The organism is Flavobacterium sp. T50_26 (assembly GCF_057652995.1).
This window is the reverse complement of the sequence record NZ_JBYFCC010000027.1, coordinates 1-49,126: the sequence shown is the minus strand read 5'-3', so window position 1 is coordinate 49,126 and position 49,126 is coordinate 1. Positions and strand designations below refer to the sequence as shown.

Annotated in this window: 36 protein-coding genes and 1 other RNA gene; 20 read left to right on the top strand and 17 right to left on the bottom strand. The window is 33.0% G+C overall.

Features of this window, described 5'->3' with window-relative positions; all coding sequences use genetic code 11:
• Nucleotides 1–75 precede the first annotated feature (75 nt).
• The 8 genes from AC23MC_RS14265 (at nucleotide 76) to AC23MC_RS14230 (ending at nucleotide 11,197) form a co-directional block, all read left to right on the top strand.
• On the top strand, nucleotides 76–1,020 hold the full coding sequence (locus tag AC23MC_RS14265; protein ID WP_487568988.1) for a hypothetical protein: 945 nt from the start codon (nucleotides 76–78) through the stop codon (nucleotides 1,018–1,020).
• Between the two features lie 5 nt (nucleotides 1,021–1,025).
• Entirely contained in the window at nucleotides 1,026–1,241 is a 216-nt protein-coding gene (locus AC23MC_RS14260; protein ID WP_487568989.1) for a hypothetical protein, read from the top strand.
• A gap of 83 nt (nucleotides 1,242–1,324) precedes the next feature.
• A complete protein-coding gene (locus AC23MC_RS14255) occupies nucleotides 1,325–2,227 on the top strand; it encodes a hypothetical protein (RefSeq protein WP_487568990.1) in 903 nt (300 codons plus the stop codon).
• A gap of 64 nt (nucleotides 2,228–2,291) precedes the next feature.
• Nucleotides 2,292–3,278: a bacteriophage abortive infection AbiH family protein gene (locus AC23MC_RS14250; protein WP_487568991.1), complete on the top strand. Its 987-nt coding sequence runs from the start codon at nucleotides 2,292–2,294 to the stop codon at nucleotides 3,276–3,278.
• Between the two features lie 56 nt (nucleotides 3,279–3,334).
• Nucleotides 3,335–5,152 (top strand): DUF262 domain-containing protein, encoded by a 1,818-nt coding sequence (locus tag AC23MC_RS14245; RefSeq protein ID WP_487568992.1) that lies wholly within the window; start codon nucleotides 3,335–3,337, stop codon nucleotides 5,150–5,152.
• Between the two features lies 1 nt (nucleotide 5,153).
• A complete protein-coding gene (locus tag AC23MC_RS14240; RefSeq protein WP_487568993.1) occupies nucleotides 5,154–7,388 on the top strand; it encodes a GmrSD restriction endonuclease domain-containing protein in 2,235 nt (744 codons plus the stop codon).
• A gap of 5 nt (nucleotides 7,389–7,393) precedes the next feature.
• Nucleotides 7,394–10,606: a type I restriction endonuclease subunit R gene (locus AC23MC_RS14235; protein ID WP_487568994.1), complete on the top strand. Its 3,213-nt coding sequence runs from the start codon at nucleotides 7,394–7,396 to the stop codon at nucleotides 10,604–10,606.
• A 3-nt stretch (nucleotides 10,607–10,609) separates the two neighbouring features.
• Nucleotides 10,610–11,197 carry a DUF6642 family protein gene (locus tag AC23MC_RS14230; protein WP_487568995.1) on the top strand — a complete coding sequence of 196 codons (588 nt, stop codon included), beginning with the start codon at nucleotides 10,610–10,612 and terminating at the stop codon, nucleotides 11,195–11,197.
• 784 nt (nucleotides 11,198–11,981) lie between these two features.
• On the opposite strand, the gene AC23MC_RS14225 is transcribed toward AC23MC_RS14230, so the two are convergent.
• On the bottom strand, nucleotides 11,982–13,040 hold the full coding sequence (locus AC23MC_RS14225) for an HNH endonuclease domain-containing protein (protein WP_487568996.1): 1,059 nt from the start codon (nucleotides 13,038–13,040) through the stop codon (nucleotides 11,982–11,984).
• Between the two features lie 658 nt (nucleotides 13,041–13,698).
• Here AC23MC_RS14225 and AC23MC_RS14220 point away from each other — a divergent pair.
• Entirely contained in the window at nucleotides 13,699–15,177 is a 1,479-nt protein-coding gene (locus tag AC23MC_RS14220) for a Fic family protein (protein WP_487568997.1), read from the top strand.
• A 453-nt stretch (nucleotides 15,178–15,630) separates the two neighbouring features.
• Here AC23MC_RS14220 and AC23MC_RS14215 read toward each other — a convergent pair whose 3' ends face one another.
• The 16 genes from AC23MC_RS14215 to ssrA all read right to left on the bottom strand — a co-directional run bounded on the left by AC23MC_RS14215 (nucleotide 15,631) and on the right by ssrA (nucleotide 30,166).
• Nucleotides 15,631–16,434, bottom strand: coding sequence for a helix-turn-helix domain-containing protein (locus AC23MC_RS14215; RefSeq protein ID WP_487568998.1), 804 nt, complete (start codon nucleotides 16,432–16,434; stop codon nucleotides 15,631–15,633).
• Between the two features lie 60 nt (nucleotides 16,435–16,494).
• Nucleotides 16,495–17,493 carry an SDR family NAD(P)-dependent oxidoreductase gene (locus AC23MC_RS14210; protein ID WP_487568999.1) on the bottom strand — a complete coding sequence of 333 codons (999 nt, stop codon included), beginning with the start codon at nucleotides 17,491–17,493 and terminating at the stop codon, nucleotides 16,495–16,497.
• A 93-nt stretch (nucleotides 17,494–17,586) separates the two neighbouring features.
• Complete coding sequence (locus AC23MC_RS14205; RefSeq protein ID WP_487569000.1) at nucleotides 17,587–18,204, bottom strand: class I SAM-dependent methyltransferase; 618 nt, start codon at nucleotides 18,202–18,204, stop codon at nucleotides 17,587–17,589.
• A 5-nt stretch (nucleotides 18,205–18,209) separates the two neighbouring features.
• Nucleotides 18,210–18,566: a hypothetical protein gene (locus tag AC23MC_RS14200; RefSeq protein ID WP_487569001.1), complete on the bottom strand. Its 357-nt coding sequence runs from the start codon at nucleotides 18,564–18,566 to the stop codon at nucleotides 18,210–18,212.
• A gap of 41 nt (nucleotides 18,567–18,607) precedes the next feature.
• A complete protein-coding gene (locus AC23MC_RS14195; protein WP_487569002.1) occupies nucleotides 18,608–20,863 on the bottom strand; it encodes a multicopper oxidase domain-containing protein in 2,256 nt (751 codons plus the stop codon).
• A 60-nt stretch (nucleotides 20,864–20,923) separates the two neighbouring features.
• The gene (locus tag AC23MC_RS14190; protein WP_487569003.1) at nucleotides 20,924–21,148 is read right to left on the bottom strand and encodes a heavy-metal-associated domain-containing protein; all 225 of its coding nucleotides are present in this window, start codon (nucleotides 21,146–21,148) and stop codon (nucleotides 20,924–20,926) included.
• A gap of 16 nt (nucleotides 21,149–21,164) precedes the next feature.
• Nucleotides 21,165–23,582: a heavy metal translocating P-type ATPase gene (locus tag AC23MC_RS14185; RefSeq protein WP_487569004.1), complete on the bottom strand. Its 2,418-nt coding sequence runs from the start codon at nucleotides 23,580–23,582 to the stop codon at nucleotides 21,165–21,167.
• 78 nt (nucleotides 23,583–23,660) lie between these two features.
• The gene (locus AC23MC_RS14180; protein WP_487569005.1) at nucleotides 23,661–24,221 is read right to left on the bottom strand and encodes a helix-turn-helix domain-containing protein; all 561 of its coding nucleotides are present in this window, start codon (nucleotides 24,219–24,221) and stop codon (nucleotides 23,661–23,663) included.
• Between the two features lie 2 nt (nucleotides 24,222–24,223).
• Nucleotides 24,224–24,958, bottom strand: coding sequence for a DUF3347 domain-containing protein (locus AC23MC_RS14175; protein ID WP_487569006.1), 735 nt, complete (start codon nucleotides 24,956–24,958; stop codon nucleotides 24,224–24,226).
• A gap of 16 nt (nucleotides 24,959–24,974) precedes the next feature.
• Nucleotides 24,975–25,790 carry a hypothetical protein gene (locus tag AC23MC_RS14170; protein WP_487569007.1) on the bottom strand — a complete coding sequence of 272 codons (816 nt, stop codon included), beginning with the start codon at nucleotides 25,788–25,790 and terminating at the stop codon, nucleotides 24,975–24,977.
• On the bottom strand, nucleotides 25,790–26,287 hold the full coding sequence (locus tag AC23MC_RS14165; RefSeq protein ID WP_487569008.1) for a heavy-metal-associated domain-containing protein: 498 nt from the start codon (nucleotides 26,285–26,287) through the stop codon (nucleotides 25,790–25,792). Before AC23MC_RS14165 ends, AC23MC_RS14170 begins: the two co-directional genes overlap by 1 nt.
• 8 nt (nucleotides 26,288–26,295) lie before the next feature.
• Nucleotides 26,296–26,766, bottom strand: a complete 471-nt coding sequence (locus AC23MC_RS14160; protein WP_487569009.1) for a TlpA family protein disulfide reductase — start codon at nucleotides 26,764–26,766, stop codon at nucleotides 26,296–26,298.
• Between the two features lie 5 nt (nucleotides 26,767–26,771).
• Nucleotides 26,772–27,617, bottom strand: coding sequence for a DUF3347 domain-containing protein (locus AC23MC_RS14155; RefSeq protein WP_487569010.1), 846 nt, complete (start codon nucleotides 27,615–27,617; stop codon nucleotides 26,772–26,774).
• Nucleotides 27,618–27,831: 214 nt separating this feature from the next.
• The gene (locus AC23MC_RS14150; protein ID WP_487569011.1) at nucleotides 27,832–28,209 is read right to left on the bottom strand and encodes a hypothetical protein; all 378 of its coding nucleotides are present in this window, start codon (nucleotides 28,207–28,209) and stop codon (nucleotides 27,832–27,834) included.
• 68 nt (nucleotides 28,210–28,277) lie between these two features.
• A complete protein-coding gene (locus AC23MC_RS14145; RefSeq protein WP_487569012.1) occupies nucleotides 28,278–29,519 on the bottom strand; it encodes a site-specific integrase in 1,242 nt (413 codons plus the stop codon).
• A 248-nt stretch (nucleotides 29,520–29,767) separates the two neighbouring features.
• Nucleotides 29,768–30,166: a transfer-messenger RNA gene (gene ssrA / locus AC23MC_RS14140) on the bottom strand.
• 183 nt (nucleotides 30,167–30,349) lie between these two features.
• Here ssrA and AC23MC_RS14135 point away from each other — a divergent pair.
• From AC23MC_RS14135 to AC23MC_RS14085, 11 genes are all read left to right on the top strand, one after another.
• Nucleotides 30,350–31,567 carry an NAD(P)-dependent oxidoreductase gene (locus AC23MC_RS14135; protein ID WP_487569013.1) on the top strand — a complete coding sequence of 406 codons (1,218 nt, stop codon included), beginning with the start codon at nucleotides 30,350–30,352 and terminating at the stop codon, nucleotides 31,565–31,567.
• A gap of 65 nt (nucleotides 31,568–31,632) precedes the next feature.
• Nucleotides 31,633–34,374: a helix-turn-helix and ligand-binding sensor domain-containing protein gene (locus tag AC23MC_RS14130; RefSeq protein ID WP_487569014.1), complete on the top strand. Its 2,742-nt coding sequence runs from the start codon at nucleotides 31,633–31,635 to the stop codon at nucleotides 34,372–34,374.
• Nucleotides 34,375–34,625: 251 nt separating this feature from the next.
• Nucleotides 34,626–37,631 carry a SusC/RagA family TonB-linked outer membrane protein gene (locus AC23MC_RS14125; protein ID WP_487569015.1) on the top strand — a complete coding sequence of 1,002 codons (3,006 nt, stop codon included), beginning with the start codon at nucleotides 34,626–34,628 and terminating at the stop codon, nucleotides 37,629–37,631.
• Nucleotides 37,632–37,643: 12 nt separating this feature from the next.
• Nucleotides 37,644–39,122, top strand: a complete 1,479-nt coding sequence (locus AC23MC_RS14120) for a RagB/SusD family nutrient uptake outer membrane protein (RefSeq protein WP_487569016.1) — start codon at nucleotides 37,644–37,646, stop codon at nucleotides 39,120–39,122.
• Nucleotides 39,123–39,171: 49 nt separating this feature from the next.
• The gene (locus AC23MC_RS14115) at nucleotides 39,172–39,954 is read left to right on the top strand and encodes a LamG domain-containing protein (protein WP_487569017.1); all 783 of its coding nucleotides are present in this window, start codon (nucleotides 39,172–39,174) and stop codon (nucleotides 39,952–39,954) included.
• A 103-nt stretch (nucleotides 39,955–40,057) separates the two neighbouring features.
• The gene (locus AC23MC_RS14110) at nucleotides 40,058–41,413 is read left to right on the top strand and encodes a glucoamylase family protein (RefSeq protein WP_487569018.1); all 1,356 of its coding nucleotides are present in this window, start codon (nucleotides 40,058–40,060) and stop codon (nucleotides 41,411–41,413) included.
• A gap of 18 nt (nucleotides 41,414–41,431) precedes the next feature.
• A complete protein-coding gene (locus AC23MC_RS14105; RefSeq protein WP_487569019.1) occupies nucleotides 41,432–42,127 on the top strand; it encodes a carboxylesterase family protein in 696 nt (231 codons plus the stop codon).
• 4 nt (nucleotides 42,128–42,131) lie between these two features.
• Nucleotides 42,132–44,429, top strand: a complete 2,298-nt coding sequence (bglX, locus tag AC23MC_RS14100) for a beta-glucosidase BglX (RefSeq protein WP_487569020.1) — start codon at nucleotides 42,132–42,134, stop codon at nucleotides 44,427–44,429.
• Between the two features lie 64 nt (nucleotides 44,430–44,493).
• Nucleotides 44,494–46,251 (top strand): family 43 glycosylhydrolase, encoded by a 1,758-nt coding sequence (locus AC23MC_RS14095; RefSeq protein WP_487569021.1) that lies wholly within the window; start codon nucleotides 44,494–44,496, stop codon nucleotides 46,249–46,251.
• Between the two features lie 235 nt (nucleotides 46,252–46,486).
• Nucleotides 46,487–47,920, top strand: coding sequence for an MFS transporter (locus tag AC23MC_RS14090; RefSeq protein WP_487569022.1), 1,434 nt, complete (start codon nucleotides 46,487–46,489; stop codon nucleotides 47,918–47,920).
• A gap of 159 nt (nucleotides 47,921–48,079) precedes the next feature.
• Nucleotides 48,080–48,502: a lipocalin family protein gene (locus tag AC23MC_RS14085; protein ID WP_487569023.1), complete on the top strand. Its 423-nt coding sequence runs from the start codon at nucleotides 48,080–48,082 to the stop codon at nucleotides 48,500–48,502.
• Nucleotides 48,503–49,126: the final 624 nt, after the last annotated feature.

Sequence of the window (49,126 nt, the reverse complement as noted above, 5' to 3'; positions counted from 1 at the left end):
AAAAATCATTTATCTTTGAATTATTAACGAAATACTCTATTAGCAAAAGTCCAATTTAGTTTGAAGATATACAGTTTGAAGATATACAATAATGTTTTAAATTCTGATGATGATGAATTAGCTACTAAAGTTGCTGAAAGAATTGAATATTATTTAAAATATGACGAAATATTAATAGGTTCTATTCAATTTACATCCTCATTATTATTTAAAAATGTTGCAAAAAAAATAGTTATTAATGATTATAATTCTTTGAAAGAAAACATAAAAATATTATTGGAAAACTTTACGTTAATATGTGATAATATTGGATTAGAACCAAGTGATTTCTTAAATGATTTAAACACTTTCGAATTTCACGATTTAAACAAAGAAAATGTTTCTAATTTACCACTTGAATTATTTGATGAAGCCAATAAAAAAAATAATGACTTGTCAATATATTTATTGAGTTTAGCTGATGAGTATTTAACTTCTCTGGATAAAAATCAGTGGCTAATTGTCTTTAAAGATTTTAATAATTTTAATTTTAAATTATTAAAAAATATTGGATACAATTCATGGAATAGTTTCGCAAAGGAAGCATTAAAGGATATTTTAATTGAAAAAATTACACAAAAGAATTATAGTGATTCTGAAGAATGGAATTATCTTATTGAAAGTTTTAAAGGAGCTAATATTAGTCTAAACAACGTTTTTAAAGACATCAGAGATACGTTATATAGAGATAGTTCATATATTAACATTGAATTATTTAAAATTCTAATTGTTCAATTTAAGGAATATTCTACATTAGACAGTAAACCTAATGAATCTTTTAGAACATTTTTTAAAATTGAATTTCTTGATAATCATGATTTATTAAATTTAATGATCATTAATTCAGATTATATTAAAATAGTTATGCAGAAAAGTTCACCAAATGACTTTATTGATTTTAAGCAAGCTATATTAGATAGAATTGAAGGTAATAATGAAATAAAAACATTAGCAGAAAAATTAGGATTGATAAAAAAATAAAAAACATGGCAGAAATAGGACAACTTTGTAACATTGAATCGGATCAAGATACTGTTTATAGAATTATTGCTGTAAAACCAGACAAAATGAACGGCAGTAGCATAAGAGAAGGGGTACAAACTATTCTAAAGAATTTTTTTGTGGATGTTGAGGAAGTCAAAAACCCAAGTGTACAAAAATTGAATATTCCAATCTATAACGTTCATGTTATTAAAGAATAATATTTATTATAAAATAAACATTTTGTAGCAAATAAAAAAAGAAAAAATCCAAAATCATGGCGTATTACACCTATTATTATTACATGAAATTCAATAAATTAGAACTACATTACTGGTTAGATTTCAATTCACATCTTATGGATGCTTTTGTTCAAAATAGATGTGAAGATGAATTTCTTGATTTATTAGCACACATTGCAAAAATATTCAAAACTGAAATTATTGTAGAAACTGAACCAGTCGCCGAGGGAGGTTTCAAAAGATACTATAAAATACTAGCTAAAGAAGAAGGAAAAAAGGCCATTATAACAACCGCAGTAATTACTGCTGTTGTATCAGCAATTTTAGTTACTCCGATAACATCTACATTATCAAAAGTAACAGAAAATATAATTGATAAAATATTTGAAGATGAAAGTGCAAAAAGAAAAGTAGATGAAAAAACAACACTTGAAATTGAAAAATTAAAACAAGAAATTAAAATCAATAACTTATTGTTAGATAATGATAAATTTATAGATAGAAGTCAATCGAACTTCTACAGACAATTAGAAAAATATTCTAAGGTAGAAAAAGTTTCCTTATCCGCAACGGATGAAGAATTCAATATAGTTTTTCAAGAAAAAACAATTGAAAAAGACCAATTTAAAATTATGGCAACATACAAAATATCTGATGAAAAAAAGTTTACAACTTTAAAAAGTAATGTGTCTTACGATGAAATTATATCTATTGATGAAGCATCAAAAGAAGCAAATATAGAAATTATCGCTCCGGACTTTTCGACTGGCTCAAATAATTGGAAGGGTTTGTATAATGAAAAACTAATTACATTTGAAGTAACCGAAGCAAAATTTAATAACCTTGTTCAATCAGGAAATATTGTATTTAAGAAAGGCTCAACAATTAATTGTCTCTTAACAAAAAAAGGAAAAGGATCTGGAAAAATAAACTATGAAGTCAAGAAAATAAATTATATCAATTAATTATAAAAAGAAAATTCAATAGTGCCTGCAAAAAAATAAAGCATGTCAAACGATAAAAAATTCTATGGAAACATTATATATTATCGGTAATGGATTTGATATGTATCATAGTTTAGATACAAAATACCAATCTTTTGGCTTTTTTTTAAAGAAAAAACATTATCAAATTTATGATTATCTGACAGATTATTATGGATTACCTCATTTAGAGGATATCGATGAAAAATATTATGAGTGGAATAATTTTGAAAGAGCATTAGCGGATTTAGATTACGAAACTGTTTTGGATGACAATTCAGATTATTTACCTAATGTAGCAAGTGACGATTTCAGTGATGGAGATTGGCATGCTTTGCAGCAAGTAATGAGTAGTATTGTTGATGATTTAACTGATAATCTTTTTAAAGAATTTAAAGAATTTATTTTAAATGTTAACTTTCCGAAATTAGAATCTAGTAATTTGCTGTCAATTGACAGAAATTCAATCTTTATTACATTTAATTACACAGATACATTGGAGAATTATTACGATGTGTCGATTAAAAATATTTTATATATTCATAATAAAGCAAAATCAAATGATATTTTAATATTGGGTCACGGTACAGATCCTGATAATTTTAAAGTTGAACAAGAAAAAATGCCTGTAGGTCTGTCGATTGAAGAACAAGTCGAGTGGACAGAGCGAATGTCAGACAATTTTGATTTTTCTTATGAGCAGGGTAGAGATGAAATTTTAGGTTACTTCAGCAAATCTTTTAAATATACAGAAGATATAATTTCTCAAAACCAATCTTTTTTTGACAGCTTGAAGAATATTAAAAAAGTCATTATTTTAGGCCACTCTCTATCAGATGTTGACCAGCCATACTTCAAAAAAATAATGCAATCCATTGAAGATAAAACAATAACGTGGACAGCTTCATATTATGGTGAAAAAGAATCAATTTATGAAAACCTGATAGCTATAGGCTTAAATGATAATCAAATTAATTTAATTACATTAGATGAAATTAAAGTGAAAAATGATGTTAAATACAAATCATTTTAATTGGATATTTTCATATAAAATTGAGAATTTGATTTAAACTATATGATTACAAATAAATGATAGAAAACCAAATAAAAACCTTGAGCATCACACATCTGTTAGGTATGAACTTTTACATTCCCGAATACCAGCGTGGCTATCGTTGGACACGAAATAATGTAAACCAATTGCTTAATGACATCTGGGAGTATCGTAAGGAACCCAATAATGTAAATACCTTTTACTGCTTACAACCCATTGTGGTAAAGAAATGTACATGGCAGGATATTGATGGTAATACAGTTGAGGGCTATGAATTAATTGACGGGCAACAACGTTTAACAACTATACATCGTATTTTAACCTTTATTCTGTTGGAACGTTATAATAAAATAGATTTAGAAAGCAGAGGTTACAAGGCAAACCTTTTTTCAATGTATTACAAAACTCGGTTGGAATCTAAGTTATTTTTGGAAAATAATACATACAATAATTCAAAACCTGATTTGTATTACATGAGTGAAGCCTATGAATGTATCAAAGAATGGTTTAGCAACTCAGAACGTGGAATTCCAGACGATGTGATGGATGAAGTGAGGAGAATATTGCTTCCTTTTATTAAAGAAGGAAATCAAATTGAAAAACTCCCGGAATGGAGCGTGCAAGTTATTTGGTATGAAATCAAAAATAAAGAACAGAAAAGTGAAGAATTGTTTACGCGTCTTAATCGCGGTAAAATTCCTTTAACTAGTGCAGAATTAATTAAAGCAAAATTTGTAAATGCGGACAGTTTTAAAGGTTTTACAGAAGACGATAAAATAAAACGTCGAACACAATTGATACAGATTTGGGATGAGATAGAGAATCAACTAAACAATCCAAAGTTCTGGGCATTTATTTCAAATGATCCAATAAAAAAGTACACCAATAAAATTGAATATTTATTTGATGTCATCACGAGGAAAAAAGAACATGAAAAAGACCCTTTATATAGTTTCATCCATTTTTTTGATGAAAAGGAAACGGCAGCTTCCCTTTGGATCAAATGGATTAGGGTAGAGGAAATTTATCGATCTTTAGTTTATTGGTATTCAAATAAAGATCTTTATCATAAAGTGGGTTATCTTATTGTTACTAAAACTGGTATCAGGAAATTAGTGGACATTAAGAGAACCCATACAAAAGATAAGTTCGATGAAGAATTGTCTAAACTAATTGCAGAAAAAATTCCGGACAACTGGGAGGAACTCAGCTATGATAAGCCAGCTGACCATTCTAAAATAATTGACGTTTTGCTTTTAGCTAACGTAGAACTCACTAGAAAAAATAAAAACAGCACTGAATTTTTTCCTTTTGAAATGTATAAAAGCATTACAAAAAGTTTAGAGCATATCCATGCACAGAATATCGAGGGAATAAATGAAAATAAAAGAGAAGAATGGTTTAATTGGCTGGATTCCCACATCAGCATTTTGTTGAATGTAACATCTAATGTTATCGAGTCAAAAAAAGTTATTGAAGAAGTTGCAAAGATCGACAAAAAAACCTACAAGTATGAAGATTTTAAGGTTATTAGTAATAAAATATTAAATCTAATTCCCAAAGAAGATATCAATGAAAATAACTATTTGCACAAAATTCAGAATATGGCTTTGTTGGGGCTAAATGAGAATATTACGTTGAGCAATTCAGTTTTTGAAGTAAAGCGACGTAAAATATTAAATTTAGACAAAGCTGGAGCTTTTATACCGCTAGCAACTAAAAGAGTATTTTTAAAATATTATTCTACGGACACAAGTCAACATTATTCTGTATGGACAGAGCAAGAAAGAAATAATTATTTGTTAGAGATGCAGAACTGTATTAACCCCTATAAACCATTTATCTCCATATAAGATGAGGAATAATTTTATCGAAGTTCTAACTAATGAAGTAGAAATACCAATTATCCAACGTGATTATGCACAAGGAAGGACAGACAAAAAGACAGAAAAGATTAGAAAAGATTTCTTGGATGCCTTATTTGATTTTATTCAGCATAAACAATCACATGAGCCTGAAGCTGAAATAGAACTTGATTTTATTTATGGCTTTACTATAGAAAAAAACGCAAGCCAAACGAAATTTATACCTATAGACGGTCAACAGAGATTGACCACCCTATGGTTATTATATTGGTTTACATCTGTTAAGGAGGAATCAATACCTGAGGATAATTACTTTTTAAGAAATTTTCTATATGAAACGAGGCATAGTACCACTGAGTTTTGTAAGCAGTTAACGTTGTTTCAGCCGAATTTCAATAAAGAATCAATTGGTAATGAGATAAAAAATCAACCATGGTATTTTGAAACTTGGGATTTTGATCCTAGCGTTCAGGCAATGATTATTGTTCTTAACGATATAGAAAAAAGATACAAGGAATTAAAATTTGAAAAAATATGGAATTTAATAAAAAACGACTCCTGCCCTTTTTATTTTTATAAATTGGACATGAGTAGTGTTGGTCTTAGTGATGACTTATACATTAAGATGAATTCACGAGGAAAAGGGTTAACTGAATTTGAATATTTTAAGGCAGGCTTTTCGGAACTGATAATAAATGATGAACAAAAGGAAAAATTTGAAAATTCAATCGATGGAGAATGGATAGATTGCATTTGGCATCTTGTATTTAGCTCAAATATTATGTCGGACGATATTGCTCAAGAAGTGGACAACGCATTTCTAAATATCTTCAATTTCATCACCTCAGTAATAGCCTTGAAAAAAGACATTAAAACACCGCAGGGTAATAGGTACGAAGATACGATCAACTCTGCAGATTTGGTTAAGTCAATTTATGCGGATTATGAAAATAGGCAGTTACTTTTTAATATTTTAGATGCAATATCTGATCAACAAAAATTTAATTCCTCGTTTTGGAATGATACGTTCTATTTTGCTAAAGACGAATATCAGCAATCAAAATCAAGATTGTTTTTTCAACATAAAGAAGTAAATCTTTTAAAACGATGCTTATCAGTAGGACGAAGAGGATTAACATTTCCTGAGCAAATTTTACTATATAGTTGTTTTCACCATTTGGTTAACCAAAATGATGATTTTGACAAAAGAATTAGAAATATTCGGAATCTAAGTATCAATTCGGAAAACGAATTACGTGAGACAATTTTAGGTGATTGTTTTAACGAAGTTGATAAATATCTTGAGCAGGGCGATTTAAATATTTTTAAGGAGTTTAAAACTGACCAAATAGACGAAGAGAAAAATAAAGAGAGATTCCTTAATGGTTCAATAAAAGACTTAAGTATTCTCAGAAAACTCGAAGATAGTGATATACTGAGAGGAAGTATTTCCTTATTTCCATTTGATGATAAGTTAGAAAAAAGGGCATCAAAATATCTTGAACTTTTTGAGGAAAATGATATAGTTCAAGATTTTAATAATAAAAGTAATTTACTTTTATGTTTTGGTGACTATTCTCAAAACCATAATTCACTGACCAATTTAATGGCAAAGAGCAAAATTGTCATAAGAAGTTTTTTTACTACCCCCGGTTATAATAAAGCACATTTTTATACAAAAACCCAGTCTGTAACAATGGATTGTATTGATTATTTTGTTCAGAACAATACTATTTCAGCCACTCAAAAAATTTCTGATACATTAAGCGACTACTCTGCAAAGCCAAAGGGCTGGAGATACTATTTTTTAAAATATCCATCATTTAAAAATGAAAACCAATATGGCTACTATGAATGGAGAGATTCCCATTATTGCATATGGAAAATGGGGAAAAAACAATTTAATGGTTATCATTGGGATCCTTTTCTGTATGAGGCAAGAAATTATTTTAATAGCAAAAAATTAACATTGGGCAATTATGGCATACATGATAAATTGGTTTTATCGATTAATAAATCTAAAATTTTGATTTCATCACTATCATATGGATTTTTATTTGAAAATGGAAACACTGCTATTAACAATGCCCTATTAGAAGAATTGATAGTCAATAAATTACTAAATCATGAAGGCAAATTGCTTATATTGCAAAATGAAAACGAAATTGATTTAGAAGATAGGATTGAAAAGTTAAAATCGGTATTGAACAGTCTTTTGAGTTAGAAAATATGAAATTCACCGAAGAAAAATTAGAACGAGCTTTTACCGAGTTGTTGGGAAACGAAGGTTATCCACATCAATCCGGCAAAACCATCGTTAGACCCACCGATGAAGTGCTGCTGGAAGATGATTTACTGCAATTTCTTCTCACGCAATACGAAAAAGAGGGCCTAACGATAAATGAAGCCAAATCGATTATTCTTCAATTAAAAACCTTGCCTTCATCCGATTTGTATGAAAGCAACAAAACATTTTTGCAATTGCTTGCAGATGGTTTTATACTCAAACGAGAAGACCGCAACCAAAAAGACATTTACATTCAACTGATAGATTATAGTGGTTTAAACAAACACAAACATCCCGATGCGGAGCAACTGATAACCATGGTGGCTGAACCACCGCCAGCCTATCGGAAAGACAATAACATCTACAAATTTGTCAATCAATTAGAAATTACGGGTTCAGAAAAACGCATTCCGGATGGAATCATTTACATCAACGGATTGCCGTTAGTGGTGCTGGAATTCAAAAGTGCCATTCGGGAAGAAGCGACCATTCACGATGCTTTTATTCAATTAACGGTTCGTTACCGCAGAGATATTCCCGAACTATTTAAATACAATGCGTTTTGCGTCATTAGTGATGGCGTAAACAACAAGGCAGGTTCGTTCTTTGCTCAGTATGACTTTTTCTATGGCTGGCGAAGAGTGGCGGGGCTAGCCAAAGACGTAGACGGTATCGATAGTATGTTTACGTTGGTGCAAGGCATGTTACATCAAAACCGTTTGCGTGATATTATCAGGAACTTTATTTACATTCCCGATACCTCCAAAAAAAACGAGAAGATTGTTTGTCGCTATCCACAGTACTATGCAGCAAGAGCTTTATTTGAAAACATCCAAAAAGCCCAACGACCAAATGGCAATGGAAAAGGAGGAACCTATTTCGGAGCAACAGGGTGCGGTAAGAGTTTTACGATGCTGTATCTAACTCGCTTGTTAATGAAAAGTGAGTACTTCGAAAGCCCTACCATCGTATTAATTACAGATAGAACCGACCTAGATGATCAATTGTCAGAACAGTTTACCAATGCCAAGCATTTCATTGGCGATAATACGATTCAGAGTGTCGAAAGCAGAGCACAATTAAGAACCTTGATACAAGGTAGGCAAAGCGGTGGTGTTTTCTTAACAACCATTCACAAATTTACCGAAGATACCCAATTGCTTTCAGAACGAAACAATATCATTTGTATATCAGATGAAGCCCACAGAAGTCAAATTAATTTAGACCAAAAAATAAAAGTAACTGAAAAAGGTGTTACAAAAAGCTATGGATTTGCAAAGTATTTACACGACTCCTTACCAAATGCAACCTATGTAGGCTTTACAGGAACACCGATAGACGGTACACTCGAAGTGTTTGGAAAAGTTGTGGATGCATACACCATGACCGAATCGGTGAAGGATGAAATCACAGTACGAATTGTCTATGAAGGTAGAGCGGCCAAAGTGGCTTTAAAAAATGGAGAACTCGAAAAAATTGAAAAATACTACCAAGAAGCAGCCCAAGCAGGAGCCAATGAATATCAAATAGAACAAAGCAAAGAAGAAACCGCAAAAATGAATGCCATTTTGGGCGACCCAAAACGATTAAAAGCACTGGCAGAAGATTTTGTAACCCATTATGACAAACGCGTTTCAGAAGGAGCTACTGTAAAAGGCAAAGCGATGTTCGTTTGCAGTAGCCGAGAAATAGCGTATGAGTTCTTCAAAAATGTTATTGCTCTTCGTCCGGAATGGAATGAAATGCGAGCAGCGGAAGAAGGAGCTGAACTCTCTGAAAAAGACAAATTAGAACTCAAACCCATCGAGAGAATCAAAATGATCATGACCCGAGGGCAAGATGATAATGAAACACTATACAAATTACTAGGCACAAAAGAACATCGAAAAGAACTGGACAGACAGTTTAAAAATGAAAAATCAAACTTTAAAATTGCAATCGTGGTCGACATGTGGCTCACAGGGTTTGATGTGCCGTTTTTAGATTCCATTTACATTGACAAACCAATACAGCAACATAACTTAATTCAAACTATTTCAAGAGTGAACCGAAACTTTGAAGGAAAAAACAAAGGATTGGTTGTAGATTACATCGGAATCAAAAAACAAATGAACCTTGCCCTAGCCTTTTATAATAAAGGGGACAAAGACAATTTTGAAGACATTGCAGAATCGCTTACAATTGTTAGAAATCATTTAGATCTTTTAGCAAAACTGATGCACAAATTTGACAGTTTCAACTATTTTAACGGCACAACGTTGGAGCAATTGCACACGCTGAATAGAGCTGCTGAGTTTGTGCAACGTACAAAAGATGTAGAAACACGTTTCATGGGCTTTGTCAAACGATTAAAAGCGGCCTACGATATTTGTGTGGGCAGTGAAAGCCTAACCAAAGAGGAACGAGATTATACGCATTTCTACTTCGCTGTGCGTTCCATCGTCTTCAAACTAACAAAAGGTACGGCACCAGACACGGCACAAATGAATGCTCGCGTTCGCGAAATGATTAAAGAGGCTCTAGCCAGTGATGGTGTAGAAGAAATTTTTAAACTGGGTGAAGAAGGAGAAAATGAACAAGATATTTTTGACGAAGATTACTTGGCAAAAATTGATAAAATAAAATTACCAAATACTAAAATTAAATTACTCCAACAACTCTTGGCGAAAGTCATTGGCGAAATGAAAAAAGTCAACAAGGTTAAAGGAGTTGATTTTACAAAAAAAATGCAAGCACTGGTAGAAAGGTATAACCAAAGAGATGAAAATGATGTTTTGCGTAGTGAAGTATATGAGGAAATGGCAGAACAATTAACCAATTTAATTTGGGAAGTGCATAAAGAATTCAAATCGGGTGATGTACTAGGTATTGACTTTGAAGAAAAAGCATTTTATGATATCCTAAAGGAACTTTGTGCTAAATATGATTTCCGCTACCCGGAAGATAAATTAATCGAACTTGCCAAAGCTGTAAAAGGCTTGGTGGATGAACAAGCAAAGTTTCCGGATTGGAACAAACGTGATGACATCAAATCAGCCTTAAAGGTGGGATTAATTTTATTACTGGATGAATTTGGTTATCCACCGGTAGAACGAGACGAGGTATATGTGGAAATATTTGAGCAAGCAGAAAACTATAAGAAGAACAGAAGATAAAAAATGGGAATAGCAAAACACTACGAAAAGCATATTTTTTGTTTAGAAGGGGATTGGAATGACAATTTAAAAAACAAAAGTTCAATTTTGCCTGCATTAGAACTTCTACAAATTAATGCCGGTATCGAAAGTATTTACAAAACTTGTTCCTCCAAGTCAGAATTCTTTACTCGAATTGAACAATTGTTGAGTAATAAAAATAAGTATAGTAAATACCAAATTATCTATTTGGCATTTCATGGTTTCAAAGGAGGCATATACTTGTCCAATGAAAATCAAATTACATTAGCAGAATTGGCCAAAGAGTTTGACGGTAGATTAGAAAACAAAATGATTCATTTTGGAAGTTGCAGTACTTTAAATATACATGAAGACGAGATTGATCTCTTTTTAAAACAAACTGGGGCTTTATGCATTTCAGGCTATCAAAACGATATCGATTTTATATCAAGTACGGTAGTAGACATATTGTTTTTTGAATTATGTCAGAACTTCAAACAAATTAAAGCAATTGAAAATAACATGCACAAGTACTACGGTGCTTTGTGCGAACAATTACAATTCGAAATTTACTTTCGAAAAGTAGCTTAACCCTCGAAAGGTTTACCATAGCACCCTGATTCTCCTCAATGCCAAGCTGCTCTTAGTCTCATTACTTCATAACATATTATCTTTCCACTCGAAATAATACCCACAAAGTTTATCACGCCTCGTCTCCCCCTCCTTCGGAGGGGGTTGGGGGGAGGAAAAATCAGCTAGTCGAAGTCGAAAAATACCTTTCTCGTCATTATTATGCTAACATTCAACAGTATTTATGCTTTCAATTTAATAAACAACTAGTATATTTTGTCTATATAAATTTCCTTTTATACATTTTATAGTGGAAAATAATTGCCAATAACAATATTTTATTGGAAAATCGCATTCTATTTAATTGAAAAAAAATGCTTTTAGTGGAAAATAAATTTAATGAAACCCTCATCTATAATGGAAAATTTTTGATAAAAATAGGTTTTTAATGGAAAAAAAGACATCATGATCTTCAACGCTCTCCTTACCACAAAGCTAATTATAATCCCCCCCTGCTACCCGAGGTCTTCAAACAGCACACTGCTCGGCGAATGTCTCTAACTTCGCCGTAAACCCTCATACCCGAAGTCTCCCAAATGCTGTTTGAGCTTATGTTTTCAATTCTATATTTTGTTTGCTATTTACTGCATAATGTGTAGTGAATAGCAAATGAGGTATACCTTATAAAATTATTTTTAGCTTAAAGAATATATACTTAATGATGTGGTTTTATCTACATCGGATATATTTGTTTTCATCGTATACAATATTGTAAATTCATAACATTACTATTTTTTGAGTATAATCATAAATACCCAAACCCATTATTATGAGCCATCGTAATTAACGGCTGAATGTTTTCTTTAAAACGGTTGTAATTAAAGCCCGATGTACTGCTATCATCAGGGAAAAGCGAAATGTATTCTTCCAGTAGTTTGTTTTTTGGGCTGTAGTGGCTTATGATTTCGAAAGCTGTTTTTTGAATCTTAAAAAAGCTATCGAAATGCGTTTCCATTATAGGGAGTTTATCGCTTTTGGATGAATTAAAGTTTTTATCAATTGGCACTAGATTCCATATTAAGTTGTGCGAAACAAAGGCATGGGGAATAAAATGGTCTAGGGCATATTTGTCTATGGCTAAGGGTGTTTGTGTGAAAATGCACTCTATTGTTCCCACTTCTTTGAAAACTATGTCCCAATAGTTTTTTCGCTGATTGGTTAGTGACCCTCTAAAAGGCGGCTTGATGAGTTTATTGGCAATATCCGGCACACTGGGATTTCGAACTTGCAAAAAAAGTGTCAAATTCCAATAGATGAAATCTTTTAAAATTTTAGCATTTGCTTTTATATAGTCCACCCATATTGGGTTGATGGTAATATGATTCTCATAGAGAGCATACAGGCAATCGTTTTCAAAATTTTGTGAAAGACTGTATATTCTATTGCGGAAGGTTGTGTCAATTTCTCCTTTTGCTTTGTTGAACCATGGAGTAAGGAACCAATGTGGTACGTTTTTGTTGAAATGTGATAGAGTTTGTTGTGTGGATTTTAAGGGAGAATTTTCTAAAATGGTTTGCAGTGTTGTTTTCTTGCAGTCGATAGTAAGCTTTTCCTGTTCGCGTATGGTTTGTACTGCTTGTTGTATTACATCTTGTTTTCCAAATGATACATGGAAGTAATTTACGGTGTACCAGGCATTACTAATCATTCGGGCAAAGAGTTGCTTTTTTTGAATGGTTGTTTGCTCTTCTTCTACTAATTCGATTATGCTCAACAGCCAATAGAACTTATAGGTTGCTGAGGTGTTTGCAAAGGAAGCTGCCAGTTTGGCGACTGGGAGGCTGTGGGAATGGGGGAGGTGCATAATGGGCAAATTTGGTGCTAAGGTAGGGAAAGTTGGGAATGGGGCAATTTGGTGATGTGTCGATGTGTCAATTTTATCCTCAGCCCAGCCATCGCTGAAGGAGAGGGAGATGGTGTGCTGAGAGTTTGTGGATATTTGAGTAATTTAATTGGATTTTTTAACCTCACCCTAAATCCCTCTCCAAAGGAGAGGGACTTTGGAATTGTGCTTGAATTTGGTTTTTATCCTCACCCGAGCTCTGCCTATCCACCTCCGGACGGGACAAGAAGGAGGGGGAGAAGCTGTGGATGTGGAGGGCGTGGTATTTTTGTGTAGTAATGAAATCTTCTTTAAGAACTCTATTTTGTTTGCTATTTACTACACAATGTGTAGTGTTATGCAAATGGTGTATATCTGAAATTAAGGCTGAATGTTTTTTTTAAGTGGGTGTAGTTAAAGTTTATTTGAATTCTAGATTAAGTTATGAAAAGCATAGTTTTATAATGGAAAAAATTGTCTAAATATGATTGTTTAGTGGAAAAAATTTTCTTTTTAATAGCGAGTCATTGTTTATAGTGGAATATTTTTACTGATGATGTTTTTTATGATGGAAAATATTTTCCAAAAAAGGCGTTATAATGGAAGATATTTTCTATTTTTGTAAATCAAAGCGATTATAATGGAAAATATTTTACAAAATGAACTGCCTGAAATCCTTTTTTCTTCGAGTGATTCAGCAGTAAGCAAGAGGCTTTCAAAATTAGAAAAGTCTGGAATTATTCGTAAAATAGCTCCAAGAATTTATACAACAAATTTAGAAGAAAGTCCTGAAGTTATTATCAAGAAACATTATCCAAAAATATTAGGAGCACTTTATCCCGGTTCTTTGTTGAGTCACCGGTCGGCTTTGGAATTTAATCCTACATCCATCGGTCATCTCTTTGTTACCTACAGCTACACCAAAAAAATAGAGTTACCCGGCTTGACACTGCGTTTTATGGAGGGGCCACCACCTATTGATGGCGATAACCCTTTTAATGGAGAATTATATGTTTCACAGAAAGAGAGAGCCTTTCTTGAAAATCTACAAGTTTCAAGACAAGTTGGACCAGCATCAAAAACCATAACATTACCAGAACTTGAAGAAAAACTGGAACAAGTTATAAAAATAAATGGAGAAGAAGGGCTAAATGCCCTAAGAGATAAAGCAAGGTCTTTGGCGGAATCTTTAGGAATGCAGACAGAGTTTGAAAAGCTAAACAAACTCATAGGTGCTTTATTATCTACTAAATCCTCAAAACTTCTAAGTTCATCATCAGCCATTGCAAGAGTATTTGGCAGACCGTTTGATGAAAATCGAATCCGTCTTTTTGAGCTATTATTCATTGCCTTAAAAAAGCAGGAATTTGTGAGCAGACCCGATCAAAATTTGAGTAAAACAGCATTCCGAAATTTTGCATTTTTTGAAGCTTACTTTTCCAATTATATTGAAGGAACTATATTTGAATTGGATGAAGCAAAACAAATTATAGAGACCGCAACACCTATGCCCGACCGTGATGAGGATTCGCACGATATATTGGGAACCTATAATATTGTTCGGGATATAAAAGAAATGAGTATAATTCCGGCTACGGCGGATGATTTATTAAGCATTATCCAATATCGTCATAAAATATTATTATCTGCAAGGGTATCTAAAAAGCCCGGAGAATTTAAGGATAAAAATAACAGAGCGGGTACTACTCATTTTGTGAACTTTGATTTAGTTAGAGGAACTATAATAGAAGCTTTTAATTTTTATCAGGCTTTAACCAATCCTTTTGCCAGAGCAGCCTATATGATGTTTGTAATTAGTGAGATTCATCCTTTTCTAGACGGCAATGGCAGAATAGCACGAGTAATGATGAATGCTGAATTGGTTAGTGCCAGCGAAACCCGAATTATAATTCCGACTGTTTATCGTGATGATTATTTGGGTGCTTTACGACTACTCACAAGAAATAATAATCCAACAGTTTACATAAGAATGTTGCAAAGAGCACAACAATTTAGTGCATCATTAAAAGCAACTAGTATGGATGATTTAGAAGCTATATTAGAGGCAAGTAATGCTTTTAAAGAGCATGACGAATCGAGATTAAAAATAGTTGAGTAGTTATATCAATTGGCAAACTATTTTAATTGCGAAATACTTAACAATTTTAGGTATCTTCAAGTGATCTATGAAATAACAGGCTTTGTAGTTATACAGGTAGTTTTTGCAAGTATTCCGGTGTTTTAATTCCTGAATCGAGTACTATCTTTTTCTTTTTTTGTTTACGATATTGTATTTTTTTAAGTGATGGATTTCTGAATTTGATGTGTGAAATTCGGGAATTTACTACTCTACTATTTGCTTTTTTAAAAACAATGTAAGCTGTTGAATTTACTGGGTTTTACAGTAGTAGGTTCTAGAATTAGAGGTGTTTGATTCTGGAATACAGCACTATGATTTTTAACTTTTTTTTATTGAAATTATTTCTGTTTTTGTTGCTGCTTTTTGAGTGATAGAATCCTAAATTTATAGTATGTAATTCGTGAATTTACTACTGAAATATTTGTATTTTCACTAAATCATTTTCGAAGGTGAAACACCATACTGATTTTTAAAAGCAAATGAAAAATGGGATAAATCTTCAAAACCTACTTCGAGATAAATATCTGATGGTTTTTTCTTTTTCTCTGTTAATTGATAATAGGCTAGTTCTAATCTTTTTTTGGTTAACCATTTTTGAGGTGTAGTATTAAATAGTTTTTTAAAATCACGGTTGAAAGTGGAGAGACTTCGCCCCGTTAAATAGCCTAATTTTTCGAGAGGCATGTTAAACATAAAATTTTTTTCCATAAAGTTGATTAAATCAATTTTGCCCGGATCATCAAAATTAGTCAAAATGATATCGATGCTTTTGTCAATTTCTCTGAGGATAGTTATAGCTTCGGTAATTTTTAGGGAGGCAATACTTTCCGGAAAATTTCCTTCTACGTCAAAATAAGGGATGACCGAAGCCAAACAACTCTCTAATAAGGGATGGTTATGAAAACTATAAATTTTAGATTCGGGAGTTTGTTCTTTCTTGATTTCGATTTTTTCGTAGAACTTTTTTAATCTTTCCTTCGAAAGATGCATGACAACCGTTTTATGCGGAAGTCCGTTTTTGGGATAATTAATTATGGTAGCGAGTTGGTTTCTTGGAATCAGAAAAATGTCACCTGTTTTGAAGAAATACGTTTTGTCGCTTATAATAATTTTGGTCTCGCCAGAAATGAACCAAACTAACATGTGTTCATCAAATAGCATGTCTGATTTAAACAGTTTGTCATCGTAGCTTGATAGCTTAATTTCAGAGGTTAAATATTTTGAAATATGATCCATTGCAGATAAATTAATAAAAGGGAAGTAGATTACTTCCCTTGATAAAAGTAGCAAAAATTTTTATAGTATGTTGAAGCTCAAACCCGTGAGTTCTTCGCTTAATTTCCATAGTCTTTTAGCATTCATTTCATCTAACGAATAAAGTTCTACGCCTTTAGAACCAACACTCTCTTTATTTGCTAATGGAGCAATGTTACAATCTTCACAATACACACCGCCGAAATGATCGAGCAAAGGACTGGTGGCACACCAAATCGTAGTGGCAGCACCTTGTGGAATCGTTTTAAGATTTGCGGCAACTTCAGGGAGAATGTTCCCGTTTTCATCACAAAAACCCATTTTTTGAAACATTTCGAGTGAAGCTTCCCGAGCTAATTCAGTACCACCAATGGATCCCGGATGCAACGAAAAAGCTCTAATATTGAATTCTTTTGCACGATTGTCTAATTCAAGAGCAAATAAATTACTAGCAGTTTTGGATTGTCCATAGGCTTGCAAGGTTTCATATTCTCTACTAAGGAAATTTGGATCTTCAAAGTTGAATGGTGCCATTTGATGTCCAAGAGAAGATACATTAATCACTCTTGCACCGTTAGCTTTTTTGAGTGCCGGAAATAATCGTGCCGTAAGGTGAAATTGTGCTAGGTAATTTGTTGCTAATTGTGATTCATACCCACGACTGTCATATCTTAAAGGAACCCACATAATTCCTGCATTATGAATCAGCAGATGAAGTGGTCTATTACTGTCTAAAAACTTTACAGCAAATGCATCAATAGCAGAAGGATTCATTGCATCCATCGCTTCAATTTCAACATTGGCAACTCCTTCCAAATTTTTCTTTGCTTTTTCAATGTCTCTTGCTGCAACAATGACAAGAGCTCCTGCCGCTGCTAGTGTTTTAGTGGTTTCAAGACCAATGCCTGTATTTCCACCTGTTACAATGGCAATTTTACCCGTAAGGTCAGCTCCTTTTATTACTTCGGCGGTAGTTGATTTTGCATTAAATACTGAAGCAATTGGTTGTTGTAATTTTCCTTGATAATTGTTGTGTCTCATTTTCTTTATAATTAAAAGTTATAGGACAAAATTATAGGGAAACTAAAAGGAGTGTTTTGTTTAAAATGTCAATTTGTTTTGTTTAGAATGTCATTAGGGTATTTTTTTAAAACCACAAAACTGAAAATTTTGAACGGTATTGAATGGTGTAGTATGATTTTCTGTGAAACATTTTACTGCTTCAAAAGCTTCCTTGAAGGTTTGTTTCATTGTGTTTTCAGAATATTGTTTAATTTCTAAACCGCTGCATTTAAGTGGTCCGTTTTCAGAAAAAGTACCTAATAGGAAATTACCATTGTCAGCTACTGCATTATTGATTAAAGCTACATATTTATCGATGCTTTCTTTATCTGTTAAGAAATGAAAAACCGCTCTATCGTGCCAAAAATCAAACTTACTTTCTGTACGGAATTCTATAATGTCTGAAACAATCCAATGCACTTTATCTGCTTTTTCTCCCAAACGTAGTTTGGCTTTTTCTAAGGCAAATTCGGATATATCTAAAACCCAAATATTTTCATATCCGTTTTCTAGTAAAGCATCTACTAAATTACTGTCTCCGCCACCGATATCAATGATATTGGCGGTTTTAGAAAGTCCCAGACTTTCAATGTAATTCATAGATGTTTTAGGATATTTTTGTGTCCAGCTTACTTCGTTTGGATTTTTAGTTGCAAAAACATTTTCCCAATGTGATTTGGTGTTTTCCATATAGATTATGCTTTACAACAATCGTCTAAACTTTCATAAGCTTCAGGATCTGCTTTTACTTCATCTGCATCATAACCTAATTTAGAGATGGCTACTTTAATCGTTTGTAAATCGGTTTTCTTTTCATTGTAAAAGATTGTGAAAGTCATATTTTCATCATCCAACTGATATGCTTTCAAACCTTTTATTTTCAGCATTTCTGTTTTGAACTTCATACCACAAGTTTCACATACTTTGCAATGATCACAATGTAATACAGTTTTAATTATTGCTTTTTGATTTGTATTTTGAGCAGTTGCAGTAAACATTGTAAATAGAGTAAATACAAGTAGATACAACGTTTTAGAATTGATTTTTTTCATCTTGAAATTAATTGTTTTTTCAAAGATAATTAAAATATATTTTAATAATTCAAATTCAGACCTACTCCAAATCCCATGTCGCTATCGTAATGTGTTCTGATACTAAAATTTCTTGCTAGAATGTATTTTGCTTCAAGCATATATTCGGTGTCAGTATTAACCATAAATCCCATTCTTAAACGTTTTGAAACGGGAATATCTTCTCGCATTAATTGTAATCTAACATTACCATCTTGAAAAACTTCTGCTTGAGCCATCACCAACATGGGTAATGTGTAATTAACTCCGGCACTTAAAACTGCTCTTCTGTCTTTCGTGTTTTCTTGACCGAAGATGTTTTTTTCAACTTCACCGTTCATCTTTCTGTATCGCCAGTCGAAACCAATAAAAGGCATCAACCATTGCATTTTTCCAATGTATCTTCCTAAATGAAATTCTGCTTCGTAGCCGTGCATATCGTGGTAGCCTAAACGCCATTCCGCTCCTAAACTCCAACGTGTATTTTGTATCATCGCCATACCATCATTTCCATTGGTTGCAAAATCATTTTCAGCCATGATGTGAAAAGCTCTATCGTCTGCAAATAGCTTTCGTTCTGCTAATTTAGGATTTGGAATTAGTGGGTTTGGCTCTTGGTTTTCATAAGTAAAAATTCTACCCATTCCTGCCATCATGTGATATAAAATGTGACAATGGAAAAACCAATCGCCTTCTACATTCGCATTAAATTCAATAACGTTAGTTTCCATCGGCATTAAATCCATTACGTTTTTTAAAGGAGCGTATTCTTCCTGACCGTTAATGATTCTGAAATCGTGACCGTGTAAATGCATAGGGTGACGCATCATAGAATTATTGTAGAGTGTAATCCTGACGTTTTCACCTTTTTTGATTAAAATTTTGTCAATTTCTGAAATTACTTTATTGTCTAAACTCCAAACATAGCGATTCATATTTCCGGTTAATTCAAAACGAAGTTCTTTTACCGGAGCATCTTTAGGCAACGTTGTTTTTTCTGTAGATTTCAGCATGGCATAATTAAGCGTTTTAATCGCTGTCATTTCATTGCCGTGGTTTTGATTATGATTGGAATGATCGGGATTCATTTCTTTCTTATCATTACTTTTCATTGTAGATTCACCTGTTATTTCCGGATACATCACCGCATTCATATCCATTTGGTTTAATGACATTTGCATTCCCATATCGTTTAACTCTCCGTTCATTTTCATCATATCGTTCATCATTTTCATTCCTTCAAAATAGTTCAATTTTGGTAATGGAGAAATTAATTGTTTGATACCACCACCAAGGTATAAAGAAGCTGATTTTGTTCTGTCTTCAGCTGTGGCTAGAAATTCATACGAAGTGTTATCGGCAGGAATTGTCACTATAACATCATACGTTTCTGATACTGCAATTAACAATCTATCCACTTCCACAGGCTCTACATCGTTACCATCACTGGCAACTACAGTAATTTTTCCACCGGCATACGTTAGCCAAAAATAAGAGGATGCACCACCGTTTGCAATGCGAAGTCGCACTTTATCGCCACCTTTGAACTGGGTTAACTGACTTTCATTTTTGCCGTTAATGAGAAACTCTTCATAATACACATCACTCACATCCATAGCATTCATTCGTTTCCATTCGTTACCGATTTTTGTTTTGAAGTGCCCTTGTTTGATGGCTTCTGCATAACTTTGGGTAGAACCTTTTTTTATCGCAAACCAGTCGGAAGCATTGTGTAACATTCTGTGCACATTCTCAGGTTTTAAATCCGTCCATTCACTTAAAATTATTGGAATGGCTGGTATATCATCGATTCCTTTTCGGAATGTTTTATCATTTTCTTTTTTATTCATTATGAACATACCATACATCCCGATTTGTTCCTGTAAACCGGAATGACTATGATACCAATGTGTTCCGTTTTGAATTATAGGAAACGTATATTTATGAGTAGTTCCCGGTTCAATCGGCATCTGAGTGAGATGAGGCACACCATCTTCTTTATTGGGTAAAAATAGTCCGTGCCAGTGCAAAGAAGTGCTTTCCTTTAATTCGTTATGCACATAAATTTCAGCAATGTCACCTTCCGTAAAAGTAAGTGTTGGCATCGGAATTTGACCATTCACTGCAATGGCTCTTTTATCTTTACCGGAAAAGTTTACGATGGTATCTCTAACATATAGATCGTATCGAACTATGTTTTGTGAAAACAGCGTTTGTGTAGCCAAAACAAGGATTAGTATCGGCAACAGTTTTTTGAAAAGCTTATTTTGATTATTCATTTTATGATTATTCTATTAAAGAAAGCCACCAAACTGTTTTGTATAATGGCTTCTTCATTGTTAGTAAGAATTTATTTTCTCAATTTTAAACCCTGCTTTTTCAACTGCTGAGATTATTTCGTCTTGTTTGTCTGAAGATGCTTCCACAGTCAAAACTTTATCTTTATTTCTGATGTCAACTTCCCAATTTTCAATAGCTATAAGTTTGTCTAATTCCGGTGTCACTTTGGACACACAACCCATACAGTTGATATTTGTTTTGAATTTTAAGGTGTTATTTTCCATTTGTTTTATTTTTAAATTAGTTATAATATTTCAGTCGCAAACTATTTGCAACCACACTCACACTACTTAAAGCCATTGCCGCTCCTGCAATCATCGGATTAAGCAAAAACCCATTTATTGGATATAGAATTCCTGCTGCAATTGGAATTCCGATAATATTGTAGATAAAAGCCCAAAATAGATTTTGCTTGATGGTATTTACCGTTTTAGTTGACAGCTTTATGGCTATTGGGATTTTAGTAAGATCGGAAGAAATTATCGTCATTTTTGCCACATCTATGGCAATATCACTTCCTTTTCCCATTGCAATACTTACATCGGCTTGTGCTAAAGCGGTACTATCATTTATACCATCACCCACCATTGCTACTGTTTTCCCTTTAGATTGTAATTCTTTTACAAAATCCGCTTTATCCTTTGGTAAAACGTCTCCTTTGAAATTTGTAATTCCCACTTTTTCAGCCACAGCTTTAGCAGTATTACTATTATCTCCTGTGAGCATATACACTTCAATATGCATCTTTTGCAATTCCTTGATTGCTTCAATGGATGTTTCTTTGATTTCATCGGCAATTGCCATAACAGCTAATGCTTTTTTATCATCAGCAAACCAAATTACAGTTTTGGCTTCTGCTAACCATTCTGATGCATTTAGTTCCAGATTTTTATCTATTGATATATTATTTTCTATGAGCAGTTTTTGGTTACCAATAAAATAATTTTGACCTTTAAAATCTGCTTTAACTCCTTTGCCGGTAATACTTTCGATATGATGGATTGCAACTGTATTTACATCTTTATAAAAATGGACAACCGCTTCCGCCAATGGATGTTCCGATTGTTTTTCAATGGTTAACAAGATCTGTTTTAAAATTTCTGTTTCCTCAGTCCAAACAACATTGGTTACAGCAGGTTTTCCTTTTGTAATAGTTCCTGTTTTGTCTAAAATTATTGCGTCGATTTTCTTTGCTAATTCTAAACTTTCGGCATCTTTAATTAAAATTCCTTGTTCTGCACCTTTTCCAACTCCTACCATAATTGCGGTTGGAGTAGCTAAACCTAACGCACACGGACACGCAATAACCAAAACAGTTACTAAGGCTAATAACCCTTGTGTGAATCCATCTTGTCCTCCAAAAATTATCCATACTATTAGTGATAAAATGGCAATTCCAATGACAATCGGAACAAAAATACTAGCAATCTTATCTACCATTTTTTGCACTGGTGCTTTACTACCTTGAGCATCTTGAACCATTTTTATAATTTGGGAAAGCATCGTATCAGCACCTACTTTTTCAGCTTTAAATTGGAAACTACTTTTCTGATTAATTGTTCCGGAAAATACTTTGTCATTTACTTCCTTTTTTACGGGAATGGGTTCACCGCTTAGCATACTTTCATCAACAAAAGAACTTCCTTGAACCACTATACCATCTACAGCTACTTTTTCACCGGGTTTTACTAAAATTGTCATTCCTACGGTAACTTGTTCGATTGGTAATTGAGTTTGTACATTCTCTTGATTGATTATTGTGACTGTTTTAGGTTGTAAACCAATTAATTTTTTAATTGCTGATGATGTATTCCCTTTTGCATTTTCTTCTAATAGCTTTCCTAAAAGAATAAAGGCGATGACTACTGCTGCAGCTTCAAAATAAACGTGTGCATGTAATCCTTTTGAATGCCAATAATTTGGAAAAAGCGTGTTGAACACACTAAAAATGTAAGCCACTCCTGTACTCAACGCCACTAAAGTGTCCATATTTGCTGAACGATGCTTTAATTGTTTCCAAGCATTGATGAAAAAATCTTTACCAAAACCAATAATTACAGGTGTTGCTAAAACCCACATGATATAATTTGCATAGGGAATATTCATAAAAAACATAGCAATTGCAACCAATGGCACAGACAGAAGTATAGCACCGAAAGTTCTGATTTTTAACTGCTTCTGCTTTCTATTATGAATATCCTCTAAGGTTTCCTGATTGACATCACTTTGATTTAAGAATAAATCGTAACCAATACTTTGGATTGCTTCACGCATTTTTTCTAATGAAACCAAACTTGGAATATATTCAACTTTAACTTCTGCTGATGCATAATTAACGGAAGCAGCTACAACACCCGGTAAAAATTGAATTACACTTTCCACGCTTACTGCACAAGAAGCACAAGTCATTTGAAGTACAGGTATTGTTTGAGTTGTTGTTGAAACATCATAACCCAAGTCACGAATGGCTTTAACAGCATCTGGAATCGCTATCTCAGGCTTTTCGGATTCAATTACGGCTTGTTTATTATTTAATTCTACTTTATGACTAGTAATACCTTCAACTGATTGTAATCCTTTGTCAACAATCATAGCACAATGTTCACTTTCAACATTTTCCAATGGTATTGCATACGAATGTGATTTTTCTGTTTTCATCTTTATCTTATTTATAATGCAAAGTTCTGTTGAAAAACCGGTTATGATTTGTAGAATTATGGTTATGATTTACACAATTTATAATTTATCAATTTGAGTTCTTTTGGCGACTTTTATTTGTTTGAAATAACTCGGTGTAAATCCGGTTACTTTTTTGAATTGATTGCTTAAGTGTGCTACATTACTGTAATTTAGCATATCTGCAATTTCGCTTAGGCTTAATTCATCATACATGATTAGTTCTTTTGCTTTTTCAATTTTTAGGTTGATAAAGTATTTCTCGATACTTATTCCTTCTACTTCAGAAAATAAATTACTCAATTTACTATAATCCTGATTTAGATGTTCAGCTATATATAATGACAAGTTTTTACTTAAATCAGCATTTTTGTTTTGCGTAACATCAATGAGAAGTGCTTTTATCTTTTCGATAATTCTACTTTTCTTATCATCGATTAATTCAAAACCAAATTTTTCTAATGCTTCTTTAATTTGTTTTTTTTGATCAGGTTCAATGTCGGTTTCGAGTTCAATTTCGCCTAAGTCAATGACATTTGCTTTGAAACCTAACTTTTCAATTTCTGTTTTCACGACCCATTTGCATCGGTCACAAACCATGTTTTTAATGTATAGTTTCATTGTTAAAAGGTTGTTTTAATTGAACCACAGCTTAACATTTCAGAACCATAATATGGGTTTCTTATTTCTTTTGTTTCACTAATCCAAATAGCCCCTTTGCCTTCATTTGCCATTGGACAAAAATCTTGATATAATTTTTGTTTACTCCCAAACTGTTTTGCTAAATCATTTATGTCTTTGCTTAGCGATACAAGATGTTCTCTTTGGTAGTCAATTTTATTTGAATTATCACCAATATGTTTTGTGTGTTCTTTCGCATCTTGAATAATATCTTGAAGATCTTTTCTTAATTTGATGTCCACTGAAGAAATATCTGTAGTATTTAATGTTTTTAACAATAGCTTCGCAGATGTTGAAGCATTTTTGGCATTATCCTCTGTTAAAGCATTTTTAAGTTTTAAATAATCACTAATGATTTTGGAAGTCGAAAAAGAATTAGCTGTTTGAGAAACTTGTGTGTTTTCCTTAACTTTAGTTGCTTGTGTTGTTGCTGTATCTTTATGTTCGTGAGCTTCATCATTGTGATTGGATGTAGCTTCTTTTTGAGCAACCGGTTCGGTTAATTCCATACCACATTTTGAGCAGTCTTCTCCTTTTTTTCCAGTAACTTCTGGGTGCATTGGACATGCAAATATCTCGTTTGAATTAACTGAAGTATTATTGTGTTTTTCTTTAGTTTTATGATTACAAGAAACTAAAGTGATTGCTAAAAAGGCAGTTAAAAAAAGTGTTTTCATGTGTATGTTTTTAAAATTATTTTTTACGCTTTAAATCGAAAAAAGTATAATAGAGGTTGAAATAAAATCCATTTGGAGCTGACCTGACCATTGAACTCATTAATTCATGACGATAGGCAAAATCTACACGAGCTTGACTATTGAAAATAAACTGTATTGCAGGAACTACATCTAAATAGGATTTACCATTTTCATTAATAGTTTGTCCGACAAATTCAACCATTAGATTAATGTTCGTTTGTTTAAAACTGGTGTACGTTTTAGGATACATTAATTTACCAAATGACAGCGTATAATTTGTTGCATTATCACCAAGGTTGTCTGGAAAAGGATAGCTAGGTTTGTTGTCTAATGCTTTCTCAAAACTTACTGATGAACTAATTGCTACTTTTTTTATCAATTTAGTTGCTATAATTCCTGCTTCAAAACCGGTATTGTGACCTAGTATGTCTATTTGTTCTTGGTGAATGTCTGCATTGTTAAAGCTATACCTACCATAGGCAGCCATTCTAAAATGACTGTTTAAATCATCTGTAGAATAAAAGCGATATTTAGCCATAAAACTTCCTCCTTCAGTAACCAATTGATTACTTCTATTGCTTATGAAAGCAGAACCCCGAAACATTAAATCTTTATTAAAACCATACGTGACTTCAGGCATAAAATGGTAATTGTAGCCTGATTGAAATTCTTCCTTGAAAAGAGATTGCATCACATTAACGGCAAGCGAATTTGCAGGAACATTACTAGCGGGATCCGTTACCACAAACAGCTCTTGTGCCTCGGTATTTTGAAAATACATTGCGACAAGAATTAAAAAAATCCTCTTCATTACTTAACAATTTTAATGTGAAAATCATCTTCATTGTTAGCCGAGTAGGTAGCAACATCCTTGTTTGATTTAGAAAGTTTTTTGAACTCTTTTTCAGTTACATAGCCCTTATCTAACACTTGAAATTTAATATCACCCGATTTATTTGAATTGCTATCCATCAAAATATAGGAACCATTAGCAATGGTTTCCGATTTTGCAGTTATAATTAAGGAACCTATGAAGAAACCTGCATTTTCTACTTTATCCTTAAAAGATTTTGGACTTAAATTATTGCCTTCATTTAATGTTACTGTAAATGTGTTTGTGTTTAAGTCGGTTTCTACATAAGCCACTTCGGGCATGCTTTTTAACTGCTTATTTATTGCATTGGAGCACATTGAACAAGTTAAACCCGTTGCTCTTATTTCCGCTTTTATAATTTGTGCATTACTTTTAAGTGAAAACATTAAAATTATTGATGCGATTACTATGTATGCTTTATTTATTTTCTTCATCGTATTTTTTATTTTTTAATTAATTTGGTTATTTCTTCCTCTGTAGGATTGGTTGCAATTAAAATACCTTCAGGACTAAATAAGAATTTAGATGGTAATTCCTCCACGCCAAATAGAACAGCTGTGTTCGAATCAAACCCTTTGGGATCAATTAATTGGGTGAACTTTATTTTGTCTTTTTCGATGGCTTTTAGCCATTTATTAGCGTCTGTATCGATGGATATTCCAATGATTTCTATCTTATCAGGACTAATTTCACTATAGAGTTTTACTAATTTTTTATTACCTAACCGACACGGACCACACCATGATGCCCAAAAATCTATGAGTATATATTTTCCTTGAAATGATGTTAAGTTCACGTCACTATTTCGACTGCTTTTTAGTTTGATAGCGGGTAATTTGTCTCCAACTTTTATTTGTGCATTTACTATAAAAGTATTGGCCATTATGAAAAATATAAAAAATAGCTTTTTCATTTTACTTATTTTATAGTTTCTACCGTTTTACCACAACTCAACATCATTGACCCATAATATGGATTTTTTACAGCGTTTTCCTTGCTTAACCAATTGGCACCTTTTCCATCGTTATACATTGGGCAGAATTGATAGTAAATAGGTGATTCATATTTAGCTACTTTCATTAGACTGTACATATCTTTTGATACATTTGAAAAATGTTGACGTTGCTGTTTAATGTCTTTGCTGTCTCCAATCTGTTTTACATCTTCTTTTATTGAACTGAGAACTTTCATCCAAACCATGTGAACATCCATTTCAAGTTTGTCCATTTTGATGGTATTTACAGCATTCAAAAGTTCATTTGAAGCTGAAGCGGCTCTAGTTGCATCTGAGGCAATTAATGCATCTTTTACTAGAAAATAATTTTCGAATACTGCTTTCAATTGATCTTCATTCTCTGCCACGACGTTGGCTGATTCAGAATGATTACTATGACTAGCATTTACTTCGGTAGTCGCTATCCCGATTTCTTCCTTAACAGGAACTTTTGCCACTCTTTCATATTGACAGCATCCATGAAGATTGTTATATACATCATCCGGAGCAAGAAATTTATCACTATCATATCCTGCCAGGGCAATTCTTTTTAGAATTTCATCCTGGTTTGTTTTTTTTGTGTCATAAGTTAAAGTAGCCATTTGAGTATCTTGATCCCAATCTACTTTAGCTATTTTCTTGATATTACCTGTTTTTTCTATTGTTGTTTTACACATGCCACAATTACCGTAAATTTTAACTGTCTCGGTTGTAGCATTCTTAATTTGTGCATTTGTTGTAGTTGATAGCAATACACAGATTACTATCATTATGTTTAAAAATGAATTTTTCATTTTAAATGATATTTGATCAAAGCGAGTACTTTAATTAGTTAATAAAAATAATTTTTAATGAATTACAGTTGATGTAAAGGCTATCACATCATTATTAGTGATGTAGCATAATTTATAACTGTATGAATTTGTATATGGATAGCAAAAAAGGCTATCTTTTTGACACACTTTTGGCTGTCAAAAAATGAATTTAGCTTATTTTAGGAATTAGCCAAATAGAGTAAAAACCATCTGAAATAGACGGTGAAGCGTTTGGAAAATTAACTTTTTCTACAGTAGTGAAGTTAAAAACACGGGGCTCAAAATTAATTTCTGGTAAAAAACTAACTGTTGGAGTGGTGCAGGTTGATGCACATCCGCAAAGAGAGTTATCGCAATTGCCATTACATCCTTTGCTTTCTCCGCTATTGGAATTATCGCTACAACAACAATTATTTTTTTCTGTTTTGGAGCAAGAAACCTCTGTTCCACAACATTTTTTTGAACTCTTGACACCACATGCAATAGCATTATTAGGTATAAAGAGCATACCTATAAATAAAACTACTATAATGTGAAATTTTTTCATTATTAAATCAAAACATCACAAAAGTACATAGTTTTAAATCAAATTCAACTAAGAATTTGTTAAAACCATTAAGCTATTTCACTTTTATTGTTATTTGTTTTAAGAAGTTTATCTTTCAAAACCTTCATATCTTCGCTTACTTTTTTATCTAAAACTTTAGCGTAGTGTTGGGTAGTACGAATGTTTTTATGGCCAAGCATTTTGCTGACTGATTCAATAGGTACGCCATTTGTAAGTGTTACAGTAGTAGCAAAAGTATGTCTGGCGATATGGAAAGTAAGTTCTTTATCGATCTCGCAAATATCGGCTAGTTCTTTCAAATAAGCATTCATTTTTTGATTGGATAGAATAGGGAGGAGCTTCCCTTCATTTTTACATTGTTGATGATTTTCATATTTATCAATAATCATTTGGCTAACCGGTAGAATTGGAATCCTAGAGGGACTTTCTGTTTTTTGTCTTTTTGTTGAAATCCATTTTTCGCCATCTATGCCGATGATTATATTTGAGTTCGTTAGATTATAAACATCAATGTAGGCTAACCCGGTAAAACAGCTAAATAGGAACATATCTCTAACCAATTCCAGCCGTTTGATTTTAAATTCTTTATTGAGAAGTAATTCAATTTCTTCCTGGGTTAAATAGACTCTTTCAATTTCTTTTACTTTTCCTTTGTAATTTAGCAATGGGTCTCTTTCTAACCATCCGTTTACATAACATTGTTTAATTATTTTTCCAAAATTCCGGATGTATTTAATTGTAGAATTGTTGTTGCATTTCTTTGTATTTCGTAGGAAGAAATCAAAGTCATTTATAAATGCAATGTCAACCCGCTTAATTGAAATGTCGTTTAGATTGTATTGAAATTTTAGAAACTCTTTAGTATGACTTAGTGTTGTTTCATACTTTTTGAAAGTATTATTGGCAAAGGTAGAACCAATTAATTCTTTCATTCGCTTGTTATGATCTTCAAAGATTAGAATGAGTTGCCGTTCTTTTTCCTCAACACCAAGAAATTTGTTTTTGAAAGTTTGTGCATTAATATCCTGATTATTATTAATCATCCAATTTTCAGTTTCATATACTTTGCTTCTGAGAATATCAAGATGACTGTTTATTAGCCTTGCTTCTTCATTAGTTCCTTTAATTTTACCTGCAGAAGCATTCCATTTTGATTTTTCTACAAATTTTGATGTGCTTAATTCTATTCTAGCACCGTTGATTGTGATTCTTTGATAAATAGGAACTAATCCGCTTTTAGTTGCTTTAGAACTTTTCACGAAGAAAAGTATTGACAGTTTATGTTTCATTTTGTGGTGACCAAATTATGTTATCAAATTACTTTTTTATTCTTTTCAATACAAGATGTTCATCTTTTGAACTGGTTGCTATCATTGGGCTGACAAGAAATTCGGTGTCCCTAAAATTGAATTTTTTGTGGGTCACCGATTTTAGCACCGATGAAAAACGATTTATTGAATAATTTGAAGAGTAGTAAAAACAAAAAACCCTGCAAATCATACGATTTGCAGGGTTTTAGTTTAAAATGTAAGTAATAATGTGGAGTCGGAGAGAATCGAACTCTCGTCCAAACAAGCAACCAAAAAGCTTTCTACGCGTTTATCCTCTGATTGGGTTTTCGACAAAAAGCAAGGCCAAAGGCAGCCACTTCTTGCTTAGCTTTATAGTTGTCAGAAGGGATTTAAAGCTTTACCCGTCCTAGGTTTATTTTTACAGTTCTCCTTAATCAAACGCCACAAACCAAGGCTTTTGAGGAGAATCCAGCTTTCCTACCTAGTAGGAACGAGGCAAATCTTACTATAATTCAGATTAAGCAGCTAAAGCGTAATTATTTTCGCCGTTTATAAGTTGTGAACCTTGATATTTACGAGCCAAATGTCCAATGCTCGACGTGCTTACCGTTTAGTTCCACCCGCTGTCAAAACCGGTCGACCCCATTTTTTCTGTTTTCTGTTATCCGTTGTCTGTTATCAGTTATCAGTTATCGGCAACACACAACTTAAATCAAAAACCAGACCACAAATATACATGAAAAATTGTCATAAATAAAACTTGTCTAAATAAATCAGAAATGTTATATTTGAAACAATTTTTAAAAATTGCTATAAAAATATCACAAATGACATTCGGAATCATCAAAGAACGCAAAAATCCGCCAGACAGAAGAGTTGTTTTTACACCCGAAGAATTGGTTCGGTTACAACAACAATTTCCTGAGGCAAAAATAAAGGTAGAAGCATCAGATATTAGGGTTTTTCCTGATACAGATTATGTTGCCGTAAGAATTGAAGTGACTGAAGATCTTTCTGATTGTGATGTTTTACTTGGTGTTAAAGAAGTTCCTGTGGATGCTTTAATTCCCAATAAAAAATATTTTTTCTTTTCGCATACAATCAAAAAACAAATACATAATCGAAAATTATTGCAAGCTGTTTTAGACAAAAATATCGAATTATATGATCATGAAACAATTGTGGATGATCAAAACCGTCGCTTAATTGGTTTTGGTCGCTATGCCGGAATTGTTGGAACTTATAATGCTTTTCGCGGATTTGGAATTAAATTTGAACTTTTCAATATACCTAAAGCCGAAACATTGAAAGGTAAAGAAGAACTAATTTCAAAATTAAAAAGACAAGTTTTACCTCCAATTAAAATTGTGCTCACCGGAAAAGGAAAAGTTGGAATGGGAGCCAAGGAAATTTTAGACGGAATGAAAATTAAAGAAGTTTCAGTTGAAAATTTCCTTACCAAAAATTATTCAGAACCGGTTTATGTCCAAATTGATGTGTTGGATTACAACAAACGAAAAGACGGAAAAGTTTTGGATAACCAAGATTTTTATACAAATCCAAAAGAATATGTTTCAGATTTTGAACGTTTTACCAAAGTTTCTGATGTTTTTATTACTGGTCATTTTTATGGAAATGACTCTCCTTATATCTTGACGCAAGAAATGCTCAAAGCTAAAGATTGTAAAATTAAAGTGGTGGCCGATATTTCTTGTGATGTAAACGGCCCAATCGCTTGTACTATCAAAGCTTCAACGATTGCAGATCCGTTTTTTGGCTATTTACCTTATGAGCATAAAGAGGTGTCTTACACTCATCCCGGTTCAATAATGGTTATGAGCGTAGATAATTTGCCATGCGAATTACCAAAAGACGCCAGTGAAGGTTTTGGTGAAATGTTCATGGAGCATGTTATCCCGGCTTTTTTTAATAATGACAAAGACGGAATTCTTCAACGTGCAAAAATTACCGAAAATGGTAAATTAACACCTCGATTTTCGTATTTACAAGATTATGTAAATGAAGGTTTAGTTACCACAAAGTAGATTGCATTTAACAGTAGTGTTTAAGTCCGAATAGTTTTTTACATTTGAGAAATATTAACTACTGCATGAAATTGAAATTTCAGTTTTTGTTTTTTCTTTTATTTTCTTTGAATATATTTTCACAGGAACTGCTACCTTTTGTCGAAAATTTCACAAAATCCAATTACAACGGCGACAACCAAGTCTGGAGCGTTACGCAAGGAAAAGATAACGCCATGTATTTTGCCAATAATCATTATTTTTTACGTTATAATGGTGTGAAATGGGAGCGTTATTCGTTGCCAAATAAAACCGTAATTCGTTCGGTTTTTGCTCATAATGAAAAGATATACTGTGGTTCCTATAACGAATTTGGTTATTGGAAAAGAGAAAATGGAATCATGCGGTATTATTCACTTACCAAAGATAAAGATTTTTTTAAAGACACTTCTAAAAATGAAGAAATTTGGAAAATTTTTGAATTAAACGGTACTATTTATTTTCAATCGTTTAACGAAATTTTTATTTATAAAAACAATTCTATAAAACGAATTGAAGTTCCGTTTTTGATTTCGTATTGTTTTGTAATCGATTCGAAAATATATGTTGCTTCGGTTAATAGAGGTGTTTTTGAATTTGATGGAAAAAATTTCACGTTCATAAAAAAGTGGGATGCAGTTCTAAATAATGTCATTCACGCTATCGCAAAAAACAACAATGAAATTTATATTTTTACTTTAAAAAATGGTGTTTTTGTTGAAAAAAACGGAAGATTACAGCCTTGGAGTCATCCCATCAATGAAGCTTTAAAATCGGAAGTAATTATAACTGCCAAATTTTATCAAGACAATAAATTGGTCATAGGAACTGCTTCAAAAGGAGTGTATATTGTTCAAATGGATTCCGGCGAATTTATTAATATAAATCGCAATAATCGACTTTCTAACAACTCGGTTCTCAGTATTTCAGTAGACAAGGAAAATGATATTTGGCTGGGTTTAGATAATGGTATCTCACACATAGAAATAAACTCACCTTTCCGAATTTTTTCTGATAACACCGGTGAATTAGGAACAGTTTATTCTATAGCAGCAACCCAAAATGGATATTTATTAGGTTCAAATCACGGTGTTTTTACCTATGAAAATAAAGTGTTAAAAATTGTGCCTAATTCTCAAGGACAAGTTTGGAATGTAAAGAAAATAGAAGATAATTTTGTAATAGGCCACAATGATGGTACTTTTTTATATGATTTTAAATCATATAGAAAAATAAATCCTTTAAATGGCGGTTGGCAATTGAAAAAAGATCTTTTTCATGATAGATATATTCAAGCAAATTACCTTGGATTAGCTTTTTTTGACAATAAGAATGATTTTTCAAACTATAAGCGTCTCAACACAGAATATAGACCATTTAAAGATTTTGTACAAACTGGTCAGCATGAAATTGTAGCATCGGATAGTTATCGCGGACTTTTTAAGATTAAATATGATGAAAGCCTTGAAGTGATTTCGTATCTTAATTTAACTGAAAAAAATAATATTAAAAGTGATTTTGGTGTAAAAATATTCAAGTATAAAAATGATGTTTTATATTACATTAACTCAGAATGGTATTATTTGGATGGTGTAACAGATTTACTAAAAAAACACGATTTATTCAATCAAAATTTTAAAAATATCAGTGAAGTAATTCCGATTGATGATGCAAGTTTTGCCATTTTAAAAGGAGGATTGTTTTATATTATAAATCAATCGAACGATCATTTTTCATGGAAGTTGATTCCGAAAAAATATTATGAAGGAAAAATAATCAATCAAGAAACCAGAATTTTTAAATTTAATGAACAGTATTTAGTTAATCTTGACGATGGATTTTTGCAATTTGAATCAAATAAAAATAATTTTATAAATCAAAAAGTAGAGATTGAAGCTTATTTTAATGGAAAAATTTTAGATGATGAAGCAAAAATTCCTAATAACCAAAGTTTGACTTTACATTTTGTGTCCGACTATTTTGGAAATAAAAAATCGACTTTATTTTACAAATTAAATAATCAAGAATTAGTGCCATTAACAGATGGTAAATTGATTTTAAATAATTTATCAAGCGGAAATAATAGTATTGAAGTCTATTTTACAAACGGATATGAATACGTTAAAACCAATGAGTTTTCCTTTACTGTTTTAAAGCCGTGGTATCTTTCAATTTGGATGATAATTCTTTATTTTGCGATTGTTGGCGGAATTTTGTTTTTATATTATCGATGGAATAAAGTGCGATATCAAGAAAAAATTAAGCTAAAAGAAGAAGAACTGAAACACCATCGCCAGATTATGGAATTGGAAATGGAAGCAGAAAATAAACTTAAACTGCAAGATTATGAAAAGCATATTTTAGAAATGCAAGTTCAATCCAAAGCTTCGGAAGTTGCCGGAAAATCACTTTCTATTGCCAAACAATCGGAAATGATTGAAAGTATTCAACGCATTTTGGAAGAAGAGAAGAATATCAATACTGTTAAAACAAAGATTAAGAAAGCCATCAAATCCAATGCAATTAATCAACGTGAATGGGAAAATTTTGAAAAAAATCTTATTCAAAGTCATGAAGAATTTGTACAAAAATTAACCAACACCTATCCTGAATTAACTTCAAAAGATATCAAGCTTTCAATCTATTTGCGAATGAATCTGTCTTCAAAAGAAATTGCACCTTTAATGAATATTTCCTATCGAGGTGTGGAATTGCATCGTTACCGACTCCGTAAAAAGATAAAATTAAATCAGGAAGAAAGCCTATCAAGATTTATGATTAATTTATAAACGACATTCTTTAAATGCATAAATTATAATTTTTTCATATATTTTTTATCAAATACACAGCTCATCACTACTACATCATTTGTATTTTAATTGATGTACTAATTTTAAAAAATTAACATTTTATTGCATTGATAGTTAATTGATTAATATTTTATTTTAAGTAATTGATGTACTCATGTAGTGTAGTTTTTAGGATTAACTATAACGTTTTAGTTTGTATATTCGTGTAAACAAAACTTAAATGATTTAACATGAAAAAAATTTATTTATTAATGCTTTCATTTTTATTTCCATTGATTTCATTTGCTCAAGAAGTCAGTGGTACAGTTAAAGATGAAACAGGTGTCCCCTTAGCAGGAGTGAACATTCAAAATTTAACATCAAGTAAGTATACTACTACTGATTTTGATGGAAATTTTATAGTTACTGCGGCCGGAACCGATCAGCTTAAATTCACAATGATTGGTATGTCTGATTTAGTAATTTTAGCTTCTCAAGCATCCAGTGTCATCATGAAAACCGAAGTAATGCAGTTGGATGATGTTGTCATGATTGGATACGGTTCAGCAAAAAAACGTGATTTAACAGGTTCAATCGTAAAGATTTCAGGTGATGAAGTTGCCGAAAGACCAAACACAAACCCAATTAACTCTTTACAAGGAAAAGTAACCGGATTAACGATTGTAAATTCAGGAACCCCTGGTGCTGAGCCAGACATTAGAATTAGGGGTACTGCAAGTTTATTTCAAACAAAACCTTTGTATGTTGTAGACGGAATTTTTAACGATAATATCAGCTATGTAAACCCAAGTGATATTGAATCAATAGAGGTTTTAAAAGACCCTTCTTCTCTTGCTGTTTTTGGTGCTAAAGGTGCAAACGGTGTAATCATCGTAACTACAAAAAGAGCTAAAGTAGGTAAAACAACTATTAATTACAATACTTCAATAGGCTTAAAATCAATCACAAACAAACCTGAATTAACTAACGGTGAACAATTTAGAACCTTGTATGATCAACAAAGAGAGAATCAAGGAGCGGGTTTATATCCTTATTATAATCTTTTCAATGCAAATACAGATTGGATTGATGAAATTTCGAATGATAGTGCAATTATTAATATTCACAATTTATCTATTTCCAACGCTACCGAAAAAAATAAATTTTATTTAGGATTAGGTTACGTTAATGAAGAAGGTTTAATAATCAATGAATTATACAAAAAATTTACTTTCAATTTAAATAATGAATTGAAACTGAATGATAATATTAAGATTGGAGTAGGGCTTAATGGTTCAGATGAACGTTTACCAAGATTGTATAACTTTTCTTCAGCAATTAATGCCACACCAATTGTAGCTCCGTATAACAATGAATTAGGTATTTATAATCAATTACCAATTGATATTGGTGGAGCACAAATTGGTAATCCATTAGTGGAAGCTGAAGCAAAAAAGAATACACAAATCAATAGATTGACCCGTTTTGTAGGTAATATTTTTGCTGAAATTAGAATTATTGATAACTTAAAATTAAGAGGTGCTTATTTAGCAGACGTTGGCTATTCCAAAGGTAGAGGCTATACACCTGTTTTTAATATTTATACCGCAGAAACAGATGAAACAACATTATACGCTAGTAATGCTTTAACCGGTGTTAATCAATTTAAAAACGATAGTCAAAAATTACAACAAGACCTATTGTTAAGCTACGATAAGGAATTTGGAAAACATGGTGTTTCAGCCTTAATAGGATATACTCGTTATGAAGAATATTTTAGCGGAGTAAGTGGTTCTGTAAGACAAAAAGCTCCAAGTTATAATGATGAAGGTATAGATGTAAATGCAATTCCAAACGATCCAAGATGGTGGTACTTGAATGTATATCCTTATGGAGATCTTACCACAAGATTAGCAAATTCTGATCAATGGGATAGATCTACAGTTTCTTATTTAGGAAGAATTTTATATAATTATGATAGTAAATATATGTTAAATGCTTCTTATAGAAGAGATGGTTCTTCTGAAGTTAGACAATGGCAAAATTTCTGGTCAATTGGAGCAGCTTGGGAAATAACTAAAGAAGCTTTTATGGCCAATCAAAAAGTATTTGATTTCTTAAAACTTAAAACTTCTTTTGGGCAATTGGGTAATCAATTTACTTCGGTGCATTATCCTACTTATCCAAACTACGTTAACGGTTCAAGTGCTGTTTTTGATGATCAATTAGTGCCTGCTTATATATTAGAATACCGTAACAACCCTAATTTAAAATGGGAAACAGTTACTTCTAAAGAATTTGGTATTGAATTAGCAACATTTAATAATAGATTAAGTTTTGAGGCAAATTATTATGATAAAACTACAGAAGATTTACTAACATTTGTTCAGTTAGGTAGTGAAAGATTTTATGTTAATGCCGGTGAAATAGAAAATAGCGGTATTGAACTTGCTGCTTCATGGAAAGATAGGCTAAATGATGATTTTAGTTATTCATTTTCCGGAAATTTAACGACAGTTAGTAATAGAGTTAATTCTGTATATGAAGATGGTTATGAAATATTTGATGGACCAACTATTCTAAGTGCAGGAAACCCAGTAGGAGCTTTTTATGGTTATGTGGTAGAAGGAGTTTATCAAACTTATGCAGATATTCTTAATTCAACTCCAAGTACTTTAGGAGCATATGATGTTGGTGATTTAAAATTTAAAGACATCAATGGAGACGGAGTAATCGATGCAAATGACAGAACAAAAATTGGTGATCCTACGCCTGATTTTACCTACGGAATTTCTACAAATATTGATTACAAAGGTTTTAGCTTATCAGTAGATCTACAAGGTGTTTACGGAAATGAGATTTGGAGAGATTGGGGTAACGGTTCAACGTTTGCTCAATTTAATTATAGAACAGACCGTTTAGGAGCATGGAACGGACCGGGAACTTCAAACTGGGAACCTCGTTTGAATGACGCATCTGGATATAATACAAATAACCGTTCAACTTATATGATTGAAGATGGTAGCTACATGCGATTGAGAAATGTTCAATTAACATACAGTTTTAATCAAAATTTAGTAAGTAAATTAAAAATTGAGAGCTTAAAATTATACCTCAGTGCACAAAACATGGTAACATGGTCAAAAAATTCAGGCTTTTCTCCTGAGGCAGGTGGCTCTCCAACAAAATTTGGAATTGATACCGGTGGATATCCTGTTCCTGCAATTACAACTTTAGGCTTAAACGTTACATTCTAAAAAAATAGCATTATGAAAATAAAAACAATTTTAAAATCTTCGTTGTTTATTGCCTTATCATTAGTGATGATTACAGCATGTAATGACGATGAATTCTTAGACAGAAAACCTTTAGGAACAGCAACAGAAGGTGATCTTACTGCCGGAGGTTTTGAAGAAAAAGCATTCGGTTTATACGGAATGTTAAGAACACAAGGCGGAATTGCAGATTGGACTAGGTATTGGTTTCAAAGCATTCGTTCCGATGATGCAGCCAAGGGAAGTACTTCAACAGATGCAGCGGCTTTTGGAGCAATTTTTGATAATTTTCAATATGCAGCAGCCGAGGGATTCGCAGCAGGTAATTGGAACGGACATTACAGCTTAATTTATGCGTGTAATGATTTAATTATAGATGTAGAAGAATCAGAAGCAACAGATGCAGGAAGTATCTCTAATAAAGCAGAAGCTATGGCTATTAGAGCATTTGCTTATTTTGAGTTACGAAGAGATTATGGAGAAGTGCCAATTATTACCAACAGAGTGGTGAATCCGAGTGATGGTGTAAAAGCAAAATCCACAATTGCAGAAGTTGATGCACAGATAATTAGCGATTTAACTTTTGCCAAAGAGAATTTACCCGTTTCTTGGCCTGCTCATCCGGGAAGAGCTACAAAAGGTTTTGCTCAAACATTGCTTGGTAAATTGTATTTGTACCAACAAAATTGGGCAGATGCATTAACAGAATTGACTGATGTGATGGGATATGGTTATACATTACATAATAACTTTTCAACCTTATTTTTTAAAGAGGGAAATAACTCAACAGAATCTGTTTTTGAAATTCAATTTTTACGTTTAGGAGGTGTCAATTATTCAAATAACTACTGGGAATCACAAGGTATTCGCGGTGCTGGAACGTGGGATTTAGGTTGGGGATTCAATGTGCCAACCCAAGCATTAGTGGATGCTTTTGAAACCGGAGACCCTCGAAGAGAAGCAACAATTTTGTTTGAAGGACAATCAGATGGTAGCAATCCTCCATTAGTATTACCTACAGGATTAGCTCAGCCGTATTGGAATAAAAAAGCTTATACCCTTCCTTCTGAAAGAATCTTTTACGGTGAAAATAAAAACCATTGGGGCAACATTAAGGTTATTCGTTATGCCGATGTGCTTTTAATGGCAGCAGAAGCAGCAAATGAAACAGGTCAAACAGCATTAGCAACAACCTATATTAATCAAGTTAGAGCAAGAGCAAGAGGCAACAATGCTTCCGTTTTGCCAGACATTATATCTGCAGATCAATTGGTTGTTAGAAATGCAATCAAACAAGAAAGAAGAGTTGAATTTGCTATGGAAGGTGAACGATTCTACGATTTAGTTAGATGGGGAGATGCAACATCTGTTTTAGGCGGTTTAGGATATCAGGATAGAAATAAACATTATCCTATTCCATTAACAGCTATCGATCAGTCAGGAGGCGTTTTAGTTCAAAATCCAAACTATTAATAAACCAAGATATTGTCTTTCGTGATAATTTCTACAAAATAAATAAAATATGAAACATTTTAAAATTTCAATATTGAAAACAGGCCTACTTCTTTTTGGTATGTTTTCGCTTATTGCCTGTCAGGATATGGATCGTCCAGAATTAGGAGATTATCCCTTAGACGTTGGTAACTATACTCCATTAAATGGTGAAAAACTTTATGCAGAATTTGAGAACCAATTTTTCTTGAATTCTGTATCAGGAGCACCTGCAACAAAAGTTGGTGTTCCTGTATTAGGCGAACCTAAAGTTGGTGAGCATTCTCTTAAAGGTGCAACAGGTTCATATATTTCATATCCAATCACTGGAATGTTTACAGATGAATTAACCATTTCTTTTTGGTACAAAGTCAATGCATCTCCAGATAGATCAGGTTTGTTAGTAATTGGAAATCCAACTGCTTTTGAAATAAGCGGAGATGAAAGTAGAAAATATGGATTCCGACTATTTAGAGAAGGAAATGCTACATCTCAAACAATTAAATTAAACGCAGGTTTTGGAACAGGAGAATCATGGAACGATGGCGGAACTTTAACTGTTAATGATAGTTGGGTGTATATAACACTTACAATATCAACAACAGAATCCAAAATATATTTTGATGGAGTTCTTCAAAGAACCGCTACATTTTCCACTCCAATAAATTTCACTGACTGTAATAGTCTTGTAATAGGAGCAGGTGGACCAACGTTTTCTTATTGGGGACATAATTCAGATAGTAGCTTATATGATGAAGTCAGACTTTTTAATAGGGTTTTAACCCAAGAGGAAATTGTTGATTTGATGGATTAAATCCATCAGATTAAAAAAATTATTAATTAAATTACCTAACCTTGAATCATCATGATTTTATAAATAGGTTAGGTAATTTATATAATATTTCAACTAAAATAAAATGAAATTTACAATACTATTTTTTTCTTTAACACTACTTATTAATTCGTGCTCATCATCATCAAACATTGATAATGGTGACGAAGCAGCACCGTTATCCGAAAACGAAATTTTAGATCAAGTTCAAAAAGATGCTCTTATCTATTTTTGGGATTTGGCTCATCCAAATTCAAAATTAGCCCGTGAGCGGTACATTATTTCAGATCCTACTTTTGATCAAAATATCGTCACCACCGGCGGTTCAGCTTTCGGTCTAATGACAATAATTGTTGGTATAGAAAGAGGTTTTGTTTCCAGAACAGAAGCAGTTTCTCGTTTGCAAACAGCCTTAAATTTCCTAGAAAATGCCGATCGTTTTCACGGTGCATGGCCACATTGGATGAACGGAAATACTGGAGATGTTATTCCGTTTGGAGCCAATGACAACGGAGGTGATTTAGTAGAAACAGCCTTCTTATGTCAAAGCTTAATCACGCTAAGAGAATATTTTAAAAGCGGAAATTCCGCAGAACAAGCTCTTGCACAAAAAGCAGATGATTTGTGGAAAGGCGTAGAATGGGATTGGTATACTAAAGGAGAAAATGCACTTTATTGGCATTGGTCACCAAGCAATGGGTGGCTCATGAATTTTAAGTTAGAAGGTTACAACGAATGTTTGATAACCTATGTCTTGGCAGCCGCTTCACCAACGCATCCCGTGCAATCAGAGGCTTATCATCAAGCTTGGGCACGCAATGGAAATATTGTTCATGGAGGAAATCAGTATGGAATTCCGGTTATCTTAAACCACAATGGAGCTACTGGAACGGTTGGACCTTTATTTTGGGCTCATTATTCTCATTTAGGATTAGACCCAAGAGGCTTAACCGATCAATATGCAAACTATTGGGATTTGAATAAAAATCATTCACAAATAATTTATCAACACAGTATTGCAAACCCAAATAATTTTAATGGTTATTCCGATAAATGTTGGGGATTAACTGCCAGTTATACCAGAAATGCAGACGGCACAACGGGTTATACTGCTCATCAGCCAAATAATGATAAAGGAGTTATAACACCAACTGCAGCGTTGTCTTCATTTCCTTACACACCTGCAGAATCTATGAAATTTTTACGTTATTTGTATGATGAAAAAAAAGCAACACATGTTGGAATTGCAGGACCTTATGATGCTTTTTCTCCACATTATAACTGGGTAACGCAACGTTATCTTGCTATCGATCAGGGCACAATTGTTCCCATGATTGAAAATCATCGTACAGGATTATTATGGAATTTATTTATGCAAGCACCGGAAGTTAGAACCGGATTGCAAAATTTAGGTTTCGCTTCTTCCCAACACGGATTTTAAATTAAAAAGAATTATATAATGAAACACATAATAATTAGTTTAGTCGTATTGTTTTTTACACAAGGTTTTTCACAAACCGAGAGTGGGTCATTCACTACTGCTATCACAAAGCAATACGATTATAACTATTTATTACACAAACCAAAAAAATCAAGTAGTAAAAAACCGCTTATTATTTTTCTACACGGTTCCGGCGAAAAAGGAAACGATTTAGAAAAAGTAAAAGTTCACGGGCCTTTAAACTATTTGCAAAATAATGAATTAGATGCCTTTGTTTTGGTACCTCAATGTCCGCAAGAGACATATTGGGAATCAGAATCATTACACCAACTTATTCAAAAAGTTATAAAAGAAAATAATATTGACACGAACAGAATTTACCTCACCGGATTGAGCATGGGAGCTTGGGGAGCATGGAATTTAGCCTTTGCCCATCCCGAAACTTTTGCCGCTTTAGTGCCTATTTGCGGTTTTGTAGATCGAGTTCCAATGATTGAAAATTGCAAAATTGCCAACATTCCAACCCGAATTTTTCACGGTTTAATGGATGATGTAGTTGATGCAAATTATTCTATTACCATTTATAAAAAATTAAAAGGCTGTTCAAAAGATTTAGAATTAACACTTTTTGATGATGCCAATCACGACAGTTGGACCAGAGTTTACAACAACTCCGCAATTTACGAGTGGATGTTCCAACAGATAAAAAAATAAAACTATGCAATTAATAAAATCAATAATCCTTACGTTACTTATATCATCTTCTTTATTTGCCCAAAAAGCAAATAAAACCAAAGCTCCTGTTTCTAAATCGGAGTTTATTGAAGAATTAATTTCTAAAATGACATTAGATGAAAAAATAGGGCAATTAAATCTTCCCACTTCTGGCGATATTACAACCGGTCAAGCCAATAGTTCTAATGTAGCTAAAAATATAGAAGAAGGAAAAGTAGGCGGATTATTCAACATAAAATCTGCTTCCAAAATCAGAGAAGTTCAAAAAATAGCTGTTGAAAAAAGCAGATTAAAAATTCCATTACTTTTTGGAATGGATGTTATTCACGGATACGAAACTACCTTTCCAATTCCGCTTGGATTATCAAGTACATGGAATATGAATTTAATTGAACGCAGTGCTCAAATTGCTGCCAAAGAAGCCAGTGCAGACGGAATCAATTGGACGTTTTCTCCCATGGTTGATATTTCTCGCGATCCTCGTTGGGGAAGAGTTTCAGAAGGCTCAGGTGAAGATGCTTATTTAGGTAGTCAAATTGCCAAAGCGATGGTAAATGGATATCAAGGAAAAGATTTATCATTAAATACGACCATTTTGGCATGTGTAAAACATTTTGCTTTATACGGTGCACCGGAAGCAGGTCGAGATTATAATACCGTAGACATGAGTAGAATTCGAATGTATAACGAATATTTCCCTCCATACAAAGCTGCTGTGGATGCCGGAGTTGGTTCGGTGATGGCTTCATTTAACGAAATTGACGGAATTCCTGCCACCGGAAATAAATGGTTAATGACCGATGTACTTCGTAAACAATGGAAATTTAATGGTTTTGTTGTGACAGATTACACCGGAATTCCGGAAATGACCGATCACGGAATGGGTGATTTGCAAACCGTTTCAGCAATGGCTCTAAATGCCGGAATTGAATTAGATATGGTAGGCGAAGGATTTTTATCCACTTTAAAAAAATCGGTTAACGAAGGAAAAGTAACTGTTCAACAAATAGATAATGCTGTTCGTTTAATTTTAGGTGCAAAATACGATTTAGGTTTGTTTGAAGATCCGTATCGCTATTGCGATTTAAAACGTAATAAAACAGATATTTTCACACAAGCTCATCGTTCAGAAGCAAGAAAAACAGCTGCAGAATCATTTGTTTTATTAAAAAATGAAAAAGGAATTTTACCTTTAAAAAAATCAGGAACAATCGCTGTAATTGGACCACTAGGAAATAATTCAGTAAATATGCCGGGAACTTGGAGTGTGGCTACTAAACACGAAAGTGCTGTTTCATTGACCAAAGGAATGCAAGAAATTTTAGGTAAATCAGCCAAAGTAATTTATGCCAAAGGAAGTAATTTGGTCGCTGATGCCGCTTATGAAGAAAGAGCAACAATGTTCGGGAAAACATTAAACCGTGACAACAGAACCAAAGAAGAATTATTAAAAGAAGCCCTAGACGTTGCTGCTCAAGCCGATGTTATTATAGCAGCAATCGGCGAATCATCTGAAATGAGTGGTGAATCAAGTAGCCGCACCGAATTAGGAATTCCCGATGTTCAAAAAGAATTATTAGATGCTCTTTTAAAAACAGGAAAACCGGTTGTTTTGGTTTTATTCACAGGAAGACCTTTGGTTATGGTGGAAGAAAATCAAAAAGTTTCAACCATTTTAAATGTTTGGTTTCCGGGAACAGAAGCAGGTTATGCCATCACCGATGTATTGTTTGGCGACGAAAATCCATCCGGAAAATTAACAGCAACTTTTCCTAGAAGTGTTGGACAAATTCCAATTTTTTATAATCATAAAAACACCGGAAGACCTTTAGGAAATAAAGAAGGAAAGTTTGAGAAATTTAAAACAACTTACATAGATGAGCGTAATGAACCTTTATATCCGTTTGGATATGGATTGAGTTACACGACTTTTTCCTATTCTAATTTAAAAATTTCGGATACTAAAATGTCTCCTGACGGTAAAATTATTGCTTCTGTAGATGTTTCAAATACAGGAAATTATGACGGAAAAGAAGTAGTCCAACTTTACATTCGCGATATTGTTGGTTCTGTAACAAGACCGGTAAAAGAATTGAAAGGTTTCCAAAAAATACTTTTGAAAAAAGGTGAGAAGAAAACCGTTTCTTTTGAAATTTCAGTTGAAGATTTAAAATTTTATAATACTGATTTAGAATTTGTAGCCGAACCGGGAATGTTCGACGTTTTCATCGGAACAAATTCAAATACTACCGAAAAAGTACAATTTGAGTTAGTTAAATAATTGAGTTTTTGTTTACTTGAAAACCCTTTGAGCTTTTCAAAGGGTTTTTTTTAAATTTTTGAATATGAAAAACCTACATATCATATTATTTTTCTTGATGGGAATAACTTCTGCGTTTTCTCAACAAAAAACCTATTGTAATCCAATTAATGTGGATTATGGCTATTGTCCGATTCCAAATTTTGTTACACAAGGAAAACACAGAGCTACAGCCGATCCGGTGATTACATTTTTCAAAGGAAAGTATTATCTTTTTTCAACCAATCAATGGGGATATTGGCACAGTAGCGATATGTTGAATTGGGAATTTGTGTCGCGAAAATTTCTTCGCCCCGAACATAAGGTGTACGATGAATTATGTGCTCCTTCATTGTCATTTGTCAATGATACGTTGTTAGTAATTGGTTCAACACATTCTAAAGAATTTCCGTTATGGATGAGCAAAAATCCCGAAAAAGATGATTGGAAAGAATTAGTTCACAAGCACCAAGCCGGAGCTTGGGATCCGCAAATTTTTTGGGATCAGGAGAAAGATGAGGTCTATATGTATTACGGTTCAAGCAATTTATATCCGTTGTATGGCTTGAAATTGAATCGAAAAACATTTCAGCCGGAAGGTGAACCCGTTCCTGTTTTAGCATTAAATGATGATGAACACGGTTGGGAACGATTTGGCGAAAACAATGATAACACTTTTCTGCAACCTTTTACAGAAGGTGCCTTCATGACCAAACATAATAACAAATACTACTTGCAATACGGAGCTCCGGGAACCGAATTTAGTGGTTATGCGGATGGAGTTTATGTTGGAAATAATCCGCTTGGGCCGTTTGAATATCAACCACATAATCCGTTTTCGTATAAACCGGGCGGATTTGCAAGAGGAGCAGGGCATGGCGGAACGTATCAAGACAACAACAATCAATATTGGCACGTTTCCACGATTGGAATCTGTGTTAAAAATAACTTTGAACGCCGCATCGGAATTTGGCCATCCGGATTTGATAATGATGGTGTGATGTTCAGTAATACGGCGTATGGTGATTATCCCACCTTTTTACCATCTCAAAAGAAAAATCATCCAACTGAACATTTTTCAGGTTGGATGTTACTGAATTACAACAAACCAGTTCAGGTTTCTTCAACCTTAGGCGGATTTCAAGCTAATTTTGCTGTTAATGAAGATATTAAAACCTATTGGAGTGCAAAAACCGGTAACAAAGGCGAATTTATTGTTTCCGATTTAGGCGAAATGAGTACAGTGAATGCTATTCAAATTAACTATGCAGACCAAGATGCCGAATTAATGGGAAAACCTGATAAAACTAATGGTCATAAATACATTTTATATGCTTCAAACGATGGAAAAAATTGGAAAGTGATTGTTGATAAAAGCAAAAGTTCCAAAGATGTTCCGCATGAATACATTGAATTACAAACTCCAATAAAAGCACGATTTTTAAAACTAGAAAATCACGGTATGCCAACAGGAAAATTTGCGTTAAGCGGATTTAGAGCGTTTGGAAAAGGTTCTGGTGAAAAACCAAAAGAAGTTCAAAATTTTGTACCATTACGTTCTGCTCCAAAAATCAAAGGCGAACGCAGAAACGTTTGGTTCAAATGGCAACAAGAACCTGCGGCAGATGGTTATGTAATTTATTTTGGAAAGTCGCCGGACAAATTATACGGTTCCATCATGGTGTATGGCAAAAATGAATATTATTTTAATGGTTTAGATCGTTCAGATGTGTATTATTTCCAAATTGAAGCCTTTAACAATAACGGAATTGGTCCGAGAACCGAAATTAAAAAAGCAGAATAAAAAAGTATTCAAATTTACGCAATCGTTGTATTTTTTATAAAAATGCATTTATGAAAACGTTTTCGTTGATAACTATTTGTTCAAATTGTGAATTAGATTTTGACATAAATGTATATTTAAGGATTATTTCTCATAAAAATTATCAGTACTTTATTAAACAAGTGTTTTTTTTATGATTTATATAAATACTATTTTTAAACAACCTCATAACTAACCTTTTAACTAAACAAACCAAATGAGTCAAGAACAACAAACCAAGTGGGGACAATTCATTCCGTTAGTAACCGTTTTCTTCTTTTGGGGATTCGTGGCGGCGAGTAACGACATCTTAATTCCCGTTTTCAAAAAAGCATTCGATTTAACACAAGGGCAAAGTCAATTAGTTTCTGTCGCTTTTTATGTAGCTTACACAGTTGGATCACTAATTTATATGGGGATTTCGTATTTAACCAAAGGTGATATTATTAACCGAATTGGTTATAAAAATGCATTAGCTTTAGGATTAATAATTTCTGCTTTAGGAACATTATTGTTTTATCCGGCGGCAAATAATGGCTCATTTCCATTAATGCTTTCCGGTTTATTTATTGTGGGACTTGGTTTTTCATTACAACAAACAGTTGCAAATCCGTTAGCTATTTCGTTAGGACCCATTTCTACCGGTTCGCAACGTTTAACAATGGCTGGAGGAATCAATAATTTTGGTACAACAATTGGACCGTTGATTGTTAGTTTTGCCATTTTTGGTTCAGCAGCATCAGCCAATACTGATGTGAGTATTGAAAGTGTAAAAATTCCTTATTTAATTCTTGGTGCAGCGTTTATTTTAGTGGCTATTTTACTTAAATTTTCATCTATTCCTGACAAAGTTACTGAAGTCATTGAAATTGAAGATGAAACGCGTCCGTCCAAAAAATCAGCTTTGCAATATCCTCAGTTGATTTTGGGTATGATTGCGATATTTGTTTATGTTGGTGTAGAAGTTTCAACTGCCAGTAATTTACCTGATTTTATGGAAAGCAAACTTGGTTTTGCCACCAAAGATATTGCACCATATGTTTCACTATATTGGGCTTCGTTAATGATTGGTCGTTGGACAGGTGCTGTTGAAGCATTTAGTGTTACGGCAAGTACTCAAAAAATATTGAAATTTTTAGCACCTTATATTGCTTTTGGAGTTTTCTTGGTTGTGAATGCCATCGCCAAAAGTGACTTAACTCCTTTTTATGTATATGCATTAGTAATTGTTGTTTTAATTGCTGCCGATATTGCCAGTAAAGGAAATCCTGCTCGAATGTTATTGATTTTTTCAACGTTAGGCATCATTTCTTTATTAATCGGAATGTCAACCACAGGAATGCTAAGTGTTTATGCTTTTACTAGTGTTGGGTTATTTTGCAGTACCTTATGGCCATGTATTTTTACTTTAGCCATTAGTGGTTTAGGAAAAAACACAAACCAAGGAAGTAACTTCTTAATTATGATGATTATGGGAGGTGGAATTGTAAGTTGGTTGCAAGGTGTTGTTGCTGATAAAACAGACATTCAGTTTAGTTATATAGTAGGTGTAGTTTGTTTTGTATACTTAGCATTTTACGCTTGGAAAGTAAGCGGAATTCTAAGAAATCAAGGCATTGATTTTGATAAAAAAGTGTCCGGAGGACATTAATTTATATTTGTTTTAAAGTTAAGAACCCGATAAGTGATTGTCGGGTTTTTTGCTTTTTACTTCAAGGCTGAAATTCTATAAAACATCCTCAAAATTCTGTAACAAGCTTTAACAACCTCAACTTTACCTTTACACCATAATCATTAAAATAAACAAATTATGAAAAATCGAAGTCTATTATTCGCCTTTGCATTAACTATCGGATTATTTGCCACTTCATGTAGTGATGACGATAACGAAGGTGAAACAATTGTCCCTCTAGCAGGGAAATGGAATTTAATGCAGGTGGGAACAGTAGTTGCAGGACAAGAAGTTCTAATTGATGCTCCTCAAAATGAAGAAGGATGTGCCGAAGATTACATGGATCTAAAAGTTAGTGATGAAGTTATTCTAGGAGATTATGATTCTACAGACGCTCCATGTGAATTAACTACCACTACTGGAGTTTACGTGCGATCGCACAATAACTTAACTACTGTTTTTGGCGATGTATCTAGAACGCAAGATATTATGAATCTTACAGTTACACAATTAAAGTTAAGAGATGCATCTGGTGCGATTGAAGTATATGAAAGAGACTAATTCTCTAAATTAAAAGTAAATCCTTCACGTTAAAGGGTTGAATGTAGAAACGGAAACACTTTGAGTAGTTGTTTCCGTTTTTTTTTGTAAAATTTATAATTAGTTTTGTTGTATTGAATAGGATTATTCTACACTAAAATTTGTAAACAACCCCATTTATGGCGTCAGGAACGTCATGCATGGGGTTGTTTACGTCAAATTTGGCGTCAAGGACGTCAAGGATGACATCACAGACGTCAAATTTGGCGTCAGGAACGTCAAGTTTGGCGTCAACAACGTAAACGATGACATCACGGACGTCAAATTTTGGGTCAGGAACGTAAACGATGGCGTTAACAACGTCAACTATGGCATCGCTGACGTTAAATTTGGCATCAATGACGTCAACGATGGCATCAAAGACGTCAAGTTTAACATTCGCTACACCAATGATGGGGTAAATAACGTCAAATTTGGGGTTTTTAGATTGTATAATGGTTTAGGCAAGAGGTAAAGGGTTGAAGTAGTTTGTAATTTTGATTTATAGATAGTTATATCCATATTATCCCGACACTATCCTAAAAAGTGTGTAAGTTTAAAAATAAAGGGGTTTGACTTTTTAATTAGAGTTGAACCCTTTTTTCA

Excerpts from the sequence above, each read along its gene's own strand:
- AC23MC_RS14260 (WP_487568989.1), top strand. The coding sequence starts at position 1,026 with ATGGCAGAAATAGGACAACTTTGTAACATTGAATCGGATCAAGATACT.
- AC23MC_RS14255 (WP_487568990.1), top strand. The coding sequence starts at position 1,325 with ATGAAATTCAATAAATTAGAACTACATTACTGGTTAGATTTCAATTCA.
- AC23MC_RS14250 (WP_487568991.1), top strand. The coding sequence starts at position 2,292 with ATGGAAACATTATATATTATCGGTAATGGATTTGATATGTATCATAGT.
- AC23MC_RS14245 (WP_487568992.1), top strand. The coding sequence starts at position 3,335 with ATGATAGAAAACCAAATAAAAACCTTGAGCATCACACATCTGTTAGGT.
- AC23MC_RS14240 (WP_487568993.1), top strand. The coding sequence starts at position 5,154 with ATGAGGAATAATTTTATCGAAGTTCTAACTAATGAAGTAGAAATACCA.
- AC23MC_RS14235 (WP_487568994.1), top strand. The coding sequence starts at position 7,394 with ATGAAATTCACCGAAGAAAAATTAGAACGAGCTTTTACCGAGTTGTTG.
- AC23MC_RS14230 (WP_487568995.1), top strand. The coding sequence starts at position 10,610 with ATGGGAATAGCAAAACACTACGAAAAGCATATTTTTTGTTTAGAAGGG.
- AC23MC_RS14225 (WP_487568996.1), bottom strand. The coding sequence starts at position 13,040 with ATGCACCTCCCCCATTCCCACAGCCTCCCAGTCGCCAAACTGGCAGCT.
- AC23MC_RS14220 (WP_487568997.1), top strand. The coding sequence starts at position 13,699 with ATGGAAAATATTTTACAAAATGAACTGCCTGAAATCCTTTTTTCTTCG.
- AC23MC_RS14215 (WP_487568998.1), bottom strand. The coding sequence starts at position 16,434 with ATGGATCATATTTCAAAATATTTAACCTCTGAAATTAAGCTATCAAGC.
- AC23MC_RS14210 (WP_487568999.1), bottom strand. The coding sequence starts at position 17,493 with ATGAGACACAACAATTATCAAGGAAAATTACAACAACCAATTGCTTCA.
- AC23MC_RS14205 (WP_487569000.1), bottom strand. The coding sequence starts at position 18,204 with ATGGAAAACACCAAATCACATTGGGAAAATGTTTTTGCAACTAAAAAT.
- AC23MC_RS14200 (WP_487569001.1), bottom strand. The coding sequence starts at position 18,566 with ATGAAAAAAATCAATTCTAAAACGTTGTATCTACTTGTATTTACTCTA.
- AC23MC_RS14195 (WP_487569002.1), bottom strand. The coding sequence starts at position 20,863 with ATGAATAATCAAAATAAGCTTTTCAAAAAACTGTTGCCGATACTAATC.
- AC23MC_RS14190 (WP_487569003.1), bottom strand. The coding sequence starts at position 21,148 with ATGGAAAATAACACCTTAAAATTCAAAACAAATATCAACTGTATGGGT.
- AC23MC_RS14185 (WP_487569004.1), bottom strand. The coding sequence starts at position 23,582 with ATGAAAACAGAAAAATCACATTCGTATGCAATACCATTGGAAAATGTT.
- AC23MC_RS14180 (WP_487569005.1), bottom strand. The coding sequence starts at position 24,221 with ATGAAACTATACATTAAAAACATGGTTTGTGACCGATGCAAATGGGTC.
- AC23MC_RS14175 (WP_487569006.1), bottom strand. The coding sequence starts at position 24,958 with ATGAAAACACTTTTTTTAACTGCCTTTTTAGCAATCACTTTAGTTTCT.
- AC23MC_RS14170 (WP_487569007.1), bottom strand. The coding sequence starts at position 25,790 with ATGAAGAGGATTTTTTTAATTCTTGTCGCAATGTATTTTCAAAATACC.
- AC23MC_RS14165 (WP_487569008.1), bottom strand. The coding sequence starts at position 26,287 with ATGAAGAAAATAAATAAAGCATACATAGTAATCGCATCAATAATTTTA.
- AC23MC_RS14160 (WP_487569009.1), bottom strand. The coding sequence starts at position 26,766 with ATGAAAAAGCTATTTTTTATATTTTTCATAATGGCCAATACTTTTATA.
- AC23MC_RS14155 (WP_487569010.1), bottom strand. The coding sequence starts at position 27,617 with ATGATAGTAATCTGTGTATTGCTATCAACTACAACAAATGCACAAATT.
- AC23MC_RS14150 (WP_487569011.1), bottom strand. The coding sequence starts at position 28,209 with ATGAAAAAATTTCACATTATAGTAGTTTTATTTATAGGTATGCTCTTT.
- AC23MC_RS14145 (WP_487569012.1), bottom strand. The coding sequence starts at position 29,519 with ATGAAACATAAACTGTCAATACTTTTCTTCGTGAAAAGTTCTAAAGCA.
- AC23MC_RS14135 (WP_487569013.1), top strand. The coding sequence starts at position 30,350 with ATGACATTCGGAATCATCAAAGAACGCAAAAATCCGCCAGACAGAAGA.
- AC23MC_RS14130 (WP_487569014.1), top strand. The coding sequence starts at position 31,633 with ATGAAATTGAAATTTCAGTTTTTGTTTTTTCTTTTATTTTCTTTGAAT.
- AC23MC_RS14125 (WP_487569015.1), top strand. The coding sequence starts at position 34,626 with ATGAAAAAAATTTATTTATTAATGCTTTCATTTTTATTTCCATTGATT.
- AC23MC_RS14120 (WP_487569016.1), top strand. The coding sequence starts at position 37,644 with ATGAAAATAAAAACAATTTTAAAATCTTCGTTGTTTATTGCCTTATCA.
- AC23MC_RS14115 (WP_487569017.1), top strand. The coding sequence starts at position 39,172 with ATGAAACATTTTAAAATTTCAATATTGAAAACAGGCCTACTTCTTTTT.
- AC23MC_RS14110 (WP_487569018.1), top strand. The coding sequence starts at position 40,058 with ATGAAATTTACAATACTATTTTTTTCTTTAACACTACTTATTAATTCG.
- AC23MC_RS14105 (WP_487569019.1), top strand. The coding sequence starts at position 41,432 with ATGAAACACATAATAATTAGTTTAGTCGTATTGTTTTTTACACAAGGT.
- bglX (WP_487569020.1), top strand. The coding sequence starts at position 42,132 with ATGCAATTAATAAAATCAATAATCCTTACGTTACTTATATCATCTTCT.
- AC23MC_RS14095 (WP_487569021.1), top strand. The coding sequence starts at position 44,494 with ATGAAAAACCTACATATCATATTATTTTTCTTGATGGGAATAACTTCT.
- AC23MC_RS14090 (WP_487569022.1), top strand. The coding sequence starts at position 46,487 with ATGAGTCAAGAACAACAAACCAAGTGGGGACAATTCATTCCGTTAGTA.
- AC23MC_RS14085 (WP_487569023.1), top strand. The coding sequence starts at position 48,080 with ATGAAAAATCGAAGTCTATTATTCGCCTTTGCATTAACTATCGGATTA.